Below are 55878 nucleotides of genomic sequence, written 5' to 3'. Positions count from 1 at the left end.
GGCCGCGTTCGGCGCCGTCATGGTGGTGGTGGGGGTGGTGGCCATGGGATCGCGCATCGCCACGCCCGTCAGCCTGGGCCTGCCCGCCTTGGCGTACACCGGCGGCGGAGGCCTCAACGTGGTGAACGTGACCCTGGTGGACATCCGCGCTTGGGACACCTTTGGGGAAATTTCGGTGCTGGCCATTGCCGCAACCGGTGTTGCCAGCCTGATCTTTGTCCGTGGACGCGGACAGCGGCTGGCCCGGGCCGAGACCGTGGAAACGGGCAGCATTGGGCGCGTTGGCGTGCCGGATGGGTCCCCGAGCCCCGTCGCAGAACTGGCCAGGCGCTTTGCCGTGGTGCCCGGCAACCCGTGGCTGGTGGCCGGGCGCACGCTGGCCCCCGAGCGGCGATCCATCATCATTGAAGTGGTCACCCGGCTGGTGTTCCACAGCATCATGGTGCTGTCCATCTACCTGCTGCTGGCCGGGCACAACGGCACGGGCGGCGGCTTCGCCGGCGGACTCGTGGCTGGGCTGGCCCTGACCATCAGGTATCTGGCCGGCGGGCGCTTTGAGCTGGCGGAGGCCACCCGGGTGTCGGCCGGAACCCTGCTGGGACTTGGGCTGGCGGCTGCTGCCCTGACGGCGCTGGCACCCCTGTTTCTGGGCGGCGAGGTGTTCCAAAGCGCCATCCTCTCCTTTGACCTGCCGGTGTTCGGGCACGTGAAGTTTGTGACCTCAACCCTCTTCGACATCGGCGTGTACCTGGTGGTGGTGGGCCTGGTGATTGACGTGCTGCGGAGCCTGGGTTCGGAAATTGACCAGCATGAGGAGGACGGCATTGGGGACATCACGTTGATTGAGGACGACGAGCCGCTGGAGGTGGGCCGGTGAGCGTCAACCTGACACTGCTGCTGGTCATGGGCGTGCTGTACGCCATCGGGATCTACCTCTTGCTGGAACGCAGCCTGACCCGGGTGCTGCTGGCCCTGATGCTGCTGGCGAACGCCACCAACCTGCTGCTGCTGGCCACGGGCGGCTACGCCGGGCTGGCACCGATCTTCGGCAAGGATATTCCCGCCACGGCATACAACGATCCGCTGCCGCAGGCCTTCATCCTCACCTCCATTGTGATTTCCTTCGCCGTCACGGCCTTCATGCTCAGCCTGATCTACCGGTCATGGCTGCTCAGCCGGGCTGACCACATCCAGGATGACCGGGAAGACCGCCGTGTTGCCAGGCAGGAATTGTTCGACGCCGAGGAAGACTCCGAAATTGCCATTGAGGTGTCCGACTTCCATGAAAACAACCAGCCGGCGGGCAGCCGCGAGATGATTCCCGAAGTGACCTTGAAGAAGGCAGCAGTGCACCACGCCGTCAAGGAAGGCGGGGAATGAGCATCGCATCCCTGGCGCCGCTCGCCGTCGTCCTGCCTTTCCTGGGCGCAGCCCTGGCCTTTGTGCTGATCCGCCAGCCGCGCATCCAGCGCCGGGTCAGCCTGGGCACGCTGGCCGTGACCCTGGCACTGGAAGTGCTGGTGCTCGCCTTTGTCTGGCAGTCCGGCCCCGTGGCAGTGCACCTGGGCGGCTGGGCGCCGCCGTTCGGGATCGTCATGGTGGCGGACCAGTTCTCCTCGCTGCTGCTGGTCATTTCCTCCGCTGTCAGCCTGGCGGTGCTGGCCTATGCGTCCGGCCAGGGCGCGGCCGACGGCGAGGAAGGCGGGCCCCTGTCTGTTTTCCACCCCACGTACCTGATCCTGGTGGCCGGCGTGTCCAACGCATTCCTGGCCGGTGACCTGTTCAACCTGTATGTGGGCTTTGAGATCCTGCTGACGGCCAGCTACGTGCTTATGACGCTGGGCGGAACCGGATCGCGCATTAGGGCGGGGATCACCTACGTGGTGGTCAGCGTGGTGTCCTCGCTGCTGTTCCTGATAGCAATTGCCATGATTTACGGCGCCACGGGAACCGTCACCCTGGCCGACCTGGCCATCAAGCTGGGGCAGCTGGACCACGGGACCCAGCAACTGCTGCACGTGCTGCTGCTGGTGGCCTTTGGCATCAAGGCTGCCGTCTTTCCGCTCTCCTTCTGGCTGCCTGACTCCTATCCCACGGCGCCGGCACCCGTGACGGCGGTGTTCGCCGGGCTGCTGACCAAGGTGGGCGTCTACGCGATCATCCGCACGGAGACCCTGCTGTTCCCCTCCGACCATTTCAACACCGTGCTGATGTGGGCGGCCCTGCTGACCATGCTGGTGGGCATCCTGGGTGCGCTGGCCCAGACGGACATCAAGCGCATGCTCTCCTTCACCCTGGTGAGCCACATCGGGTACATGATCTTCGGCGTCGCGCTCTCATCAGTGCTGGGCCTGGCCGCCACCATTTTCTACATCATCCATCACATCACCATCCAGACCAGCCTGTTCATGGTGACGGGACTGGTGGAGCGCCGCGGCGGCACCTCCGCCATCTCGCGGCTGGGCGGGCTGGCCAAGCTGTCCCCCCTGCTGGCCGCGCTGTACTTCATCCCCGCCATGAACCTGTCCGGCATCCCGCCGTTTTCGGGATTCCTGGGGAAGCTGGGCCTCTTGCAGGCCGGCGTGGCGGACGGCTCGCCCATGGCGTACGTGCTGGTGGTGGGCGCCGTGGCGGCCAGCCTGCTGACGCTGCTGGTCATGGCCCGCGTGTGGAACCGCGTGTTTTGGCGCAGCACGGCCGACGCCGAGGACCCTGACCCCGTGCTGCTTGCCACGGCCCCGGACGCCTCCGGCAGGCGGAGCATGCGGGCGCTGCGCACCAGCAGGTATGTTGACGCCACCGAAGGCCGGTTCGCCGGGGAGAACGAGATCCCGATCCTGCCGAAAATGATGGTCTACTCCACCCTGGGCCTGGTGGTGCTGGGCGTGGCGCTCAGTGTATTCGCCGGGCCATTGTTTGAGCTCAGCCAGCAGGCGGCGGACGCCATGCTTGCGCGCACGCCCTACATTGCGGCCGTGCTGGGGGCGGGTGCTCCATGAGGCGGACCGTGGACGCTGTGCGCAAGCGCCGCACGTGGCAGCGGCTGCCGCTGCTCATTTGGCTGGTGGTGGTGTGGGGTGCCCTGTGGCAGGACTTCAGCCCCGGCAACCTGGTTTTTGGCCTGCTGATTGCCCTGGGGGTCTCGCAGGCGTTTTATCTGCCTCCCGTGGAATTGAGCGGCCGCTTCAACGTGCTGCACGCCCTGGTGTTTGTGATGTGGTTCCTCAAGGAAGTCACGGTGGCCAGCGCCCTGGTTGCATACTGGGCTGTGGCGCATGGGCCGCGCATCCGAAATGCCGTCATCGCCGTCCCCCTCCGCAGTCATTCGGACCTGCTCATGACGGCCACCGGCCACGTGCTGTCGCTGATCCCGGGGTCCCTGGTGGTTGAGGTGGACCGCGGCACCGCCACCTTGTACATGCACGCCATGAACACGCCCACGGCCGAAAGTGTGGAGCAGGCCCGGGCCGGGATCCGGGACATCGAGGCCCGGCTGATCCGCATCATGGGCAGCCGCGAGGAACTTGCCGCCCTCACCGTTGAGATTCGAGATAACCACGCCCCGAGGGAGGAACCATGACGGGACTGGGAACAGTGGGCGTAATTGTCGCCGTCGTGCTGTCCCTGGCGGCGGCAGGCACCATTTACCGCATCGCGGCCGGGCCGTCGCTGCTGGACCGGGTCATCGCCGCGGACGTCCTGCTGGCCATTTTCGGCGCCGCCCTGGCCACCGACATGGCACTGAAGCACCACACGGACAACCTGGCGCTGCTGGTGGTCCTGAGCGTGGTGGGATTCATTGGCTCCGTGACGGTGGCCCGCTTCGTGGCGCACCGCAAGGAGGAAGCATGAACGTGGTTGATGTGCTGACGGCCATCTGCCTGCTGGGCGGGGCCGCCATGAGCCTGGCCGCAGCCGTCGGACTGCTGCGGTTTCCTGACCTGATGAGCCGCATGCACGCCGCCACCAAGCCGCAGGTGCTGGGCCTGTTCCTGATGCTGGCCGCCGTGGCGCTGCAGCTGCAGGCCTGGTCGCTGCTGCCCGCGCTCCTGGTGGCCTGGCTGTTCCAGCTGCTGACGGTGCCGGTGTCCGCTCACATGGTGGGCCGCGCCGGCTACCGCACCAAGCACCGCCGCCCCGAACTCCTCACGGTGGACGAGCTCAATGACGTGGTAGAGGCCGTTGTGGAAGAAGGCGGCGCCTAGACCTCTTCGGGGTGCTGGTTGAAGCGGGCAATGGCCTTTTGGGTGGTGCGCCCGGCCAGGACCTGGATGATGGCGGCCACGGCGGAGGAAACCAGGGCAAAGGTGAGTGCCGAGCGGAGGCTGTTTTCCAGATTGGCTCCGTCCTTGGGCGGCTTGTTGCCGGTGCTCTTTTCCCACGCGGTGTCAACGATCTTGCTGGCCACAAACCCGGCAGCCACGCTGACGCCCGTGCCGAGCAGCTTGAACACGATATTCACAAAAACACTCCTTGGGGTGGGGCGGGGTGACGCGGTGGTGGACCTGTTGCTAGCCTAACCGTTTGCCCTCGACAGCGGTCAACGCTGAGGGAAAATATGGACGGGCCATTGCCGCGCCGCCCCTCCAAGCCAAGCACGACGGCGGTGGGCCGCCCGCCCAGGGCGCCCCGCCGCCGTCGTGCGTCATCAACATTCGCCGCCAACCGGCCGTGCGGGTAGACTAAAGCCGCAATTCAACACGACAGGGGAGCGTCATCCCGACCCGGGAACCGGCGCTGAGAGTGCGGTTCGCCGCAGACCCTCGAACCTGCTCCGGCTAGTACCGGCGAAGGGAGTCGAGTTCTCTTCGGCTGCGCGGAAATACCGCCGCGGCCGCCCCTCCTGAAAAGGAGGAAACATGAGCAAGTCAGTCGCGGGCAATTCCGCAAACTCCAAGTCAGCACCCAAATCCACGTGGCGCGTGGTGGACATTGTGGTGGCCTCCGTGCTGTCCGTGGCCGTGGGCGTCGTCTTCTGGCTGTGGTCCGCCGGCTACGGCGTGATCGCCGCTTTCACCGTGGCCTTTCCGCCCCTTGCCGGCCTGTACGGCGGCGGCTGGCTGATTGCCGGCGTGATCGGCGCACTGGTGATCCGCAAGCCCGGCGCCGCACTGTACTGCGAGATAGTGGCCGCCATTGTCGAGGCGCTCTTGGGCAGTTCCTTTGGCTTTACCGTGCTGCTGTCCGGCCTGGTCCAGGGGCTCGGCGCGGAAGTGGCCTTTGCCGCCTTCCGCTACCGCCGCTTCACACTGCCCGTGGCACTGCTGGCCGGTGCGCTGGCGGGCGTGGCCATGGGCATCAACGATTCGCTGGTCTACAACGTGGTGTGGGACTTCCCCTGGAAGCTGGTCTACACCGTGTTCGGCGCCATTTCCGGGGCTGTGCTGGCCGGGTTGCTCTCCTGGCTGGCAGTGCGCGGGCTGGCCCGCACCGGCGCCCTGGCCAATCTGCCCTCCCGCGGGGCTGCCACCGAACCGGTGGTGTAGGGAATGGCCCGCCAGCCGGGCCGAGGTGCCCCGGCCCGGAGTGCCCCGGCACTGAGCGCCCCGGGCCGGAGCGCCCCGGCGCGGGTCAGTGCCCGGGGGTGGGGCTGGCAGCACGCAGGCCGCCCGGCCAAGGCCATCCACGATCTTGACCTGGAGATCGCACCCGGCGAACGGGTGCTGCTGCTGGGACCCTCAGGCGCCGGCAAGTCCACGCTTTTGCACGCCCTGGCAGGTGTGCTGGGCGGCGAGGAGGGTGCCGACGAGTTTGGCACGCTCCTCATTGACGGCGCGCCCGTGGCGGAATCCCGCGGCCGCGCCGGGCTCATGCAGCAGGACCCCGACGCCCAGGTGGTCCTCTCCCGCATTGGCGACGACGTGGCCTTCGGTGCGGAAAACCTGTCCGTGCCGCGGGAGGAAATCTGGCGGCGTGTACCGGAAGCCCTGGAACAGGTGGGGCTGAAGTTGCCGCTGGACCACTCCAGTTCCGCCCTGTCCGGCGGGCAAAAGCAGCGGCTGGGCCTGGCCGGGATGCTGGCCATGCGCCCCGGGCTGCTCCTGCTGGACGAACCCACCGCCAACCTTGACCCCGCCGGCGTGGTGGACGTCCACGACGCGGTCCGGCGCAGCCTCGATGCCACGGGGGCCACCCTGGTGGTGGTGGAGCACCGCGTCTCCGTCTGGCTGGACGTGGTGGACAGGATTGTGGTGCTGGCGCCCGCGCGTGCCGGGGAGCCGGGCGGCGTGCTGCTGGACGGCGCCCCCGCGGAGGTCCTGGCCCAGGCAGCCGGCATGCTGGCCGCCGCCGGGGTCTGGGTGCCGGGCCGGGTTCCCGCCGTGCGTCCGCGGACTTTTTCGGCCACGGACGACGCCGGTTCCCACCTACTGCTCGACGCGGAGGCCCTGGCCGTCTCCCGGCAGGCCGGGACGCGACGGCACCCGGCCGTGCCGGCCGCCGTCGTGCCTTGCGTGCGGATCTCCGCGGGGCAGGCCCTCAGCGTGACCGGGCCCAACGGCGCCGGGAAATCAACGCTGGCCCTCACCCTGGCCGGGCTGCTGCCGGCCGTGGGCGGGCGCCTGGAAGCCAGCCCGGCCCTGGCCCGTGGTGCCGGCAGCGCGCCGCTGAAATGGCGCGGGCGGGAGCTGATCAGCCGGATCGGCTATGTGTTCCAGGAACCGGAGCACCAATTTGTGACGGGCACCGTGCGCGATGAACTGCTGTTTGCGCCGCGGCTGCTGGGCCGGGGGGAGGCCTCCGCGGACGGGCTGCTGGAGCGGCTGCGCCTGGGCCACGTGGCGGACGCCAACCCCTTCACGCTGTCCGGGGGCGAAAAGCGCAGGCTGTCCGTGGCCACCGTGCTGGCTGCCGGTCCGCAGGTGCTGGTCCTGGACGAGCCCACCTTCGGCCAGGACGCCAACACCTGGGCCGAGCTGGCCTCGCTGCTGACCGAACTGCTCGACGCCGGCACTGCCGTGGTGTCCGTGACGCACGACTCCGCCTTCACCCAGGTGTTGGGAGGGGCCCGGCTGGTCCTCGGCTCGCCCGTGGACCCTCCTGTTGAAGTTCGAGATAACCACGTGCGGATGACCCTGCCGGCGGCCGAGCCGGGGGCTGAGCCGGGGGCTGCACCGAAGCCCGTGGCGGAGCCTGTGTCGCAGACGGGGGTGCGGAGATGAGCGTGGATGTTCTTGCCGCCCCCCGGTCGAACGCCTGGCTGGCGGGGGCGAACCCGCTGGCCAAGCTGGGCGCCGCCATGGCCATCACCGTCGCCCTGCTCCTGAGCGTGGACTGGGTGTCTGCCACGGCGGCCCTGGTGCTGGAATGCCTGCTGCTTCCGCTGGCCGGCCTGGGCGCCTCCTTGTTGTTGCGTCGGGGCTGGCCCGTGTTGCTGGCCGCCGTGGTGGGCGGCTACGGCACGGCGTTGCTGGCACCCAAAACGGGCGAGGTGCTCCTTTCGGCAGGGCCGCTCCTGTTCACCACCGGTTCCGTGGAGTCCGGTGTGGCCATTGCGCTGCGCGGCCTGGCGATCGCCCTGCCGGGGATCATTGTCCTGGCCAGCACCGATCCCACCGACTTGGCGGACGCGCTGGCCCAGAAGCTCCGCCTGCCGCACCGCTTTGTGCTCGGTGCCCTGGCTGCGATGCGCCTGGTGGGCCTGCTGGTGGCCGAATGGCAGACCCTCGGCATGGCCCGCCGCGCCCGCGGGGTGGGCAGCGAGCCCGGCTTCTTCAGCGGCCTGCGCGCGTCCCTGGGGCAGGCCCTGGCGCTTCTGGTCCAGGCCATCCGCAGGGCGTCCCGACTGGCAGTCACCATGGAGGCCAAGGGCTTTGGCGCCGGGCCCCGCACGTGGGCCCGCGAATCCGTCTTTACGCGGCGCGACGCCGCGGTGGCGGCAGGGGGATTGGTGATGGTGGCCGTGTCGGTGGGGGCCGCCGTCGTGCTGGGAACGTGGAATCCTGTGTTTGGCTAACCCTCCGCCGAGACAGCGGATCAACGCCGAGACCGGATGGAATATCCTGCGGATCTCGGCGCGCATCCGCTGTCTCGGCGTTGCGCACGGAATGTCCGCAGGGGGAGTACCGTAGTGGGAGACGGTTTGCGAATTAGGCCGCCGAATAGACTTATCGCATGCAATGGCTAATCTTGGCCTACAAAGTACCAAATTGCTGTAAAGGTCACGAAATGCCTGCAAAATATGCGTCCCATGATATAAAAGTGTTATGACTCAAGTGGCTGCAGAAACCGTCGGTGTATTGGTCCGCGACGCCCGGAACGACAAAGGCTGGACCCAGCTGGAACTCGCGGCGCAACTGGGCACCAGCCAGAGCGCGGTGGCACGCATGGAACAGGGCAAGCAAAACCTTAGCCTGAAGATGATCCAGCGCATGGAATCCCTGCTGGGGCGAAACATTGTCAACGTGGGAAATTCACCCAAGAACGTGGTGACCCACCTGCGCGTGCACGGCGGCCGCGAGCTCTCCGGCAGCGTGGACGTCAACTCCAGCAAGAACGCCGGCGTGGCCCTGTTGTGTGCCAGCCTGATCAACCGCGGCACCACCACTTTGCGCCGGCTGGCCCGCATCGAGGAGGTCAACCGCATTGTTGAACTGCTCACCAGCATTGGCGTCGAGTGCAAGTGGCTCAATGCCACCGACCTTCAGATCCGCCGCCCCAAAGTGCTGGACCTGGCCTCCATGGACGTGGAGGCAGCCAAGCGCACCCGCTCCGTCATCATGCTGCTGGGCCCCCTGCTGGACCAGCAGGACATTTACCGCATCCCTTACGCCGGCGGCTGCGACCTGGGCACGCGCACGGTGGAGCCCCACATGCAGGCCCTGCGCGAATTTGGCCTGGCCGTTACCGCGCACAACGGTTTCTACCAGGTGCAGGCCCCGCTCAGCGATCACAGCGACCGCACCTTTGTGCTGACCGAGCGCGGGGACACCGTTACCGAAAACGCCATCATGGCCGCCGCGCACCGCGAGGGCACCACCGTGATTCGCAACGCCAGCCCTAACTACATGGTCCAGGACCTGTGCTTTTACCTGCAGGGGCTGGGCGTGCACGTGGAAGGCGTGGGCTCCACCACGCTGACCATCCGCGGCCGGGCCCGCATCGACGTGGATATTGAGTACTTCCCGTCCGAGGACCCCATCGAGGCGATGTCCCTGATCACCGCCGGCATCGTGACTAAGTCCGAGGTCACCGTGCGCCGCGTGCCCATTGAGTTCATGGAAATTGAGCTCAAGGTGCTGGAGCAGATGGGCTTCCACTACCGCAAGTCCGCCGAATACACGGCCCGCAACGGCAAGACCCGCCTGGTGGACATCACCACCCTGCCCTCTGAGCTGCACGCCGCACCGGACAAGATCCACCCCATGCCGTTCCCGGGCCTGAACATCGACAACCTGCCCTTCTTCGCCGTCATCGCCTCCTGCGCCGAGGGCACCACGCTCATCCACGACTGGGTGTACGAGAACCGCGCCATCTACCTGACCGAGCTGAACCGGCTTGGCGCCGGCGTGCGGCTGCTGGATCCGCACCGCATTGACATCAAGGGCCCCACCGCGTGGCGCTCGGCGGAGATCGGCTGCCCGCCGGCCCTCCGCCCCGCCGCCTGCATCCTGCTGGCCATGCTTGCCGCGAAGGGAACGTCGGAGTTGCGCAACATCTACGTGATCGAGCGCGGCTATGAGGACCTGGCCGAGCGCCTGAACACCGTTGGCGCCGAAATCGAATACTTCCAGGACTAAGTCCAAGCACGACGGCGGCCGGTGACCTTTCGCGCGAAAGGTCACCGGCCGCCGTCGTCCTCGAGATTGGAGATAACCACCGCCCCAACCGTCGAGATTGGAGATAACCACCCACCTCATCGGTGGTGATCTCCAATCTCGACGGGCGGAGGGGTGGTTATCTCCAACTTCGACGGGGGGGCTAGATTGCTGCGAGGGCCCTTTCGAGGTCCTTCTTGAGGTCGTCCAGGTCCTCCAGGCCGACGGAGAGGCGCAGGAAGCCGTCGGAGAGGCCGATGGCGGCCCGCCCTTCCGGACCCATGGCGCGGTGCGTGGTGGTGGCCGGGTGGGTGATGAGGGACTTCGTGTCGCCCAGGTTGTTGGAAATGTCCACAATTTCCAGGGCGTTCAGGAGCCTGAAGGCGGCTTCCTTGCGGGTGCCGCCATCGGGCTCGGCCAGCTCAAAGGTGAGCACCGTGCCGCCGGCCTTCATCTGCTTCTTCGCGAGCTCATGCTGCGGGTGCGAGGGCAGGAAGGGGTAGATGACGCGGCTGACCTGCGGCTGCGCCTCGAGGAACTCGCCCAGGGCCAGGGCGCTGGCGCAGGATGCGGCCACGCGGATGCCCATGGTTTCCAGGCCCTTCGTCAGCACCCAGGCATTGAACGCGGACAGCGCCGGGCCCGTGTGCCGCATCAGGTTCTTGACGGGGCCGTCGATGAATTCCTTGGTCCCCAGGATGGCGCCGCCCAGTACCCGGCCCTGCCCGTCAATGTGCTTGGTGCCGGAGTAGACCACGATGTCCGCGCCGAAGTCGCCGCAGCGCTGCAACAGGGGGGTGGCAAACACATTGTCGGCCACCACCTGGGCCCCGGCCGCATGGGCGAGCTCGCACACCGCCTGCACGTCGATGATTTCCTGCATGGGGTTGGACGGCGACTCAAAGAACACGGCGGTGGTGGGAACGCTCAGTGCCGAACGCCACTGCTCCAGGTCCGGGCCGTCCACAAACACGGTCTCCACGCCCCAGCGGGGGAGCAGTTCGTTCAGGATGACAAAGCAGGATCCGAACAACGAGCGGGACGCCACCACGCGGTCGCCGGCCCCCAGCAGGGCACCCAGTGCGGTGAACACGGCGGACATGCCCGACGCCGTCGCGAAGCAGGCTTCCTTGCCCTCCAGCAGCCGCAGGCGTTCCTGGAACGTGGCCACGGACGGATTGCCGTAACGGGAGTACACAAAGCGGTCCACCTCGCCCGTGAAGGACTGCTCGGCGGCCTCGGCGGATTCGTACACAAAGCCGGAATTGAGGAAGATGGCCTCGGAGGTTTCCTGGAAGTTGCTGCGGTCCAGCCCGCCCCGGACGGCCTGGGTGCTGTCGGCCCATGATGCGGCGTGCTCATTAAAGTTGCTCAATTGCGTGTCATTCCTTAGTTTTCGCAGGTGGTGCCAGGTGGTGCCAGGTGGTGCCAGGTGGTGCCAGCTTCGGGGCCGCGCGCCCCGGGCGCTTATTTCCAGGGCAGGTGGCGGTTTTTCCAGCCGTTGACAATGCGGTCGCCGTAGCTGTCCGGCACGCCCTCAAAGCCCTCCAGGACGTTGAAGGCCGTGTAGCCGGCAGCCGTGGCGGCCTCGGCGGCGGCAACGGACCGCGCCCCCGAACGGCACAGGATGACCAGCGGGGTCTCCGCCGGAACCGCGGCCTGGAGCTCCGAGAGGAACGCCGGGTTCGGGGCCCCGCTGGCCAGGTTCCACTGGATGAACACCGGCTCGGCACCCAGGGAGGAGACATCGGGGACGCCAATGTGGGTCCATTCGCCGTCAGTGCGCACGTCCACCAGCACGGCGCCCTCGCCCAGCTTGTCCCATGCCTGGGCGGGGACCAGGTCTCCGGCGTAGCTCACGCGATTCCCTCGCCGTCGAACTCTTCAGGGTCTTCCAGCTCCTGGACGGCATTGGCGACGGCGGCGTCGGAGGAGGCCACGGCGTGCGGCAGGATGACGGCCTGGGCGGCGATCACGGAGGCGCCGTTGAACGTCACCGACGGGCTGCCGTGCAAAATGTAGCCTTCGGCCAGGGCTGCGGAGATCCGTTCACAAAAGGAACGGTCGTCGGGGCCGGTGATAAGGCGGTAGGCGAGGGGGGATTCGTCAGCGGACATGCGAGCTCCTGAGTGCAGGCGGACGTTGCTGCAAGCGCAATGTACGTACGGCGTTTCCACACATGCAAAAGGGCACATCGGGCGTTCGCGCTTGCAACCGCGGCCGCTGATTGCCGGGTTTGCCGAGTATTCACCTGAGGCACCCCGAACGAAAAAGTGGGTTGCCGGCCAGCAAGTCAGGGCTTGGCGCTGGCGCTCATTACTCCCTTGAAAAATAACACGCGCACCCCGTGCCGTCACTAATGCAGCAGCGAAATGTGGCGCAACATGACAAAATCGGCGCCCGCACCCGGGTCCTGCCGTGCGGGGTCCGTGGCAGGATGAAGCCATGACACTACGCCGCGTACTTGCCGCCCTGCGCTTCCTGCTCGGCGCGGTGACCCTGGCCGCCGTGGGCATCCAGCTGGGCATCCACATCAGCCACGGCTTCAATGTGCTGAACTTCTTCAGCTACTTCACGAACCTGTCAAACATTTTTGCCGCCTGCGTGCTGCTGGTGGAGTCCGTGCTGGCCTGGCGCGGACGCGAGCTGGGTCCGCTGTGGCAGCTGGCCCGCTGCGCCTCCGTGGTGTGCATGGCGCTGGTGGGCATCGTGTTCAGCGCCCTCCTGCGCGACGTGGACCTGGGCTCGCTGCTGCCGTGGATCAACACGTGGCTGCACTACGTGATGCCCGTGGCCGTGGTGCTGGATTGGCTGGTGCAGTCGCCGCGGCTGCCCATCGCGTTCAGGCGGCTGGGCCTGGTGCTCGTGCTGCCCGTGGCCTATCTGGCCTACTCGCTGGTACGCGGCGCAGCCATCAACTGGTACGCCTACCCGTTCCTGAACCCGGCCAACGGCGGCTACGGCACGGTGGCGCTCACCTGTGTGCTCATCGCCGTTGCGTTCCTTGCCGTCAGTGCCGTGCTGGTGGTGGCCGGCAACAAGCTCCGCCCCCTGATTGCCCCGAACGCCGTCAGTGGGTCTGTGCCAGCAGGGCGCTGAGTTCGGCCGTCAGCCTGGACCGGACGTCCGCCGTGCCCACAGCCCGTCCGTCAATGGTGTTCACGGGAGCCAGCAGCCTGATGCTGGAAATCAGCCACACGGCGTCGGCGTCGAACAGGTCCTGCGGCTCCACGGGCCCGTACCCCAGCTCCCAGCCGGCCTCCTTCGCGGCGGCAAACAGCGCCCCCTGCGTGGTGCCGGGCAGGATGCCGCTGTCCAGGTTGGGCGTGATGAGGCGCTTGACCGGGGCGCCGCCGCGGTCCGCCAACTGCGCCAGCAGGACGGACGACGTCGGCCCCTCCAACACGTGTCCGTCACCGCTGGTGAAGATCACGTCATCCGCGCCGTGGGAGTGGGCGTGGCGCAGGGCGGCCATGTTGACGGCGTAGGAAAGCGTCTTGGCCCCCAGCAGCAGCCACGGGGCCCGGTGGGAAATGGTGCTGTCATAGCCGCGGTCCAGCAGCAGCACATCCAGGCCCTTCTCGCGCTGCTCGGCCAGCAGCGGCGGCACGGCGGAGGCCTGCACCCATGCCGTGGTGGCGTTGGCGCCCTCCGGGCCCCGGGTGGCGATGAGCTTGATGACAATGTTGGTGTTGCCGTGTTCATCCGGGCCCTGGGGGGAGGCAGAGGCAAAGGTGGCGGCCGCCGTCGAAATGGCCCGCAGCCAGGTGCCGGCGTCGGGGATGTCCAAGTCCAGCGAGCGGGCGGAACGGGCCATCCGGTCAAGGTGTGCCTGCACCTTGCGGGGCGTGCCGTTCACGGCCAGCAGGGACTCGAAGATGCCGTCGCCGCGGGTCACGCCCTGGTCCGTGGCGAGGATCGCGGGCGTGCCGGAGTCGGCCACGCGCCCGTCGGGGAAAGCGGGGTCAAGAAACACCAAAACTGTCATGACTTGAGCATACTGGCCACCGGTTCCGCCGCCGGGCGCCTCCACCGGTAGGCTGTTCTCACTGACGCATGACATGGGGAGGCCTGCTTGATCTGGACAGTGTTTACCTTGCCCACCACCAACGCCTGGCTGTCCGCGCTCGCCGTGTTGGTGGACCTGGTGATCCGGATTGTGGTGCTCGGCGTGATTCCCGGCAACCGCCGCCCCACCACCGCCATGGCGTGGCTGCTGTGCATCTTCTTTCTGCCCTACGTGGGCCTGGTCCTGTTCCTGATGTTTGGCAATTTCCGGCTCTCCCGCCGCCGGCGCGAAACGCAGGCGGCGGTCAACATTCGGGTGGTGGAGGGGACGCGGGAGATCGCCAAACAGGTGCCGCCCTATGACGGGCCCCCGTGGATCAATTCTGCCGTGGAACTCAACCGCAACCTGGGCTCCTTCCCTGCCCTGGGCGGCAATTCCGTGCAGCTGATCCGCGGCTACCAGGAATCCCTGGACGCCATGGCTGCGGAGGTGCGCACCGCCACGGACTATGTCAACGCCGAGTTTTACATCATGAGCTCGGACAGCTCCACCGAGAACCTGTTCCGCGAACTGGAGGCTGCCGCCGCGCGCGGGGTGCGGGTGCGCGTCCTGTTCGACCACATTGGCTCGCTGCGCGTGCCCGGGTACCGGGACATGATCCGCCGGCTGAAGGCCAGCGAGATCCAGTGGCGGCGCATGTTGCCGCTGCTGCCTGTGAAGGGCCAGTGGCGCCGCCCGGACCTGCGCAACCACCGCAAGATCCTGGTGGTGGACGGCCGTGTCGGGTTTACCGGCTCCCAGAACGTCATTGAGCCGTCCTACCGCAAGAAGGCCAATGCCAAGCTGGGCCGAAAATGGGTGGAATTGATGTCGCGCCTTGAGGGGCCCATTGTGGGCACCCTCAACGTTATGTTTGCCACCGACTGGTCCAGTGAAACCGAGGAAAACCTGGAGTCCCAGCTGGCCACGCACCACTGGAACTCGTTCACGGGAGGCGTGCTGTGCCAGGTGGTGCCCAGCGGGCCGGGGTTCGTGACGGAAAACAACCTCCGCCTGTTCAACACCCTGCTGTACTCGGCGGAGGAGCGGATCACCATCTCCAGCCCGTATTTCGTGCCGGATGATTCGCTGCTGTACGCGATTACGACGGCGGCCCAGCGGGGGGTCCGCGTGGAACTGTTCGTCTCCGAAAAGGGCGACCAGTTCCTGGTCCACCACGCGCAGCGCTCCTATTACGAGGCCCTTCTCAAGGCCGGGGTGCAGATCTTCCTCTACCCCAAGCCGCTGGTGCTGCACGCCAAGCACTTCACGGTGGATTCCGACGTGGCCGTGATCGGTTCCTCCAACATGGACATGCGCAGCTTCTCGCTCAACCTCGAGGTCTCCGTCATGATGATCGACAAGGACGTGGTCCTGGCCATGCACGACGTCGAGGAGCACTACCGGGCGGTCTCCCGCCAGCTGTACCTGGACGAATGGGTGAACCGGCCCATCCTGGCCCGGTACGTGGACAACGTTGCCCGGCTGACCGCCACGTTGCAGTAACCCAGTCTCGCGGCAGTCAGCCCGGGAACGTGGCGCCCAGGGTCGACAGGACTCCGTAGGCCTTGGCCTGGATTTCCTGCCATTCGGCGTCGTCGTCGGAGTCGGCCGTGATGGCGCCGCCGATGCCCAGCGAAAGGTGCGTGCCGCCGTCGTCCGTGTCCTGCAGGACCAGGGTGCGGATGGTGACGGAGAGGTCCATGGCAGCATTGAGTGAAAAGTAGCCGATGCCGCCGGAGTAGATGCCGCGCGGGCCTGCCTCCAACCGGTCCAGTATGGCCATGGTGCTGATTTTCGGGGCTCCCGTCATGGAGCCGGCGGGAAACGCCGCAGCCAGTGCCTGCGCCCGCGAATTGCCGGGCGCCAGCTGTGCCTCGATGGTGCTGACCAGCTGGTGGACCGTGGCGTAGCTTTCCACGGCGCACAGCCGCGGGACGGTGACGGAGCCGGGGAGGGCGTAGTGCGACAGGTCGTTGCGGAGCAGGTCCACGATCATGACGTTTTCCGCCCGGTCCTTCAGCGACGATGACAGCTCCGCCTTCAGCGCAGCGTCCTCCTGCGGGCCGGCACCGCGCCGTCGGGTGCCCTTGATGGGTTCGGCGCGCATCAGCCCGGCGGAATCGATGCGCAGAAAGCGTTCCGGGGACGTGCTGCACACCGCTGTGCCGCCGAAGCGCAGGAACGCGGCAAACGGGGCAGGGTTGCGGCTGCGCAGGGCCAGGTACGCGGCCCAGCCGTCCACCCGGCCGCCGCTGTGCGCCTCGAGCTGCGTGGTCAGGCACACCTCGTAGGAATTGCCGTCACGGATTTCGCCCAGGGAGGCGGCAATCATGGCCTTGTACCGCGCCTCGCCGTCCCGGATGCTGAATGCGGGGGCTGGCGGCAAGGCAGGGGGGTCCGCCTGGTGCAGCTGCGCCAGCATGGCCCGCACCTGCGACGTCCACGAATCCGCTTCCGCGACGGAGGCGGGCAGCCCGGCGTCGGCCAGGGTCAGCAGGTACAGGCATTTTTCCTGGTGGTCCACCACCACGGCGCGCCCGGCAAACAGCAGGGCGGCCGCGGGTTGCGCGGCTGGCACGGACGACGGCGGAGCCTGGGTCCCGCTTGCTGCCCCGGGAGGCGGTGCTTCGGCTGCGCCGCCCGTTTCAGCCTTGAGCCCGTAGCCCAGGTATCCCAGCCACCCCAATGTGAACTCCGCCGGGAAGTGCTCCGGGGTGCGCACCGCCCGGCGCCCCCAGACAGAGTCCAGCCAGCGGAAGAACGGCCCGTGGATCCGGGCTGCCACCTGGCCTGCCCGGACGGTTGTCACACCATCTGCGTGGGTGGCAGTCTGGCCGAAGCTGCCGGAGGCGTCCGCCATGATGGAAAACCGGGAACGGCCTGCCGGCTGCCCGGAATCTCCGCCGCCGTCCGCGATGGAGCTGTCCAGCCACACGGCGTCGGGCGAATCCCCGAAAAGGGCGGCAAAGAGATCCGCCGCGGCGGGATGGGCAGCCACCCGTTCCGCCGAAAATGCCAGCCCGCGGCGGCGCGCCAGCTCCGGGGCCAGCAGCGCTTCCAGTGCCGGCAGCCCGGCCAGGGCCGTGAGGACACGTTCCGGGGCGGCGGCAACCCCGTTCGTGCCGTCCACCACAATGTCCGCCACGGCGGCCACCGCGTCCCCGGCCAAAAGCCTGTCCTCCTGCTCGGCCCAGCGGTCCCAGAACGGCGCGTAGGTGTCGCCGTCGCGGGCCAGGGCCCGCTGCTTTCTTTCTGCGGCAGCTGCTTCCACCCACACGACGGCGTCCAGGTACGGCCGCGCGCTGGCGTGGGCCGCCCCGACCCCTTCCACCAGCACGACGTCGGCAACAGCGGTGGTGCGGGAGTCGCCGTCGTGCTTCCCGGCCCAGTCCCACGCAGTCCACTGCGCGGGGAGGCCCCGGTGGAGGGGTTCCAGGACGGAGGAAACGTAGCTGCCCACCCCGTCCGCCAGCCCGTCCCAGCCGGGATATATGTCCTCGAGGTGGAACAGGGAGACGGTGCGGTGGCGGCGCAGCAGGGCGGCAAGTTCCAGGGCAACGGTGGTCTTGCCGGCTCCGGAGCGGCCGTCGACGGCGATGATCACCGGGCGGGGATCAGCCACGGGCGGGGCCCGTGAAAGCGGTGGTGATCCGGCAGGCATTGCTCATGGGGCCAGTCTATCGAGGGCGCGGGCGCCGCCTAGAACGGAGGGTGGCCGTGCTGCTGGATGTACTTTCGGTACCAGGGCCAGCGGACGGCGCCGATGATGACCATCCAGACGCCCAGGCCGGCAGCAATGAGGAAAATGGGGATCCCTGCTGCCAGCGCACCGGAACCCGCGCCCGCAGTGGCCACCAGTGCCACCACACCCAGGGCGATCAACACCACGCCATAGCTGATGGAACCGATGGGGTATTGGATGCCGGGCAGGCGGTAGGCGCCACCGGTGCGCCGCCGGCTCATCCACGGCATGGGTTCGCGCAGGCTGGCGGCGTCGTTGGACGGCACGGGGGCGTGGCCATAGCCGTTCGTGCTCACTTGGCAACCTCCGCCGGAAGGGCCAGCAGTTCGGCAAGGCGGGCCAGCAGGCGGTCTGTGGGGACGGCGTCGTCCCGTTCCTGTTCCCCGGGATTCTCCACCTGGGCCACATCCCACTGCCCGTTGCCGGAGGCGCGGACAAAGAGGTGGTCCTTGGGGCCCCCGATGAGCTGGGACCCGAAGTACATTGCGGACTCCGGGTGGCGTTCGAGGTTGCTGTCCATGACCTGCTTGAGCATCTGGGCGTCCCCCGCCTGCGGATCCTTGACCACCATGAACCAGGTGCTCAGTGCGGCCGGCTGCAGGAAGACCGAAACGTCGCGGGACTGAATGTACAGGGCGGCTTCCACTCCGGTGCCGTTGACCATGGCCACCTCCGTCCACCGTACGGCGGCATTGAGTGCCTGGTTGAGGATCCGGGCGCCTCCGCGCAGCTCCATCGCCTCCCCGTTGGCCACTATTTCGCCCCGGGCCAGCAGGCTTGACGCGCCAAGGGCGGCAATTTGTTCGGTCAGGACGCCGGGGCGGACCTGAAGGGCCTCCGCGTTCCTCTCCTTCAGTCCGGCGGAACCCTGGGAAATGAGGTAAATGACCTCAGCGGCGCCATAGCCGACAACCGCCGGCGACACCGTGGCGGTGCCTTCGGCGGCGGCTGTGTTTGTCTCAGTCATCGTGTTTTCTCCCTGCAATTGAAGTGTGGGGTGCCGTGGGCGGATCAGAAGGGCCAGAGGTCTTTGGCCACCTTGGCCACGCCATGGCCAAGGTCGGAGGCTGCGTTGCCAATGGCGCCAGCCGCGTCGGAGGCCGCGTGGCCCACGGCTGTTGCGGTGTCTCCCACTGCGGAAACGGTGGAGTCGACGGCGTCGTGCACAAATGGGATGTTGTCGTAGGCCAACTCGCCGACGGCCATGACGCCCGCGGCAGCACCCAAGGCAAGATCAGCCGGGGGCGGTGTGCACAGGGCGGCAATGCCCAGCCCGGTCACCACCCCGTCGTAACCGGCGCGCCCGTAGTCGCCCTTGGCAATGTCCGTGCCGACCGTCAGGACGCCAAGCACGGCACCTGCCGGGCCGAGGACCTTGCCTGCGGTTTCCAGCGGGCCCGCCAATGATCCGATTCGTCCGGCGATGGCGCTGTCGCCCATGAACTGGCTGGCGCGTTGGGCCAATGCACCCCAGTTTCCGCCGGCCACGAAATCGTCCAGGGTGCCGAACGCGCCGGCCAGGCGGGAAACCTTCAAGGCCTGCTCAAGGGTGTTGAAGCTTCCCATGAGCCGCAGTTCTGGGCCCAGCCGGAGCAGATTGCTCATGCCGCCCAGTGCCGTATACCAGCCACCCGCCGTTTCACCTGTGCCCAGTGCGCCGTTGGTGAGGATCCCGCCAAGCAATCCGGGCGGCTTGGCGCCGGGAAAGCCTGGAAAGCCTGGCAGCCCGGGGAAGCCCGGCAGCCCCGGAAACCCTGGAAACCCGGGTCCGCCCAAGCCGGACGCGGAACTGGCTTTTTCCTGCTCCTCCGCGTTGCGCAGCAGCAGGGTGGCAGCGTCGTCGAAGCCCTTGCACGCGGACGTGATGGTGGGGCGGTGGCTGGAATTCCACTGGTGCCGGAAACGGTCGGCGTCCTGCCCGTTCCAGCCGCCCGGCCGGTTGATGCGCTGTGTCAGGTCACTGCCCACGTTCCGCAGCCGCTGCGACGCGCGGGAAAATTCCTTGGCCAGCTCGCGCAGCTGTTGCGGGTCCGCGCCAAGCATTGTGTCATTCACCAAAGGTGCCTTCCCGGAAAGTCCGTGTTTTGTCTCGGCTTCCACCCAACCACGTCAGCGCGCCGGCGCCAATGGGGAGAGGTTCCCATGATGCCTAGATCAGCGCCAGCAGGATGCCCACGCCGATGAACAGGATGCCGAAAATCCGGTTCAGGATCAGCTGGCCGCGCTCGCTGGTGGTCAGGTGCTTAAGCTGCTTGGCGCCCGCGGCAAACACAAACCACATGACAATGATGTCGATCCCCACCACGGTGGCCGTCAGGATGATGTACTGCGGTGCCAGGGGCTGTTCCGGCCGGATGAACTGCGGCATGAACGCCAGGAAAAACACAATCGCCTTGGGGTTGAGCAGGTTCACCCACAGCCCGCGCCGGAACATGGACAGGCCGGGCTCGACGGCGGCCGGTGCGGCGCCGTCGTCGGCCTCCTCCGCCTTCGCGAGCAGCTTGCGGATGCCCAGGTACACCAGGTACGCGGCGCCAACGTAGCGGACCAGGGCAAAGAGGAAGGGGGAGCTGGAGACCAGGATGCCCACGCCGGCGGCCACAATGATGACGTGGATGACCAGGGCAAGCTGCTGGCCCAGGATGCCCCAGAAGGAACGCCGGAAGCCCGAGGTGAGGGCGTTGGACATGGTGTTGATGGCGCCCGCGCCCGGGGTCAGGCTGATCATGGCGCCGGCGCCGGCAAGGGCCAGCCACAAGGAGAATTGCACCAGCCAAGCTTACGGTGTGGGGCCCTTACAGCCGCAGTTCCATCAGGATCGTGTCCCGCCACGTCCCGGCATGCAGGCCGTACGTCATGAAGCCAATGCGCTCGCGCCGCCCAACCTGCCGGAAGCCGGCCTTTTCGTGCAGTGCCAGGCTGGCCGCATTCTCCGCCAGGATGGACGACTGGATGGTCCACATTCCCAATTCCCGGGCACGGTCGGCCAGGGCATGCAGCAGTGCCAGGCCTACTCCCCGGCCGGCCGCCGAGGGATCCACATATACGGAGTGCTCAACAACGCCCCGGTATACCTCCCGCGACGACGTGGGGGTTGCCGCCGCCCAGCCTAGAACCGTGCCCGCGTCACTGACGGCAACCAGCCCCAGCCCCGGGATTTTGGCCGTAAAAAAGTCCTCCCGGGACGGCGGTGCCTCGGCAAACGTGGCATTGCCGCCGGCAATTCCCGCCGCATATATACGTTCGACGGCGGGCCAGTGGTCCGCCGCCATCTCCCGGACCGCTGTGCTCACAGGGCCGTGATGCTTTCCGATGCAGCCTCGAGCGCGCCGGGGACCAGTGAGTAGTACGCCCAGGTGCCCCGCTTTTCGCGGTGGAGCAGCCCGGCGTCCACCAGGATCTTCAGGTGGTGCGAGACGGTCGGCTGGCCCAGGTCCAGGGGTTCCGTGAGGTCGCAGACGCACGCTTCGCCGCCGTCGCCGGCCTTCACAATGGAGAGCAGGCGCAGCCTGTTGGGATCCGACAGTGCCTTCAGGATCCGCGCCCTTGCCTGCGCTTCCGAGGGGCTGAGAGCCGCGCGGCCGCTGGGTGCACAGCAGTCCGATTCGGCGGCGGGGGCAAGCAGCGGCAAAGTCTCCATGCATCCATTATCCCCATGGATTGACAGTTGTCGATATAGGGGTCGATACTATGTATCGACAACTGTCAATCTACCCTCGTGATGCCGCCAGGAGCCCCGTGGACACGCAAACCGCCACCCGAGCGCCTTCCACAGGGGCCGCCGTCGCCGGCAAACTTTCGCTGTTGGACCGCTTCCTGCCGGTGTGGATCATTGCGGCCATGGCCGCAGGCCTGATGCTGGGGCGGCTTGTCCCCGGGCTGGACACGGCGCTGGATGCGGTGAAAATTGGCTCAATATCGCTGCCGATCACTGTGGGACTCCTTGTCATGATGTACCCCGTGCTGGCCAAGGTGCGCTATGGCGAGACGGGGCGCGTTGTGGCGGACCGCAAGCTGCTCGGAACCTCGCTGGTGATGAACTGGCTGCTGGCGCCGGCCTTCATGTTCGCCCTGGCCTGGATCTTCCTCCCGGACCTTCCGGAGTACCGAACGGGGCTGATCATTGTGGGCCTGGCCCGCTGCATTGCCATGGTCATGATTTGGAACGACCTGGCCTGCGGCGACCGGGAAGCCGCCGCCGTGCTGGTTCTAATCAATTCCGCCTTCCAGGTGGCTGCTTTCGGGGCCTTGGGGTGGTTCTACCTGCAGATCCTTCCCGGTTGGCTGGGCCTTCCAGGGGAGGCTGCGAACTTCTCCTTCTGGTCCATCACAGCCTCGGTGCTGGTGTTCCTTGGCATTCCGCTCGTGGCGGGGTTCCTCACCCGCACGCTGGGCGAAAAGACGAGGGGGCGCGACTGGTATGAAGGGACATTCCTGCCCAAGCTTGGCCCGTGGGCGCTGTATGGACTGCTCTTCACCATCACTTTGCTGTTCGCGCTCCAGGGAAGCACCATCACGTCCCGGCCTCTCGACGTGGCGCGGATCGCCTTGCCGCTGCTGGTCTACTTCGCCGTTGTGTTCGGGGCCGGCATGCTGGCCGGCAAAGTCCTGAAGCTGGGGTACGCCAAAACCACCACGCTGGCCTTCACGGCCGCCGGAAACAACTTTGAACTCGCCATCGCCGTGGCGATCGGTACTTTCGGGGTGGCAAGCGGGCAGGCGTTGGCGGGCGTGGTCGGCCCGCTGATTGAAGTGCCCGCCCTCCTCGCCCTGGTCTACGCCGCCCTGTGGGCCCGCAAACGCTATTTCACCGCTTAGGAGAACAATGGACACCATGAAGAAGCCATCCGTCTTGTTTGTCTGCGTGCACAACGCCGGCCGCTCGCAGATGGCGGCCGCCTACCTCACCGCCCTCTCCGGCGGCGCCATCGAGGTCCGGTCCGCCGGCTCCGAACCGGCGGATTCGGTCAATCCGGCCGCCGTGGCCGCCATGGCGGAAGACGGGATCGACATGTCCGCCGAGATCCCCAAGGTGCTCACCACAGACGCCGTGCGGGAGTCCGACGTGGTCATCACCATGGGCTGCGGCGACACCTGCCCGATCTTCCCCGGCAAACGCTACGAGGACTGGGAACTTGAGGACCCGGCCGGGCAGGGCGTGGCCGCCGTCCGGCCCATCCGCGACGACATCAAGTCCCGCATCCAGGCGCTGGTGGCGGAGCTGCTGGCCTAAGCCCCGCCTGCGCGCAACACGCGCTCCATGCCGCGGTCCGGCACCAGCCAGATGGCCGCCACCACGGCATAGGCCGCCAGCCCGAACACGGGGGAGGCAAAGGTCAGCGCGCAACCTGCTATATAGATGGCGGGGGAGACGCGCGCCTTGACGTTTTTCCCGATCGCCCTCGCCAGCCTGCCGCCCGGGCCCTGCTGACGGATGAATCCTGCCTGCAGGATGGCGTAGGCAATGGCGGCCAGCATCAGGTTCGCCCCGTAAATGAAGACCGGGACGGTCGCGAAGCCGGACTCGTCCATCCAGCGGGTCATGAACGGCACCAGGGACAGCCAAAACAGCAGGTGCAGGTTGGCCCACAGGATGCCGCCCGTCACCTCATTGGCCAGCTTGATCATGTGGTGGTGGTTGTTCCAGTAGATGCCGATGTAGACGAAGCTCAGCAAGTAGCTCAGCAGCGTCGGAAGGATGCTCGCCAGGCCGGACCAGTCCGCCGTCGCCGGCGTCTTGAACTCCAGCACCATGATGGTGATGATGATCGCCAGGACGCCGTCGCTGAGCGCCTCAAGCCGGTTCTTGTCCACAAGTCCCTCCCAGTGTGGCAGTGTCAGGCCCGGGCAATGATCTCCCCGTTGGGCATCACAAACCAGCCGTCCGGGCTGGCGCCCCAGGCCCGCCAGCCCGCCGAAATCCTCTCCAGCGCCGCTGCATCCGCCAGCCCGTAGCCCACGGCCTGCTCGGCAAAGGCGGACTTCACCACCCGGTCCGCCCACACGCCGGCGTGCCAGAGGCGCTGCTCCTCGGTGGCGTACAGCCAATTGGCCGACGACGGCGACACGTCCGTGAAGCCTGCAGCCTGCGCCCAGTGGACTAGGCGGCGTCCGGCGTCGGGCTCGGCATTGTTGTGCCGTGCCACCTGCTGGTAGAGGTCCATCCATTCGTCGAGCTCGGGCAGTTCTGGGTACCAGGACATGCCGTGAAAGTCGGCGTCGCGCACGGCCACAATGCCGCCGGGCCTGGCCACGCGCCGCATTTCACGCAGCGCCGCGACCGGGTCGGTCAGGTGTTGGAGAACCTGGTGGGCGTGGACCACGTCAAATGATTCGTCGGGGAAGTCCAGCTCGTAGATGTCGCCCGTGTCGAAGCTGAGGTTGCGGAGGTGCTGGTCGGCGGCCAATGCGGTGGCCGCAGCAACCACCTCCGGGGAGCGGTCCAGTCCCAGCACCTCGCCGGGTGCCACCAGCCGCGCAAAGTCGGCCGTGATGGTGCCCGGCCCGGACCCCACGTCCAGCACGCGGAGTCCGTGTGTGAGGTGTGGAATGAGATACGCCGCGGAATTGGCGGCGGTCCGCGAAACGTGCGAGCGCAGCACGCTTTCGTGGTGGCCGTGCGTATAGACATCCCCGGACCCTGAGCTGTTTGCCGCGTTCATAAATGGGAGTGTATGCCCGGCCGGAGCTGGGCGCCACGCCTGCCCACACCTTGGCGTGGAGCGCACCCTGAACCCGGCCCTCCGGCGTCGGGCATGTACGCCCACAGTGAAAGTTGAGCCAACTACGCTCAACTTCATTTGACATGGAAACGAGCCTGAGTAAAGTTGAGTCCAGAACGCTCAATACCCGCTGGTTGAGCGAACCCGCAGCCATCCCGGCCGCGGACTTGTTCACGCAGCGGCCCCTGAAAGGAACCACTTATGTCACGTGCCGTAGGTATTGACCTCGGAACCACCAACTCTGTCGTCTCCGTGCTGGAAGGCGGCGAGCCCACCGTCATCGCCAACGCAGAAGGCGGCCGCACCACCCCGTCCGTTGTTGCCTTCTCCAAGAGCGGCGAAGTCCTGGTCGGCGAAATCGCCAAGCGCCAGGCCGTCAACAACATCGACCGCACCATCGCCTCCGTCAAGCGCCACATGGGCACCGACTGGACCGTTGCGATCGACGACAAGAAGTACACCGCGCAGGAAATCTCCGCCCGCATCCTGATGAAGCTCAAGAACGACGCCGAAGCCTACCTGGGCGAGAAGGTCACCGACGCCGTGGTCACCGTCCCGGCCTACTTCAACGACGCCCAGCGCCAGGCCACCAAGGAAGCCGGTGAAATTGCCGGCCTGAACGTGCTCCGCATTGTCAACGAGCCCACTGCGGCCGCCCTGGCCTACGGCCTGGACAAGGGCAAGGAAGACGAGCTCATCCTGGTCTTCGACCTCGGCGGCGGAACGTTTGACGTCTCCCTGCTCGAAGTGGGCAAGGATGAAGACGACTTCTCCACCATCCAGGTGCGCGCCACCTACGGCGACAACCGCCTCGGCGGCGACGACTGGGACCAGCGCGTTGTTGAGTACCTGCTGAACCAGCTCAAGGTCAAGGGCATCGACCTGTCCAAGGACAAGATCGCCCTCCAGCGCCTCAAGGAAGCTGCCGAGCAGGCCAAGAAGGAACTCTCCTCCTCGACCTCCACCAACATCTCCCTGCAGTACCTCTCCGTCACCCCCGATGGTCCGGTGCACCTGGACGAGCAGCTGACCCGTGCCAAGCTCCAGGACCTGACCAAGGACCTGCTCGAGCGCACCAAGAAGCCGTTCAATGACGTCATCAAGGAAGCCAACATCAAGGTTTCCGACATCGACCACATCGTGCTCGTGGGCGGTTCCACCCGCATGCCCGCCGTCGTCGAACTGGTCAAGGAACTGGCCGGCGGCAAGGAGCCCAACAAGGGCGTCAACCCGGATGAGGTGGTGGCCGTTGGTGCCGCACTGCAGGCAGGTGTCCTGAAGGGCGAGCGCAAGGACGTTCTCCTGATCGACGTCACCCCGCTGTCCCTGGGCATCGAGACCAAGGGCGGTGTCATGACCAACCTAATCGAGCGCAACACAGCCATCCCGACGAAGCGTTCGGAGACCTTCACCACCGCTGACGACAACCAGCCGTCCGTGGCCATCCAGGTCTTCCAGGGCGAGCGCCAGTTCACCCGCGACAACAAGCCGCTGGGCACGTTCGAGCTGACCGGCATCGCGCCGGCCCCGCGCGGCGTCCCGCAGGTTGAGGTGACCTTCGACATCGACGCGAACGGCATCGTCCACGTTTCCGCCAAGGACAAGGGCACCGGCACCGAGCAGTCCATGACCATCACGGGCGGCACCGCACTGTCCAAGGATGACATCGAGCGCATGGTGCACGAGGCCGAAGAGCACGCAGCAGAGGACAAGGCCCGCCGCGAGGCAGCGGACCTGCGCAACTCCGCCGAGCAACTGCACTACTCCGTGGACAAGGTGCTCGCCGACAACGACGACAAGCTGCCCGAGGACGTCAAGAACACGGTCAAGGCCGATGTCACCGAGCTGAAGACGGCCCTGGCCGGCGACGACGACGCAGCCGTGAAGGCCGCGTTTGAGAAGCTGCAGGCTTCGCAGTCCAAGCTGGGCGAGGCCATCTACGCCGCGGCTTCCGCCGAGGGTGCCGCGTCCGACGCCGGCGCCTCCGAGGGTGCTCCGTCCGGGGCCGGTGCTGACGAGGACATCGTTGACGCCGAGATCATCGACGAAGACGCAGACGAGAAGAAGTAGACATGTCTGAATCCGTAAACCCCGAAGAGGGCAAGCCGGTGGACCCGGCGGTCGAGCCCGTCGAGACTCCTGGGAACCCGGTGGCCGAGCCTGTCGAGACCCAGGGCGACGCCCTCTCCCAGGCGGAGGACATTCTCAACGGTGTTGAGGTGCCCGCGGAGGAATCCGTGGCCAAGGGAGCGGGCGAGGACGCCGCGGAGCTGAAGAACGATCTTCTTCGGCTCCAGGCGGAGTACGTCAACTACCGCAAGCGCGTTGAGCGCGACCGTGCGGTTGCCGGCCAGATGGCCGTCATCGGCGTGCTGAACTCGCTGCTGCCTGTCCTGGACGACGTCGACGCCGGGCGTGCCCATGGCGACATCGTCGACGGGCCGTTTGCGGCCATTGCCACCAAGCTGGAAACAGCGCTGGGAACGTACGGCCTGGAGAAGATTGACGCCACCGGCGTGCCTTTCGATCCAACCGTGCACGAGGCCCTGATCCAGCAGCCGTCGGCGGACGTCGAGGTTGACACGGTCAGCCAGGTGCTGCGCAACGGCTACAAGTCCGGTGAGCGCGTGCTGCGCGCCGCGCAGGTGATTGTGGCCGTACCGGAATAGCAACTCGAATCGGTGGTTGAGCTTGTCGAAACCTTCGCGTTTCGGCAAGCTCAACCACCGCATTTCACTATAATTTTTTTAGAGAAGGAGGCGTCTTGGCAAGTCAAGATTGGGCAGAGAAGGACTTTTACAAGATCCTTGGGGTGTCCAAAGATGCGTCGGACGCCGACATCAAGAAGTCATACCGGAAGCTGGCACGCAAGTACCACCCCGACACCAATGCCGGTGATGCCAAGGCGGAAAAGACGTTCAAGGACATTTCCGAGGCATACTCGGTGCTGTCCAACAAGGAAGACCGCGAACAGTACGACGCCATCCGTGCCATGGGCGGCGGAGCCCGCTTCAGCGCCGGCGGGGCAGGCGGGCAGGGTGGTCCCACAGGCTTTGAGGACGTGTTTGGCGACCTCTTTGGCGGTGGACGGGGCGGTGCCCGGCGCGGCACGCCCGGCTTCAACGGTTCAGGACTCCCGCCCGAATTTGCCGACCTCTTTGGCGGTGGCGGCTTCGGCGGCGGCTACCAGCCCGCGCCCACCAAGGGTGCCGACAGGTCGGCGTCGACCAGCATTTCCTTCGGCGGCTCCATCAACGGCACCAAGATCGCCTTCCGTGAACCCAGCGGCGACACCATTGACGTGCGCATTCCCGCCGGCATCAAGGACGGCCAAAAGGTCAGGGTCAAGGGCAAGGGCCAGTCAGGCGCCGCGGGCCCGGGGGACCTGGTGGTCACCGTCAACGTCAAGCCACACGACTTTTTCATGCGCGACGGCGACAACATTCGCATCCACGTGCCCGTAACATTTCCCGAGGCTGCCCTGGGCGCGGACATCAGCGTCCCCACGCTCACCGGCGACACCGTCAGGGTGCGCGTCCCGGCCGGAACGCCCAGCGGGCGGACCCTCCGGGTCAAGGGTGCCGGCGTCAAGACGAAGAAGGGCGACGGCGACCTGCTCGTGACGATCGATGTTTCCGTCCCGCAGAAACTCAGCAAGGATGCCGAGGAGGCCGTCAAGGCGTTCGCTGCAGCCACGGCCGACGGCGACCCCCGGGCCACGCTGCGCGACAAGGCCAAGCTCTAACCACCGGGTTTCGACAGGCTCAACCACCGGGTTTCGACAGGCTCAACCAGCGAAGAGAGGAGATCACGATGATTGTCGACCCCCACGCACCCATCTTTGTGATCTCCGTGGCGGCGGAGCTGGCGGAGATGCACCCGCAAACCCTGCGCCAGTACGACCGCCTGGGCATTGTGAAGCCGAACCGGGCCCCCGGACGCTCGCGCCGATATTCACAGCACGACGTCGACATGCTCCGCGAGGTCCAGCGGCTTTCCCATGAGGGCGTTTCCCTGGAAGGCATCCGGCGGATCATGCAGCTGGAGAACCAGGTGGAGGCCCTCCGCGCCAAGGTGCGTGAACTGGGCGAGCAGCTGGAATCCGTCACGGCGGAGATGGAGTCGCGCCCGCCGCGCCCCAACAGCCGCGTGTTTGCCGCGGGCCTGGCCGGCGACGACATTGTGGCACTGGCCCGCGGCCAGCGCCCGCGCGCCCGCAGCCAGGCCGTCGTCATCTGGCGTCCGCAGCGCTGACGGCGTGCCAAACTGCCGGCGGCGTGTGAAATTTCACCCGCCCCGGACAGCATGGCACGCCGTCACCAGAGGTCGTCCCTCTGTACGGCGGCCAATCGCTTCCGCGCGTTCAGCATGGCCGCCATGATTCGGCGGCGCAGCAACTCGGCGTCGGCCAGGTCCTTCCACTCCACCCGGATAAAGCTCCAACCGTCCTCCATGAGCTCGCGTTCGCGTTGGCGCTCCTCGTAGAGGGCCTCGTTGGTGGGCCGGAAGGCAAAGTATTTGGTCTTTCCATCGAATTCCAAGGCCAGCTTGATGTCCCGCCAGGCGCCGTCAACCCGGTAATTATTGCCCGCAGCCTGCACGTGGACCTGGTATTCGGGCTGCAGAATGTCCATGTCGGCGACCATCAGCCGCAGCCGGGTCTCTCCCGCGGACTCGGAACCTTTGTCCAAGGCTGCCAGCACTTTCCGGGCGGCCCGGACCCCGCGCCGCCCGCGAATGGCGTCGAGCAGTTCAAGCATCACGGCCAGGCTGGCTCCCCGGTGCAGGCCGGAGTCGCCGATAATGACCGCCGTGACAAATGGCTCGGTCCGGGCGCAGTCAACGATGGTCTGTTCCAAGGTGGTGGTCCTGACCGGACCGAGCGTGTGGTGGCTGATCCGGGTTTGCGCTGAATCCGGCAATTGCCGTCGGTGCACCTTGACGCCCGGCACAGTACTTTTTGCCGAGACGGATGACGGCGTTGTAATGTGCACGCCCGGCCCGACGTTCCAGAGGGACAGTCCCAGCAGCCTGGCCGCGCTGGCATGGCTGTAGAGCGCGCGCCCATGGGTGGCATGAAAATGGGCCGTGACGCGCAACATGACCTTTTCCGACGGGTATTTCTCCTGCCAGACACCCATTCTGACGTACGCCCCGTGTCGGATCCGGAACAGGAGCGAATGCCTGACGGCCGACGCCAACAGCCGTGGGCTCAGGCCCACCCGGCCCAGCTCCGCCGTGGTGGCGATTTCGCCTCGGGCGGGCCAGTCCCGGGTAATTTTTTCGGCCAATTCCGACTTTTCCATGTCCCCAGCCTTGCCCCGCCAGGTGGTGACTTCAACAGCCTCCGGCCGGATTGTGGATAAGTCCGCCCGCGGGCAAAACTGGCGGCGTGCCAAACTGTCCACGGCGTGTGAAATTTCACCCGCCCCGGACAGCATGGCACGCCGTCGCCGGGCTGGCCCCGCTAATCGCGGAACAGGCCTGCCAGGTCCGAGGCTGTCAGCGCGCCGCCGGCCAGGGAGTCCCCGCTCATCACGTCGGAGAACAGCTGCGACTTCTTGGCCTTCAGCGCCATGACCTTTTCCTCGATGGTGTCCTTGGCCACCAGTCGGTACACCATGACGTTCTTCTTTTGCCCGATGCGGTGCGTGCGGTCCACGGCCTGGGCCTCCGACGCCGGGTTCCACCAGGGGTCCAGGATGAACACATAGTCTGCTTCGGTCAGGTTCAGGCCGAACCCGCCCGCCTTGAGGCTGATCAGGAACAGCGGGGCCGTCCCGTTCTTGAATTCATTGACGACGTCGGCGCGGTTGCGGGTGGACCCGTCCAGGTAGGTGAACGGAATGTCCTCCGCCTTGAGCCTGTCGCGAACCTTGCCCAGGAAACCGGTGAACTGGCTGAAGATCAGCGCCCGGTGGCCCTCCTTCACCACGTCCTCGAGCTGCTCAAACAGGACGTCAAGCTTTGATGAACGGACGCCGGCCAGGCCTTCGTCCACGAGGGAGACGTCCAGGCTGAGCTGGCGCAGCAGGGTCAGGGACTGGAAGATGGTGAAGCGGTGCTTGTTGACGTCCTCCAGCAGGCCCAGGATCTTGGCCCGCTCACGCTGCAGGTGGGTTTGGTAGACCTTTTGGTGGCGCGGGTTCAGCTCCACTTCCAGGATTTGTTCCTGCTTGGCCGGCAGGTCCTTGATGACTTGTTCCTTGGTGCGCCGGAGCATCAACGGCTTCACGCGTGAGCGCAGCTTGGCCAGCAGCTCGGAATTGCCGTTCTTTTCAATGGGCCGCTGGTAGAACTCGGCAAAGCGCTTGGGGCTGGGAAACAGGCCCGGGGCGACGATGGACAGCAGCGTCCACAGTTCCATCAGGTTGTTTTCCAGCGGCGTTCCCGTCACGGCCAGCTTGAACGGCGCCTTCAGCTTGCGGGCGCACTGGTACGCCTTGGACTGGTGGTTCTTGACGAACTGGGCCTCGTCCAGGATCAGCCCGGCAAAGGGCTGCATGCCGTATTCGGCAAAGTCGATCCGGAACAGCGCATAGGAGGTGATGACAATGTCGGCACCGGCGAAGAAGGACGCGGAATCCAGCCCGCTCTTGGCGAACGTTTCCCCCACCGAGACCACTTTCAGGCCCGGCGCAAACTTCATGCTTTCACTGGTCCAGTTGCCCACCACGGACGTGGGTGCCACCACCAGGAACGGCTTGTGGCCGCCGTCGTCCGGGCTGGCGGAGGCCTTGACCTGGGCAATAAGCGCCAGCGTCTGCACCGTCTTGCCCAGGCCCATGTCATCGGCGAGCACGCCGCCCAGGCCGTGGCTGTGCAGGAAGTTGAGCCAGTTGAAGCCGTCCAGCTGGTAGGGGCGCAGTGTCGCGTTCAGCGACGGGGGAGTGGGCAGCGGGACCAGGGGGCCGCCGTCGAGCAGTCCGCTGACGGACTTCCGCCAGGCCTCCGCCTGCTCATCCACAATGCCCAGCTGGGCCAGCTCGTCCCAGAGGCCGGCCTGGAAGCGGCTGATGCGCAGCTCGCCGTCCTTGTTGTCATTGAGCCCGCGGGCCTCATCAATGAGCGCGCGCAGCTGGTGCAGCTCGGGCCGGTCCAGGGAAAAATAGGCTCCGCTGGGCAGCAGCATGCGGCTGTGCCCGGCGGCCAGGGCCGAGAAGACGGCGGCGAAGGAGACAAACTGGCCCTCCACCGTGATGACGATGCCCAGGTCAAACCAGTCGCGCTCATCCGTGGCATGTGTGGAGATCTTCACGATGGGCGCCTCAGTCACCTCGCGGTAGCTGGCCGGGTCCCCGCTGGTCTCCACGCTCACGCCGGGCAGTTCCCGCAGCCGCGGCATGACGGTCTCCGTGAAAACCATGGTGTCCAGGCCGGTCAGCACGGCCGAGCCCGCCAGCCGGGGATCCCCCCACGCATTGTTGGCGGCCACGCCCATGGGCGCCACGTCTTCCCAGGGCTGGCCCACACTCTCCACAATGCGCGCCTCTGCCCCGGCGTCCCGCACGGCGGATTCACCGGCTTCGGGCCACAGCGGGCGCGAATTCACGCGGTTGCCCACCTGGTAGTGCCATTCCCAATGAAGGCGCAGGGTGTGGTCATCGCCGTAGGCGGCCAGCAGCGACAGCGTCGGCTCCACGTAGGCGGGCAGCTCCACGGAGTGGTCCGCGGAGACCACGGCGGCGGTTTGCTTCAGCTGGGGGTAGAACTGGGTAAGAAACTTTTCCTCGCCCTCCGCCGGCACGTGGACCAGCTCCTTGCGCAGGGCAAAATCCAGCAGCTGGGAGGAGGTGTTGGGGGCCAGGGGAGCCAGGGTGATGGTGCCGCGGACCACGGCGTTGCGCCCGGAGGTGCCGCTTCCCACGTTGACCAAGGTGTCGGGTTCGGTGCTGAAAAACAGCCCGTGGACAGGCGAGCCGATGGTGCCGACAATGGCCTCCCTGATGGGAACCCCGGCCGCCTCAATGAGCGGGCCCACGTCCAGGCCGCCGGTGTCGGAGCGTGTGACATCGAGCTGCACGGTGGCATCATCCGTGGAAATCCGCACGGGGTCCCCCGTGCTGGACTGGACCAGGGAGATGCCGTGCCGGCGGGCGTCGGCCAGCAGCTGCCACAGGTTGCGCCCGGCAAAGTCGTTGACGGCCAGCCAGGAGGAGGCATTGCTGTGGCTGTACTGCCGGGGGCTGTGGGAAGACAGGAACTCGCTCAGCCACTCCAGCTGGACGGGATCGTGCTGGCGGCCGTAGCTGAGGTAGCCCAGGGTGTTCCAGCTGATGCCCGTCTTCACCCATTTGCCGCGCGCGCCCATGACCACGGGGCGCACATTCAGGATGGGGGCTGAGGGGACCTTGCCGCCGTGGCCCCGGTAGGAGAAACGCGGCGGCGGCACCTGGAGCTCAAATTGCAGGCCCAGCTCCGGCAGCTCGGCCGACGGCGCCGCAACGGCGGGGGGCAGCAAATCGGACAAGGTGGATTCCCAGTCGGCGGCCGCGTCGCCGCCAGCCGGGCCCGCGGCGGGAGGCTTGGCACCCTTGCTGCCCTTGGCGTTGGCCAGCAGGGTCTCCAGATAGGTGGGTTCCTTGGGGGCTTCCTCGGGGACAAAGAATTCCTGGAAGTTGGGGTCCTGTTCGGCGGCGGCAATCAGCGCCACCACGTGCTTGCAATTTTGGCGCACCGGGCAGTTGCAGATGCCCACCCGGCACGCCACCACGCCGTCGTGCTCGCGGACCAGCTTGGCGGTGGAGCGGTAGCTTTGCTTTCCCATGACTTTTCCGGAGAGCAGGCCGGTGGCCGGTTCCAGCGTGATGTCCTGGACGCGGCCTTCTTCGGCATAGGCACGTCCGGCGGCGACGGACTTTTCAGTGAACTCGGCGATCCGCGTCAACAAGAGCGAACCGGCAGAGGGATACGTCACAGAGCTTGCTTCCTTACGGATTTGTGCGGCCCGGTCGGTGGACCACATCCAATCAATCTTAGGCGGTGCCGGGCACCACTTTCATCTTTTGGATTCCTCAGGTGTTGGCACGGTACGCGCGCAGCAGGATGTCAGCCACCTCAGCGCCGACCTCGGAAGCCTGGCGCAGGCGGATCTTGAGCCTGAAGGCGTTGTCGGGGCGGGCCGCGGAGGCCTCCAGCAGTCCTCCCGCAGGTTCGTCCAGACGGAGGAAAATGTCCACGGCTGACTTGCTGACGGGGGTCACCTGGGCAAACTTCCGCCGCGGCGTGAGGAGGGAGATGTACGTTTTGCGCAGCTGCACGGTGGCCTGGCCGGTGCCGTCCTCGGCCCACGCCAGCACCAGGGCGATCACGGCGTCTGCAATGGGGCGCAGCTGCAATCTGTCCGCGTATTGGCCTTCCAGCAGTTCTGCTGCGTCCTTGAGGAAGAAGTCCGGAAAGCCGAACAGCTCCCACATGACGGGGTTCTGGGCGTAACCGGTGACGCCATTTTCCGTCAGCCACGTGCGTGTGGCTGCCTCGGTGGGCAGCCCGGCATTGCGGACAGCGCCCAGCCACCACGGCACGTCGTGTCCGGTCCGGCGCAGCAGCAGCCCGGACATCCAGTCCAGCATTTCGTGCCAGCTCTTGAACTCGGGCCGCGGAGCGTCCGCCACGGTGACTACTTCCGCCGGAAGGTGAGGTCGAAGATCACGCGCCCGGCCTTGTGGGCCTTATTTTCAAAGCTGGTGAGAATGCGCCCGTCAAAGCGGGGAGCCCAGCCGCCACCGGCGTCCGGCTCGTCGCTTTGTTCGCAGTCGACGCCGGTGAGCCGCGCCTGGGTGAGCGGGCTGGCGGAACCGGTGCGTTCGCCGTCGTGCATGTTGTCAAAGTCCGGCGACGCCACACCCACGGCGCGCATCTGCTCGGCATAGCCAGACCAGTCGGTGGCCAGGCGCCACAGGCCGCCTGGTGCCAGCACGCGGGCCACGAGCGGGGCGAAGGTGTCCTTCACCATGCGGCGCTTGTTGTGCTTTGTCTTGTGCCACGGGTCCGGGAAAAACACCCACACCTCGCTTACCGAACCGGCAGGCAGCATGGTGCCCAGCACTTCCGGCGCATTGGCCTGGACCACGCGCACATTGCGCAGTTCGGCCGAGACGATTTTTTGGATGGTCTGCGCCAGCCCGGGCGTGTAAACCTCCACGGCCAGGAAGTCCTTCCCCGGGTTTTCCTTGGCGGCATGGACCACGGCGTCGCCCAGCCCGGAACCGATCTCCACCACCAGGGGCGCCACCCGGCCAAACTCGGCTGCCGCGTCAAACACGTAATCCGGGTGCACCGAGGTGTCCGAAATGTGCCGGGGGATGTCCACGGCGAGGGTGGCCGAGTGGTCATCCCACGCCTTTTGCCGGCGCCCCTGCAGGCGGGTCCCGCGGCGGACAAAAGAGACCGGCTGCGCACGGTAGGTGCCTTGGGCGGCCTGGCTGCCGGGCGTGATGGGGCGGGCGGTGCCGTCCTGCGTGCGGGGCGCCTTGTCTGCTTGCGGGGAATCTGGGGCTGGGTGTTCAGTCATCAGTGTTAAGGGTACCGGGGCTTGGTGCACTTTTCTGTGGGGCGAAACTCGACTTGAGTTGTGCCCCCAGTGCACCCGGGGCACAACTCAGCCCTGGTTTTGCCCCACAGAAAAGTCCGCCGCCCCCGCCAGGTCCTTGCCCATGGTCTCCGGGATGGTGAAGATGAACACGGCGCTGACCAGCAGCAGGACCACGGCGTAGACGCTGAACAGGACGCCCAGCTGGATGGACCCCAGCCACGACTGCAGGTAAGGCGCCGTGCCCCCGAAGACGGCCACGCAGATGGAATAGGGGATGCCCACGCCCACCGTGCGGATGCTGGTGGGAAACAGTTCGGCGTAGACGGCCGGCACAATGGAGGCGCTGGCCGCGATGAAGAACAGCATGACGGACATGCTCACGGCCAGTTCCCAGGGCTGGTCCTTGAGCAGCCAGGTCATGGGAAAGTGCAGGACGGCGGAGCCAATGGCGCCTGTCAACAGCACCTTCTTGCGGCCGATCCGGTCCGACAGCCTCCCCCAGAACGGCAGGGCGGCGATGAACACGACGTTGCCGATGACGCTGGCCCACAAGGCTGCGCCCCGGTCCATGCCAAGGTCGGTGGCCGCATGGCTGGGCGCCACCACGCCCCAGATGTAGTAGACGACGGTCAGGCCGACGGTCAGGCCGATCACCTGCAGGGCCTGCCTGCGGTGGCGGACAATCTGCGGCCAGATCGGGGCGCGCTTGGCCTTGGCGTCCTCGCCGGTGAAGACCTCGGATTCATGCAGCCGGGAGCGCATGTACAGCGCGTACAGGCCCAGTGCGGCGCCGACGGCAAACGGGACGCGCCAACCCCAGGCCTGCATGTCCACCTTGGGCAGGACCAGCGTCATGGTGGCGCCCAGCAGCGTGCCGAAGAGGATGCCGGCGGTGCCGGAGGTGTAGATCAAGGTGGCCCACAGCCCCCGCTTTTCCTTGGGTGCCATCTCGGACAGGTATGTCTGTGACGACGGCAGCTCGCCGCCGTGGGCCAGCCCCTGCAGGAGACGGGCCACCAGCAGCGTTGCCGACGCCAGGGCGCCCACCTGGGCGTAGCCGGGGGCGACGGCGATCAGCAGGCTGCCGACCGAGGCCAGTCCGACGGCGAGCGTCATGGAGGACTTGCGCCCAATGCGGTCACCGATCCAGCCGAACAGGAAGCCGCCGAAGGGCCGGGCGACGAAGCCGACCGCGAAGATGGCGAGGGTGGCGAGCACGGCGGAGGTCTTGTCGGCCTTGCTGAACAGTGCGCCCGCGAGGAAGGGGGTGAACGTGGCGTAGACGGCCCAGTCGTACCATTCAACGGCGTTGCCGATGCCGGTGCCGACCAGGGTCCGCCACACGGGACGCTGCTTGGTCGACGTGCCGGGGACGGATCCGTGGCCGGTCTGGGGATGAATTGTTGTCTTCATGGAAAACCTTCGAAGGTCAGTTGGCGGCGAAGGCCGGCTGGGAGGCGGAAAGGGAAGCGAGGCGGCTGGTGGCCAGCTCGGCGTAGAGGGCGGCGCCGTCGGTGAGGACGGCGTCGTCGAACGTGGCGTAAGGGGAGTGGTTGAACGCCGTGGTGGTGTGGTCGGTGCCGGGGGCAACGGCGCCGAGGCCGATGAAGGTGCCGGGAACGGCGGCCATCACATGGGAGAAGTCCTCGGAGCCGCTGATGGGGGTGGCCAGCCGGGTGAGGCGCTCGGCGTTGAACATGCCGGAGATGATGTCCTCGGCGTGTTCGGTCTCGGTGGTGTCGGTAATGCTGACCGGGTATTCGGTCTGGTAGTCCACGTCAACGTCCACGCCGTGCGCGGCGGCGATGTGCCTGACCAGCCGGGGTGCCGCCACGCGCATCTTCTCCCGGGAGGCCTCCGAGAAGGTGCGGATGGTGGCCTCGAAGTGGGCGGTCTCCGGTATGACGTTGCGCTTGCTGCCGGCCTGCAGGAGGCCCACGCTGAGCACCACCGGGTCGAACATGTCGAACTGGCGGGTGACCATGACCTGGAGCGCGGTGACGATTTCCGTGATGACGGCCACCGGGTCCTTGGCCATGTGCGGGGCCGAGCCGTGGCCGCCGGCACCGAGCACGGTCACCACCAGGCCGTCGGAGGCGCTCATCATGACGCCGGGCTTGGTGACGAACTGGCCGTGCGGGGCGAGCCCGGAGAAGACATGCATGCCGAAGGCGGCGTCGACGCGGCGGCCGGCGGCGTCCAGGACGCCCTCGCGGATCATGACGGACGCGCCGTCGAGCCCTTCCTCGCCGGGCTGGAACATGAGGACCACGTCGCCGGCCAGCTGCTCCCGCCGGTCCGCCAGGAGGGTGGCCGCGCCGGTCAGCATGGCCGTGTGGAGATCGTGGCCGCAGGCGTGCATGGCGCCGTCAACGCGGGAGGTGTAGGCGACACCGCTGCGTTCCTGGACAGGCAGTGCGTCCATGTCGGCACGGAGCAGGACCACGGGCATTTGGCCCGCGGAGTCCGGCGTGGAAGACGGGGCGCCGCCGCGGAGCACTGCCGTGACCGAGGTGGTGTCGGTGCCGAGCGAAATCTCGTAGCCGAGGCCGTCGAGCGCCGTGAGCACGCGTTCCTGGGTACGCGGCAGGTCCAGGCCGATCTCGGGATCCTGGTGCATCTCGTGGCGGAACCGGACCAGGTCCGCGGTGAGGTCTGCGGCAGCAAGTGACATGGAAACTCCTGTAAGGATTGGGTGTGGTTAAAAGTGTGTGGTGAAGTGCGTCACTGTTGGCTATATCCCTGAAATTATGCAAATAATTATGACGATGACGAATTTTCATGCACCGTTGAGCGAGGAAGACCTTGCGCTCATCCATGCGCTTCAGATTGCGCCGCGCGCCGGGTGGGTCGACGTCGGCACCGTGCTGGGCGTCCACCCGACCAGTGCGGCGGCGCGCTGGGACAGGCTGACTGAGACCGGGGCGGTGTGGGTCACGGCGCACCGAATGGGAGACCCGAAGGCGGTCACCCTGTCCTTCATCGGGGTGGACTGCACCATGGAGGGCCAGGCCGGGGCCGTGGAAGCGCTGTGCGCCGTGCCGGAGATCATTACCTTGGAACAGACGGCCAGCAGCAGGGCGCTCTGGCTGACCGTCATTACCGAGTCCATGGCCCAGCTCAGCGGAGACGTCGTCCCGGCGCTCCGTGCCATCGACGGGGTCCTTGGCTACGAGGTTTCCCTCTGCACCAGGCAGCATTTCAACGGCAGCTCGTGGCGGCTGAATGTGCTTTCCCGCGCCCAGCAGCAGCAAATGCAGGTCCTGTCCCGCGCCGCATGGGCACCACGGGGAACTTCGGTGCACCTGCCCCAAAGCCACCTTGACCTCTTGCCCTTCCTGACCCGTGATGGCAGGGCCTCGGCGGCCGCGATGGCCCGTGAACTGGGCCGGGCACCCGCCACGGTGCAGCGGCAGCTGAACAAGGTTGTCGCTTCCGGCATTGTGTCCTTCCGGTGCGAGATGGCCCAGTCGCTCTCCGGTTATCCCATCACGTGCCAATGGTTCGCGAAGGTGCCGGCAGGTCAGCACGAGACCGCTGCGTCAACCCTTCGGCAGCTGCGCAATGTGAGGTTCATCGCATCAACCACGGGGCAAAGCAACTTCACCATCATCATGTGGCTGCACTCGGTGGCCGACATCATGGACGTGGAGCTGACGCTGACGCAAAACATTCCCGGCATTGAATTGCAGGAAAGCGTGGTGATGCTGGCCTGCGCCAAGCGGGTGGGTTGGACGCTGCGCCCGGACGGCACCGCGCTGGAGGCGGTGACCCCATGAAGTGGAGCCCGATTGGACCCTGGCGGCGCGCCACTTGCCAAGTGGCGCACGATTGGCCGCCTGCGGTGCTCCACTTGCCAAGTGACAAAAGGTGAGATGCCCCACCTGGGTGACCATCCGGCGTCGTGCCACTGCTAGTATGGGAGTACTTAATGCGTATCTTGCGCATTCTGCGTCGATGAACGCATTCAACTTGTCCCACCGATTCCGCACTCGGGCCCGCTTTTTGGGTGGTGGTTGACACGCTCTGGCATTGAATCGGCGAACCCGCTGTCAAAACTGACCGTGGGCCGTTGAACCGCCTTACGAAAGATTCTCTCTTTACATGACAACTTTTGCTGCCCTTGGCGCGCCCAAGGAAATCGCTGACTCACTCGCCGCACAGGGCATTGAGGAAGCGTTCCCCATCCAGGTCAAGACCCTGCCGGACACGCTCGCCGGCCGCGACGTGCTGGGCCGCGGCCGTACCGGCTCCGGCAAGACCATTGCCTTCGCCATCCCGCTGGTGGCCCGGCTGGCCGAGCGCGAGGCGCCGTACTTCCGCAAGCCCGGCCGCCCAATGGGCCTGGTCCTGGCCCCCACCCGCGAGCTGGCCACCCAGCTGAACAACACCATCGAGCCCCTCGCCAAGGCCATGGGCCTGAACACCACGGTCATCTACGGCGGGGTGTCCCAGGCCCGCCAGGAAAAGGCCCTGCGCGCCGGCGTGGACATTGTCATCGCCTGCCCCGGCCGCCTGGAAGACCTGATGAAGCAGCGCATCGTGTCGCTGGAGAGCGTTGAGATCACGGTCCTGGACGAGGCCGACCACATGGCCGACCTCGGCTTCCTGCCCGTGGTGAAGCGCCTCCTGGACACCACCCCCACGCAGGGCCAGCGCATGCTGTTCTCCGCCACGCTGGACAACGGCGTGGACAAGATCGTCCAGCGCTACCTCTCCAACCAGCTCACCCACTCGGTGGACGAGCCCAAGGCCGCCGTGTCCACCATGGAGCACCACGTCCTGGTGGTCAACGACCAGACCGTCAAGAAGCAGGTCATCGTTGAGCTGGCCTCCGGTGCCGGGCGCCGCATCCTGTTCATGCGCACCAAGCACCACGCCCGCAAGCTCGCCAAGACCCTGACCGACGCCGGAATCCCCGCCGTCGATCTCCACGGCAACCTGTCGCAGAACGCCCGCGACCGGAACCTGGCCGAATTCTCCTCCGGCGACGTCCGCGTCCTGGTTGCCACCGACGTTGCCGCCCGCGGCGTGCACGTTGACGACATCGAACTGGTCATCCACGTTGACCCGCCGACGGAGCACAAGGCGTACCTGCACCGCTCAGGCCGCACGGCCCGCGCCGGCCACGACGGCATCGTCGTCACCATCACGCTGCCCGAACAGCAGAGCGATGTGAAGAAGCTCATGAAGGCTGCCGGCGTCGACGTGAACTTTGAGCGCGTCACCGCCAGCTCGCCCACCATCGCCAAGCTGGTGGGCGAGGTCGCCGACAAGATTGACCCCCGCACCCGCGCGGCCCTCCTGGCAGCCAAGCGTCCGGCCGAAGGCGGCGGCACCTCCACGGGTGCCAACGCCCAGCGCAAGCGCGCCCGCTCGGGCGCAGCCCCCACCGCCGGCGGCCGTGGCGGCCGCGGCGGACGTGGACGCGTTTCCGCCGACGCCCCTGCCGCAGGCAACCGCTCGGAGCGCCGTGAAGGCCAGCCGCAGTCGGCCCGCTTTGGCGGCGCCGGGCGCCCGGCCCGCGCGGCCGGCGAGGGACGCCCCGCCCGTGACGGCGATGTGGCCCGCAGCAACCGCGCCCCGCAGGGCTCCGCACACCGCGGTTCCTCCCACAGCAACGACGCCCCGCGCAGCGCATCCCGCGCTGCCGGCACCGGAGCCGTATGGTCCTCCAACACAGGCGGCACCTCCGGCGGCAGCTACAACGCCAACGGCGGCGGCTCCGGTCGCCCGGCCCGCGCCGGCGGCTCCCGCCGCGCCTCGGCCCCTGCCTCGAACCAGCGCCGCGGCCGCTAGTCCCCACCGCTTAACGCAACGCGCCGGCACCCAACTGGGGTGCCGGCGTCGTGCGTTAACGGCTGCGCAGCGCCGGCCTAACCCTTGGCGCCAGCCGCAGCGCCGGCCCGGGACTGCACGGCCCCGGCAACGGTGGCGGCAGCCATGGTGACCAGGGCGCCCAGGACCAGCGCCGCGGGTTCGCCCGGGGCCAGCAGGTTTTGTTGGAGCCCGATGGTCGCGGCGGCAATCGGCACTCCTAGCTGTGATGCCGACAGCACGCCCAGGGGCAGCGGCAGCCCGAAAAACCGTGCCACCGAATGCACTCCGATGGCCCCCGCTCCAAGCGCCAGGCCCAACAGCAGCATTTGCGGGTGCGCGCCCAGCTCGCCCAGGTCCAGGGACGCGCCCAGCCACAGGAAAAACAGCGGCCCCAAAAACCCCTCGGTCAGCGCAAAGAGCTGGTGTGCCAGGCGCCTCGGTTCGCCCACTGCCGAAACTGCCAGCCCGAACGCGAACCCGGCCAGCATGATCGACACATGGCTCCAGACCGCCAGCCCGGCCAGCGCGAACAGCACGGCCAGCTGAAACCGGAGTTCCAGGGCGAACTTGCGGTTCTCGGAGAGCCTGTGGATGCGCCGCTGCAGCCCCTCCCGGTCCGCCCGGCGCAAAATCACCAGAACGACGGCGGCACTCGCCAACACGGCCGCCGAACCAAGAGCTGCCCTTCCCGCAGTTGCCGGGTTGAGTGCCAGGGGCAGGGCCGTGATGGCGAGAGTGTCTGCCATGGCCACCTGCGCCGTCATGGCCAGCACAGGCGGGCCGGAGAGCTTCAAGGAGCCCACAATTGGCAGCACCAGGGCGGCGGAGGAAGACGCCAGCAGGACAATGTAGAGGGGAGCATGACCATTGCCGAACAAGGCCGCCAGGCCGATGCCGGCCGCAGCGGCCGCGGCGGCCACCGCCAGGAGCCGCACGGCGCCGCTGCCGAGTGCCGCACGGATTTGCCTGTCACGGACGGGGACATGGGTGCCGGCCACGAACATGACCAGCGCAAAGCCCATGTCGGCTAGGAACGTGAAGGTGGGTTCGGCCGGGTTCACCAGGTTCAGCCCGGTGCGCCCGACGATGATCCCCGCCAGCAGCTCGCCGATCACCACCGGGATGTGCCACTTGCGCGGCAGCGCCAGGAGCGGGCCCAGCAGTGCGGCCACGCAAATAAGTGCCAACCCCGGAAAACCCATGCCGCCTCCTGCAACGTGATGGTGGTCCATAGCCTATTGCACGCCCGCCCCGAAGGATTTAGCGTGGAGTTCACAGCCAGCCCGCTGCAAGGGGTGCTGGCGCAGCTAGTGACGGGAGCTACGGCCATGGCGTCAGACGATGTGGAGATTTCAACCCTTGTCCCCGAAGGCGAGTGGACGGACGAGTCACTGGCCGTGCTGGTGGCTGACTACGAGCACAAGATCGCCGAGATGGGCGCGCCGCAGGCCCAGATCAAAACTCACGTGGAACATACCTCGCGCGGCGGCGTCAAGATCCGCGTGGTGTGGGACCGGAACGGCACGTCCTAGCCCGCTGGACCACTCCGGGCGAAGGTCAGGCCGGGTCGATGCTCAGCACGGCCAGGAAGCCGCGGCCGGAAATCTCCGGAGCGTCATCGGAACCCACCACGGTGTCAAACCTGGCCAGCGCCTCATCGGCAGGCGAGACGGTGGCCGATCCCTGCAGCAGCACGGCATACTGGCCGGCAAACACGGGGTGCGGGCGCTTCTTGGACAGTTCCAGGATGGTGGCGTGGCCCGCGAAGGCCCCGCGCCGGGTGATGAGGTTGAGGTCCTTCAGCGCGCCCGTGGGCAGGGTGGCGGAGGTGTCGGAGTCCCCGGAAAAGCGGAACGGGCGGAACTTTTCCACGGCACGTTCGGCACCGTCCACGGTCAAGGCAATGAGTTCGCCGTCAATGATGGTGATGATCCGCTCCATGCCGGGAAACGCTGAAAACGCGCCGGCCTTGGCCACTTCGGCAATGCTGATGCGCCAGTCCCAGTTCGCGGGGTCCGGGCCCGCAGCCACCTGCCGGGTGACACCGCCGCCATTGGCCCACGGGGCAGCCTTCAACGCCGCGTAGCGAATGATCCCCACTACTTGTCGTCCACGTTCTTGACGCTGTAAACGTGCAGGCGCTTGGGGTCGGAGCGGCGCTTGCGTGTTTTCCGCTTGTAGTAGGCCCAGCCGCTGGTGATCGCAATCGAGACGCCAAACGCCAGGAAAATCTTCAGGGGCAGCGAAAAGCGGGCCAGGGACAGGACCATGATCATGGCCGCAAAACTGGCGAAGCTCACCACGATGTCCAGCCAATCGGCTTTGTTGCGCATGGCCCCAGCTTACGCGGTTTCGCACCTATTCACGCCCCTGCGAAACCCAGCTTGGGTCTTGGGCACGGAAACCGACGACGGCGTCCGCCGCCTTCCCGAGGACCTCCCGTTGCGCCGGGCTCAGCTCAAGGGCCAGTGCGCCCAGGTTTTCGTCAATCCGTTCGGCCCGCCGCGTGCCGGGGATGGGCACCACGGCAAGCCCGAAGGCCCGGCCCTGCCCGTACAGCCAGGCCAGGGCCACCTGCGCCGGCGTTGTTTCCCGGCCCAGCGCCCGGGTGAGTTCGCCCGCGACCTGCCGAACGGCGTCGGCCATTTGCTGGTTCGCCTCCAGCGCGCCCTCGGCGAAGCGGGGGATGTTGTGGCGGAAGTCGCCCGGGCCCAGGTCCTGCGCGTGGATGGTGCCGGTGAGGAAGCCGCGGCCCAGCGGGGAATAGGGGACCAGCCCAACGCCGAGTTCGGCCGCGGCGGGGACCACATGGGCCTCCACGTCGCGGCTCCAGATGGACCATTCGCTTTGGACTGCCGCAATGGGGTGGACGGCGTGGGCCGTGCGGAGCTCCTCCGCGGTGACCTCGGACAGGCCCAGGTGGCGGACCTTGCCGGCCGCCACCAGTTCCGCCATGGCGCCAACGGTCTCCTCGAGGGGCACGCGGACGTCGCGGCGGTGCATGTAGTACAGGTCAACGGAGTCGGTGCCGAGCCTGCGGAGGGATTCGTCGATGGCTTCCCTGACGTGGGCGGCGTCCCCGCGGATGTCCGAATATCCCGTGGCCGGGCTGCCCACCAGCGCGAACTTGGTGGCCAGCTGGACTTCGTTCCGCCGGGTCTTCAGCAGCTGGGCGATGAGCTCCTCATTGGAACCGCCCCCGTAGATGTTGGCCGTGTCAATGAAGGTCACGCCCGCGTCCACGGCATGGTGGAGGGTTTGGAGGGCCTCCGCCGGGTCCACCGCGCCGTAGACGGGGGTCAGTGCCATGCCGCCAAAGCCCAGCGGACTCACTTCAAGATTGTCTCCAAGCAGGATCCTGTTCATGGGCTCAAGGCTACGTCGCTCCGGGCAGCTGCGGGTAGGCACCGGCATCCGGATCACCCCGTCTTTGACCGGGGGAAGGCCGTGGCGGCAATAATGGAGACCATGACCGACGTGATTGCCGGGCGGTTTGCGCTGGAGGATCCCATCGCCCGAGGGGGAAGCGGCGTGATCTGGCGTGCCTTTGACCGGCGCACTGGGACAGAGTGCGCCGCGAAGGTGTTGCGGCGCAGGGATGCGGGCGATTTGCTGCGCTTCGTCCGGGAGCAGTCGATCCGGGTTGTTGGGCCCCATGTGCTGGCCCCGTATGCCTGGGCTGCCGAGGACGATGCCGTCGTGATAGCGAGCAAACTGGTCTCAGGAGGCCCGCTGAGCACCCTCCTGGGCGACTATGGGCCGCTGGCGGAGGGCACTGCGGCCGTGGTCCTTGACCAACTTTTGGAAGCCCTTGAGCACGTTCACGGTGCGGGGCTGGTCCATCGGGACGTGAAAACGGCCAATGTCCTCCTGGAGCCCACCGGTTCCGGGAGGATGGACATCCTGCTGACAGATTTTGGCCTCGCCGTCGGGTTGAAGGATCCGCGCCTGACGGAAACCGGCGCCGTGTTCGGCACGCCAGGCTACCTGGCCCCGGAGGTAAGCCGGGGATTGTCCGGGCCGCACCAGGGGCAGGACCTGTACGCGGCGGGCCAGCTTGCCGAGGCGCTGCTGTCCGGTGTGGAACCTGATCTGGCAGGGCACCGCGAGGGCGCGGAGGTGCGGGACCCGGCGCTGCGGGCAGTGCTGGGTGCATTGCGGGAGCCGGATCCTGCGCGTCGGCCGCCGTCGGCCACGGCTGCCCGGGCGTTGCTGGCTGCTGCCGGCAGGGATGATCAGCCGCGGACCCGGGACGGCGAACCCGTGGAGGTCCTTGAGCAGCTGGCCTCCAACGGGCATCCGCCGGGGCGGACCACGGACCTTGGAGACGTCCCCGCGGCGCCCCCGGAAACCCGGGTCATTTCCGGGCCCTTCGTGGAGGGCGGGCGGATCGTTGACGCGGGGACTGGTGCGGGGCGGGCGGCCCGGCCATGGTCGCCGTCGACTGGCGGGGTGAGGCGCAGGGCCGCCCTGCTCTGGACCGGCGTCGGAGTGTTGCTTTTGGCCGCGGGGGCCATTGGTGCCGTGGAGCTGTACGGCAACGTGGCACAGCAGCCAGCTCCCCATCCCGGGCAAACGGCCTCGACCCCCGCCGTCCCGCCGTCCGGCATGGCGAACCCGGGCTGCGGCTGGCAGGAGGAAGGCAACGCCACCACCATCAACGGGGTGCGAATGGTTTGCACGCGCCAGGGGGGCAGCTATCTGTGGCTTGGCCCTGACGGGCACCCTTAAGGACGACGGCGGAACACGAGCCAGGCGGCAGCCACGGCGAGCAGCGCGGCAACCCCGGTACCCATCCACACCCAGGGCGTGGCGGAACTGGCATTTCCGGCCGGCGCTCCGCTGGCGGCTGGCGAAGAGGGTGACTGGCCCTTGCTTGGCGTGGTTGTCGACGGGGCATCGGTGGGGCCCGCAGCTGCTGCGTAGCTCGGGCCCTGCGTGGGCGAGCCCACAACGTCGATTTGAAGCGTGTACGGGATGGCGGGGGACTGTCCGGCGGTGGTGGAAAGTCCGGTCTTCAAGCGAACGTAGTAGTCGCCGTCGATCGCGTAGGCCTGGATTCCTGCATCAGGCGACTGGCGGTTGTTGTATTCAACGGGAACCAGGGCGGAGCCGGACAAGGTGACCGGCCGCCTGCCCAGATCTGTCGACGCATTGGTACCGGTGGTTTCGCTCAGGGCCAGGTCGGTGCGCAGCGGGCTGCTGGCGGTTGAGCTGGCCAGGATGGCGCCCAGCCCGGATGAGCCCGGGGCAACGCCCGTGTGGAACGCGTATGCAAGCCGCTGGCCCCACTCCAAGTGCACTTTGACGAACACGGATTCGCCGGGAACTATCGAGTCGGCGTAGCTGCCCGGTTTCAGCAGTGGCGCATCGTTGAAGCTGGTGCCGGCCTGCATGGGTGTTGCGGTGCCGGCGTTGCCCACGGCAATTGCCGGCTGCTTGGCTGCAGGGCCCGGCAGCCCGGAGGCATCGGCTGCCGGCTCGGCGTGGTACAGCAGTTCCATGGCCAGCGGCTGTCCGTGGAACGCATCGCCGCCGCGTTCCACCTTCACGAGCAAATTCCCCTCGGTGGGGCATCCCTGGGGCCAATCGGGGCCTCCCACCTCGCCCGGGCTGAGCGTCACAGTAGTTGATTCGATGCTCTTGAGCAGGTTGAGCGACTGCGCCATCTTTTGGAAGTGGCAAGCGCCGGGGTCCGATGACGACAGTGTCAGCGAGGCGGACAGCAGGGACCCCGTGGGCGGGATGGAGGGCGTGATGATGGTTGCTGCCAGATACGGGGTCTCGCCCTTGTGCACGTCGATGGTGTAGTACTTCGAAGACGCCTGCGGGTAGGGCGTGTTCCCTATGGGCGTTGCTGCCGTATCCACATACTGACCGGGTTGAAGTTGCGGGGCACCTGCCGGAGTCTCGGTGCCCTTGATGGGTGACCCCACGGCCGAGTACGGCTTGATGGCTGACTGGACCCGGCGCTCCAAAGCCTTGGCCAGGCCGCTTGCCCCGGCAACGTCCGAATAGCTGCCACCGGTGGCCGAGGCAATGCAGGACAGCTGCGAACGGGCCGCGTCATCGACCCGGAAGCCCACTGTATGGACCACCAGGTCAAGCCCCTGGCTTTTTAGGTCCTTGGCCACCTGGCAGGGGTCCGGGGGTGCGCAGGTGTCGATGCCGTCGGAGACCAGCACAATGGAGCGGGGCCCGGTCCGGGGCAGGGCGGCTGCGGCCTTTTGAAGGGCTGCGCCGATGGGGGTGTAGCCGGATGCCTTGATGCCTGACACGACCGACTTGATCTTGCTGCCGTCGACGGCGGCAACGGGGGCGAGGATCTTGATGTCGCGGCAGCCGGCGGGCTTGTCCGAAGCGGCGGAACCCGTGGAGGTGCCATACACCTCAAGCCCCACATTGGCGCCCTTCGGCAATTGGTCCACGAGCGAAATGACTGCGTTCTTCGCGGCGTCGATGCGTGGACCCGGAGCATCCTGCGTGGCCATGGAGCCGGAGGCATCAAGGATGATCATGGTGGGCGTGTAGGCGTCGTCGGTGCTCGCCGTGACCGTGCTTGCGGTGCCCGCCGGGGCGGTGCCAGCGAAAGCCGAGGCGGGGACTCCGGCGGCGATGACGAGGACCGCCGGGAGCGCCAGTGCTGTGCGCCAGATTCGGTGTGTCATTCTCGGACAACCTCCTGTAGATTTGCAAATGCAACTGTTCTGAAAGCATATTTGCATATGCGAATGTTTCGCGCAACCCTCGCCGTTAAGGAGTCTGATGGATCAGCAGGCTGTTGTCGAGCAACAAATTGCCCTCTACGGGGAGCCGCTGGGAGCCCGGTTTTCCCGATTGACCTCCGCGTACCGCATCTCACAGGCCGGACTGGCCCAGGTGATCGGGCTCAGCCCGCCCATGCTCAGCCAGTTGTCCACGGCCCAACGGGTCAAAATCAGCAATCCGGCCGTCTACGGACGCTTGCTCAGGCTTGAGGAACTGGCCCAAACCGACGGCGTGAAGGCTGGCGATCCCCAGGTGCTGGAGGACGCCCTGACCGGGGTCGCGGCGTCCAATCCGGCATTGTCCACCAAGAGCCACTACGGTCAGGGGAGGGCGCAACTCACCACGCTGCTGGCGGAGTTTGTCAGCCCCGGGGAGTTAAGGGAAGGCGCTGCAGCAACGCATGGGGCGCTTTCGGAATTGCTCGAAGCCGCCGCCCGGCACGCAGCAAGCCGGGGGGCGGCAAACCAGCAGGACACGGGGCGGGAAGGCCTGCCCGGCTAGCGGTACACCCCGACGAACGGCCGGCTGGTGGGCACTATCTGCTTGCCCAGCGGCATGAGGGAAACGGGGATCAGCTTGAGGTTTGCGATGGCCAGCGGGATGCCAATAATGGTGATCGCCATGGCAATCGCGGACGTGACGTGGGCTATGGCAATCCAGATGCCGGCCACCAAAAGCCAGATGACATTGCCCAGGGTGGTGGCCACGCCGGCACCGCCGGGCTTGTCCACCACTGTCCGCCCAAACGGCCACAACGCGTAGCCGGCAATCCGGAAGGATGCGATGCCCCACGGGATGGTGACGACCAGGATGCAGCACACGAAACCGGCCAGGACGTAGCCAAGCGCCAGCCACAGGCCGCCGAATACCAGCCAAATAATGTTCAGAAGAGTCTTCACACGTCCATTCTCCCGTGTCCGGGCGAACGCGCCATCAGGGACCACCCTGAGCGTTCCCCTGATCTTTCGCCCAGTCGCCGGTGCTACGCTAATTTGCACCATGGATTGGCACGCACCCTAAAGGCAGGACACTGATCAACGATGGACGCCGGCACGGTTTTCCTGATCATTTCGCTAGTGATCATCGCCATTGTGCTGGGCGCCGGCATCACCATTGCGGTGCTGGTGTCCCGCGGCGTCCTGGGACTGGTGAAACTGTCCAAGCCCAAGATTGAATCCGCCAAGCGAACTGCCCTCAAGGCCCGGGCGCAGTCCACCGCCGGTCCCCTGGGTGATGTCATGAAGCAGCGGGTCCGCCTCCAGGAATCCCTCGATGCAACCCAGCGCAGCCTGGCCGTGGCCCAGAGCACGCGCCAGTACACAGGCAACCTGGATGCCATTTTCCGCACCCTCCAGCAGGCCGGCTCGGTGCTGGAAAACCAGCTGGCCGTGGCGCAAAGGGAGCCGGACCCGGCCGTGCAGGCCGCCTACGCCAAGACCTTGGGCGGCCAGGTGGAGCAGGTGGCCCAAACCTCCAAGGGCATCCGCAGCGCCCTGGCCGCAGCCGCCGCGCCCATGACCGACGTCGACGTCAAGGACCTCACCCGCACGCTGGAAATCGAGGCGACCATGCTGAAAAACTGGTCCGCCACCTACACGGACCTCGGCGAATCCTGAGCCGCCGTGGGAGTGTTTGACCGCCTCGCCGGCGCTTTCCGGCGCCCCGCCAAGCACGACGCCGGTGCCTCCGCGGGCGGCCAGCTCACCATGGGTGACGCGCAGCTCAAGCAGCTGGCCGCGCTGGCCCGGATGCGCCGCGGCGTGGCCGACGTTTCCGTCAGCCGCCAGCGCCTGGACCTCCAGGCAGCGGACCTCCAAAAGGCCCTCGACTCGCTCGATTCACAGGCCTCAGCTGCCACTGACGCGGGCGATTCCGGGGCTGCCCAAACGGCGCAGGGCAGGCAGGTGGTCATGGCCGAGCAATTGGCTGACATCCTCTCCCAGCGCGACGCCCTGGCGGAACAGGAGGCCATGCTGGCCGCCGAGCTGGCCCAGCTGCAGGCCCGCGTTGCCGGCTTCAACGTCACCGCGGAGACCCTCAAGGCCGCCCAGTCCGCGGCGGAGGCCCGGCAAAACATCGCCCGCTCCCTGAAGGACCTCCAGGACCCCTAACCGATCCTCCCTCAGTTTTTGCGGCCTTTTCCCCAACGCCCCCTCACCTCGTGCTGTCTTTTTCGAAACGCTCCGTCACTTCCTTGCATGGCGACCGGCGGGCAAACAGCCACCGTGAGAGTTGCGAGGGAGCGTCGCCGGAAAAACCGCGAAAGATGAGGGAGGGTCGTGGAGAAATGGCCATAAAGTGAGGGAGGGTGTGGGGGAATGGGGCGTTTGATGAGGGAGGGTTTGGTCAGCGCTCCGTGACGTCGCCGGTGGCTGTGTCGAAGCTGAAGGACCTCGCTGCCGTGCCTAAGCCGGATTCAAGCGTGAATGAAACGTCTGCCCGCCCGGCTGCGATTTCTGCGGCCGTCACCGTGTGGTTCGCAGTGAACGCGACATTGGCCCCCGGCCCGAGCTCTTCCGTGCCGGCCACTGCGGCACCGTCCACCCGGACCGCGATGCCGGCTGATTCCTTGCCACGATTTTCCACCCGGCCGCTGAAGGCCAGGAGGTCGCCCTCCTTGTAACCCGGCGCCGCGGGGCCGTAATTGAGGTCCTGTGACTCGCGGTTGGACAGCACCTGCGGAGCGTCGTCCGTGTAGCCCTGGCCCACTTCCTTCCATGCCGAAGGGTCCCAGTCGCCGTCCGTCTGGGCCAGCGTGTGGCTCTCGCCAATGCTCTGCCACACCTCGGGCCGCGCAGGCGTGACGGAACGCAGCACCACGTCCAAGGCGAGATCGCCGGCGAAGGAGGTGCCGCCGTCGTGCGTCAAGGCCGCGGCCGGAGAGGCCAGCAGCTCCCGGGGCTCGACGGCAGTGAACACAATTTCCTGGTAGCCCTGCCGTTCGTAGAGCACGCCGATCCTGCCGTCGGGGAGCCGTGCCGCCGTGGAGTATTCCGAGCTACCGGGGCACAGGGCCACGGCCCAAGGCCAGCTGGCGCCGTTGTCCTGCGAGAGCTTGAGGACCGTGTTGCGGCGGAGCGCGGAGTCGTGGTTGTGGGTGGCGATGAGCCAGTTTGCCGTTTCCGGGACGGCGAGGCCGGGCACGTTGGGGAGGCCGTCGAAGCGGACCAGCGAGCCGTTGTCGCTGGGATCGGGCAGTTCCGGGTGCGGCACGGCGGGCGAGTAGCTGTGGCCGCCGTCCACGGATTTTGCGGTGAGCCGGTGCGGGGTGGCGCGCGAGTGCAGTAGCAGGGTCCCGTCGGCGAGGGCGGCAACCTTGTTCTCGTTGGCGCGGTCCAGGCCTGTCGTGGGGACGAATTCGCCCAGAGTCCACGTGTCCCCGTGGTCATCGCTATAGGCGCTCGCGGCCTTGATTTCGCCGTCGTGCAGGACCACGAACTGCTGTACCAGGCGGCCGGCAAACGGGCCGGCATGGATCTGGATACCCGCGCCCGCGGCGGCGAACAGCCCGGTGATGCCCTCTCGTTTGAGCATGGGGGTAAGGCGGCGGTGTTCCCAGGTGGCGCCGTCGTCGTCGGAAAAGCTGAGGTCGGCATGCTGGATGGCGTCCTCGTCGTCGAGCCCCCCGACCGCCTCGAAGAAGCCGGCGTGCGTGCCCGCGGCGTGGAAGAGGAAGATGCGCCCGGTGTGGGTGTCCACGAGCAGGCTGGGGTCGCCGTAGCCGTCCAGGCCGGTGCCGGTGCGGACGGTTTGCTGCGGTCCCCAGCTGTGGCCGTTGTCGGTGCTGCGGCGCAGGAGGAGGTCGATGGGGTTGGGGAGGTCGTCCAGGTTGGGGCGGCCGTCGTAGGCTGCCAGCAGCGTGCCGCAGGTGGACACCGCCAGTGCGGGGATGCGGTACTGGCGGTGGCCGCCCAGGCCGCGGCGGGCCAGGACATGTTCAGGGCGGGAAGTCATGCCTACTAGCGTAGGGCCTTCTTCCGGCGGCTTACTTGTAGAGGGACTTCAGCCCGGCCTCGTCGTAGCGGGTGCCCGCGGTGGTGCCGGCAGGGGCGGCCGCGTCCAGGGCCTGGAGGTCTTGGGCGGACAGCTCAATGCCGGCGGCCGCCACGTTTTCCTCCAGGTACGTGCGGCGCTTGGTGCCGGGGATGGCGCAGACACCCTGGGCCAACACCCAAGCCAGGGCCAGCTGGCCCGCGGTGACGCCCTTGTCGGTGGCCAGCGCCTTGATCCGGTCCACCAATGCCAGGTTGGCCGCGAGGTTTTCGGGCGTGAAGCGGGGCATGGCACGGCGCCAGTCACCCTCGGGGAGGTCGTCCGGGGTGCTGATCTTGCCGGTCAGGAAGCCCCTGCCCAGCGGGGAGTAGGCCACGTAGCCGATGCCGAGCTCTCGGACGGTGTCCAGCACGCCGTTTCCCTCAGGCTCGCGTTCAAAAATGGAGTATTCGGTCTGCAAGGCGGTGATGGGGTGGACGGCATGCGCCCTGCGGATGGTTTCCGGGGCCGCCTCGGAAAGGCCCAGGTAACGCACCTTGCCTTCCTGGACGAACTCCGCCATGGCGCCCACCGTCTCCTCGATGGGCGTGTTGGGATCCACCCGGTGCAGATAGTACAGGTCAACGGTCTCGGTTTGGAGGTTGCGCAGGGAACGCTCCAAGGCTTTGCGTGCGTAGGCGGGGCTGCCGTTCACAGGCGCGCGGCCGCCGTCGTCTGTAATCTCGGTGCCGAACTTGGTGGCCAGGGTGAATTCACCGCGCCGGTGCCCAATGGCCTTGGCGATCAGCTGTTCATTGAGGAAGGGCCCGTAAAGTTCGGCAGTGTCTAGCAGGGTGACCCCAAGATCAAGGGCACGGTTCAGCGTGGCGGAGGATTCGGCGTCGTCCCGGTCCCCGTAAAACGCGCTCATGCCCATGGCGCCCAGGCCCTCGACGGAAACTTCCAGTCCCTGGCTGCCCAATCTCATCGTTTTCATGGTTTCCTCGTGCTCGCGTGGCTGGCCGTTCGGAGGCGTTCCGGGCGGTGGGTTTCATGAAAATGCTCCTGCAGTTGGCGCTGCGGGGCAAGGGGTGCGGGGCTGGCAGTTCGCTGGCAGTTCACCATGTCAGGCGACGGTGATGCCCAGGTGCGCGGCAATAATGGGTGCCAGCAGGCCCAACTGGTAGTCGTCAATGACTGCGCCGGCAAGGGAGCCGACGCCGTTGAGGGTGCGGAAATCTGTGCTCCGGAGGTCCACGTCCGCCAGTGTGGCCTGCTGGATGTCCAGGGTGCCGATGCGGCAATTCCTCAAGGCCAGGCGCGTTATTTTGGCGCCGCCCAGGTCCAATTCGCCAATGATGCAGTCGCTGATCTGCACGTCGGTGATCTTGGACGAACGCAGGTTGAGGAAGTCCAGTTTGCCGCCGTCGATCCTCACGGACTGCCAGGTGCTGTCGTACAGTTCGGCGGAACCCCAGCGCGGCGTGGTGATTTCCACTTCGCGCCAGCTGGTGCGGGAGGCCTTGAATACGGGGGCGAAACTGTCCGCCAGCACCGTGTCGCGGAAGCGGGTGCCGCGCAATTGGGTGTCATTGAACGTCGGTGCCTCCAGCTGGCATTCCAGGAAATCCGTGGAGGTCAGGTCGGCGCCGTCGAACGCCGTGCGCTCAAAGCGCTGGCCGTCGTAGGTGTCCCCCGGGCCGAAGAATGAGTCGTCGTTTTCGTTCAGATTGCTGAGCCGGATGGGCGAGAGACGGGGAGGTCGGGGAGCGGAATTTGCGGCCATTGGACAAGACTACCGAGCGTTGGTGCCGGGGGATTTCTGATAACTACCGGCCGACGTCATCGTCCCAGCTGCGGACGGTTCCGTGCGCGCTCATGCCAGCCGTTCGATGAGGCGGAACCGCTGCAGCACCAGCATGGTGTTTTCATCCACGGTGAATCCGGGATCATTGAGGGCCGCACGCATGTCATCGGAGTGCCAGTAATCCTCGTGGCCCGCCCGCCACTGCGCAACCGTGGCGAAGCCCTCGCCTTCATCCGTGGCATGCTGCAGGTCCACATCCGCCAGCCGTGCCCGGCGCACCTCAGTGACTTCGATAACGGCAACGGGCTTCCCTGCGGAATCGACCACCACCTCGCGATCCCCGGGTTTGGGCACTTCCTCCTGCTCTACCTCGTATTCACGGGCTGTTCCCGTGGTGGAAGTCTTGGTGCCGTCCAGAATTGCCGCCACCAGCTGGTCCCGAAGCGGTCCGGGGAAGGCGAACTCGGCGATCGGGAGGGTGCTGTAGTCCATCAGGGGGCCTTCCTCTGCCATGATTTGGATCAATCGTGCTAATTCGGTGGTGAGGTTGCTTTGCGCCTGGGCGGCCCATAGTTCCCGGCCCCGCATGGTGTGAAAGAGCGGTTCGAGCGCCAGTAGTTGGCGTACGACGGCGGCTCTCCCCTTGTCGAAGTCGTGTTGGGGGATGTGGGCATAATCTTCACGAACCCCCGCCAGGTAGCGGGCATACTCATCCGGTGACCCGCCGAGGACGGCGAGGTCCGCATCGCACAGGAGGGCTCCGGCGCGGTCAGTTTCCGCAGGGGAGTGGTTGGCCGTCAGGCGGACAAGGCGTGCCACCTCGGATGCTTCTTCGGGAGGAACCAGGTTTTTTAAGCGCACTTGTGCCAATGTGGCGGATTCCTCCTCGTCGACACCGGCAACACCGTTGTAGACGGCGTCATGAAACCAGGCGGCCAGCACCACAGGTCGTGCGGGGTTGCCGTCCGTGAGCAGGTCCAGTGCCTCCAGCACGGCCAGGAGGTGGGTGCCCGAGTGGTAGTGCCGGTGGGATTCATTCCAGCGGCCAAGCAGTTCCTCGCCTGTGGCTGCGTGCCCCGGCAGGATCGAATCCCATCGGTACTGAAGTGCCGTGCCCACTGCCTTGCTGCGGTGGCGCGCCTTGACCCTCAACCCGGAAGAAGCCAGCGCGCGGACCAGATCCTTGCCGGACACCGGCCGGGCGCCGGCTGCCACCAGCTCGGAATAGATCCGCTCCGGCACGTCGTAGTGGTCCAGGTCGAAGGCCCGCCCGGTCACGCCGGCCGCCGCGGCAAACTCGTGGAGTTCGGCCAGGGAGCTGTCCGAGACCAGGTGGGAGAAAACTGTTCCATGTGCGGGCCAGAGCGGCGGATCGATCAAGATCATGGCCCTAGCCTAAGCCTTGGGTGCCGCTAGACAACGCGGACGCCTGCGCGATAGACCGCTGCGACCTGGTGGATGGCGGTGATGTCCGCCAGCGGATTGCCTGTGACGGCCAGCAGGTCCGCGTCCCAGCCAGGTGCAATTCGCCCTGCCCGGCCGTCCAGCCCGCAGGCCGCGGCCGCCGTCGCCGTGGCTGCCTCCAGCGCGGCCGCTGCCCCTACGCCGGCTGCGGCAAATTGCTCGACCGCGTATGGCAGTACGGTGGGGGGCTTGGCCGCATTGATGCCGCTGTCCGGACCGAGCGTGATCCTGACGCCCCGGTCCGCCATGTTCTTCACATGGGCAAGAATGCGGGGCATGAGGCTCTCCATGAACGGATTGGCATGCACGCCCGGCAACAAGCCAAGGGTGACGGACACGATTGTGCCGGACACCGCGGCCGCCTCGATGATCTCCGGATCCGGCTCCATCCCGGTGGCCGTCATGAAGCTGGCATGTTCCAGGGTGTCGAAACCGGCCGCCAGCGCGTCGTGGATGCCTTGCCGGCCGTGGGCGTGGGCAGCCGTCGGCAGGCCGTGGAAGTGGGCCCTTTCCGCCGCGGCGCGCAGCACTCCCAAGGAATACTGCGATTCATGTGGCGCTGTGGTGGGAGTCATCCGTCCGCCCGTTGCCATGACCTTGATAACGTCGACTCCCCGCAGTGCATGGTCGTCGACGGCGGCGGTGACGGTCTCGGCGTCGTCGGCCTCGCAGCCCAGAAACCAGCAGTGCCCGCCCGTCGTGGTGATGGGAGGGCCTGCGGCCACGATGCGCGGGCCCGCTGCCGGCCGGGTGGCTGTTTCCGCGCGCAGCGTCAGCGAGAGGAAGCCCCGGTCGCCAAGGTCGCGGACAGTTGTAATGCCGTGGTCCAGCATGGCCCGGGCTCTCCGGCTCATCGCGTCCGCCAGATCCTGGTCCGACGCGGATTGGACGTTCGCGGCCGCCGCGTCGCTGGCATCGAAGACCAGGTGGGAGTGGGCGTCGATCAGGCCCGGTAGCAGTGTTGCCTCGCCAAGATCGTGAACCGGCATGAGGCCGTCCACCTTGGTTCCGGAGGTTTCGATGGCGCTGATACGGCCCATGGCCACGACCACCGTGGTCCGGTTGGCGGGCAACATTGCCGTGCCGTCAAAGATGTGGCGTGCACGGATGGCGAACCGCGGGGGTTCCCGTCCTGCCTCGGCCATGCTGGTTCGCCGCCGTGATCCCGGAGCCGTCTAGCAATGCCGGCACGGCGGAATGATCAAGATCATGGCATTAGCTTAGGCGTTTCAGGGCCTGGCAT

The 55878-nt window shown here is 66.9% G+C and carries 55 protein-coding genes, 2 pseudogenes and 2 riboswitches (1 of these 59 only partly in view); of the genes and pseudogenes, 25 read left to right on the top strand and 32 right to left on the bottom strand.

Annotated features, from left to right (window positions below; all coding sequences use genetic code 11):
* The 6 genes in view from LPN03_RS04540 to mnhG are tightly spaced (at most 8 nt apart) and all read left to right on the top strand, a layout consistent with a single transcriptional unit that may run on beyond the window.
* On the top strand, positions 1-877 hold the 3' end of the coding sequence (locus tag LPN03_RS04540) for a Na+/H+ antiporter subunit A (RefSeq protein WP_262453274.1). Its footprint begins 2144 nt before the window's first position; only the last 877 of its 3021 coding nucleotides appear in the window; the start codon falls outside the window, past its left edge; the stop codon is at positions 875-877.
* Positions 874-1380 (top strand): Na(+)/H(+) antiporter subunit C, encoded by a 507-nt coding sequence (locus LPN03_RS04535; RefSeq protein WP_165181690.1) that lies wholly within the window; start codon positions 874-876, stop codon positions 1378-1380. Before LPN03_RS04540 ends, LPN03_RS04535 begins: the two co-directional genes overlap by 4 nt.
* Positions 1377-2999 carry a Na+/H+ antiporter subunit D gene (locus tag LPN03_RS04530; RefSeq protein WP_262453273.1) on the top strand — a complete coding sequence of 541 codons (1623 nt, stop codon included), beginning with the start codon at positions 1377-1379 and terminating at the stop codon, positions 2997-2999. The genes LPN03_RS04535 and LPN03_RS04530 overlap by 4 nt, the downstream gene beginning before the upstream one ends.
* 8 nt (positions 3000-3007) lie before the next feature.
* Positions 3008-3580: a Na+/H+ antiporter subunit E gene (locus tag LPN03_RS04525; RefSeq protein WP_262453272.1), complete on the top strand. Its 573-nt coding sequence runs from the start codon at positions 3008-3010 to the stop codon at positions 3578-3580.
* Positions 3577-3852, top strand: coding sequence for a monovalent cation/H+ antiporter complex subunit F (locus LPN03_RS04520; RefSeq protein WP_165181687.1), 276 nt, complete (start codon positions 3577-3579; stop codon positions 3850-3852). Before LPN03_RS04525 ends, LPN03_RS04520 begins: the two co-directional genes overlap by 4 nt.
* The gene (gene mnhG / locus LPN03_RS04515) at positions 3849-4205 is read left to right on the top strand and encodes a monovalent cation/H(+) antiporter subunit G (RefSeq protein WP_262453271.1); all 357 of its coding nucleotides are present in this window, start codon (positions 3849-3851) and stop codon (positions 4203-4205) included. Before LPN03_RS04520 ends, mnhG begins: the two co-directional genes overlap by 4 nt.
* Here the strand turns inward: mnhG and LPN03_RS04510 are convergent.
* The gene (locus LPN03_RS04510) at positions 4202-4462 is read right to left on the bottom strand and encodes a DUF4235 domain-containing protein (RefSeq protein WP_165181685.1); all 261 of its coding nucleotides are present in this window, start codon (positions 4460-4462) and stop codon (positions 4202-4204) included. The genes mnhG and LPN03_RS04510 overlap by 4 nt on opposite strands.
* A gap of 233 nt (positions 4463-4695) precedes the next feature.
* Positions 4696-4813: riboswitch (TPP riboswitch) on the top strand.
* A 46-nt stretch (positions 4814-4859) separates the two neighbouring features.
* Between LPN03_RS04510 and LPN03_RS04505 the strand changes: the two genes are divergently transcribed.
* The 4 genes from LPN03_RS04505 to LPN03_RS04490 all read left to right on the top strand — a co-directional run bounded on the left by LPN03_RS04505 (position 4860) and on the right by LPN03_RS04490 (position 9737).
* Positions 4860-5486, top strand: a complete 627-nt coding sequence (locus LPN03_RS04505; protein WP_262453270.1) for an ECF transporter S component — start codon at positions 4860-4862, stop codon at positions 5484-5486.
* A gap of 3 nt (positions 5487-5489) precedes the next feature.
* Positions 5490-7160: an ABC transporter ATP-binding protein gene (locus LPN03_RS04500; protein ID WP_262453269.1), complete on the top strand. Its 1671-nt coding sequence runs from the start codon at positions 5490-5492 to the stop codon at positions 7158-7160.
* Positions 7157-7954: an energy-coupling factor transporter transmembrane component T family protein gene (locus LPN03_RS04495; RefSeq protein WP_262453268.1), complete on the top strand. Its 798-nt coding sequence runs from the start codon at positions 7157-7159 to the stop codon at positions 7952-7954. Before LPN03_RS04500 ends, LPN03_RS04495 begins: the two co-directional genes overlap by 4 nt.
* Before the next feature lie 250 nt (positions 7955-8204).
* Positions 8205-9737, top strand: a complete 1533-nt coding sequence (locus tag LPN03_RS04490; protein ID WP_262453267.1) for a UDP-N-acetylglucosamine 1-carboxyvinyltransferase — start codon at positions 8205-8207, stop codon at positions 9735-9737.
* Between the two features lie 181 nt (positions 9738-9918).
* On the opposite strand, the gene LPN03_RS04485 is transcribed toward LPN03_RS04490, so the two are convergent.
* The 3 genes from LPN03_RS04485 to LPN03_RS04475 form a co-directional block, all read right to left on the bottom strand.
* Positions 9919-11130: an O-succinylhomoserine sulfhydrylase gene (locus tag LPN03_RS04485; protein ID WP_262453266.1), complete on the bottom strand. Its 1212-nt coding sequence runs from the start codon at positions 11128-11130 to the stop codon at positions 9919-9921.
* Between the two features lie 92 nt (positions 11131-11222).
* Complete coding sequence (locus LPN03_RS04480; protein ID WP_262453265.1) at positions 11223-11615, bottom strand: rhodanese-like domain-containing protein; 393 nt, start codon at positions 11613-11615, stop codon at positions 11223-11225.
* Entirely contained in the window at positions 11612-11872 is a 261-nt protein-coding gene (locus LPN03_RS04475) for a DUF1737 domain-containing protein (protein ID WP_262453264.1), read from the bottom strand. Before LPN03_RS04475 ends, LPN03_RS04480 begins: the two co-directional genes overlap by 4 nt.
* An 82-nt stretch (positions 11873-11954) precedes the next feature.
* A riboswitch (SAM riboswitch) is annotated at positions 11955-12076 on the bottom strand.
* A 124-nt stretch (positions 12077-12200) separates the two neighbouring features.
* Between LPN03_RS04475 and LPN03_RS04470 the strand changes: the two genes are divergently transcribed.
* A complete protein-coding gene (locus tag LPN03_RS04470; RefSeq protein ID WP_262453263.1) occupies positions 12201-12854 on the top strand; it encodes a Pr6Pr family membrane protein in 654 nt (217 codons plus the stop codon).
* Here the strand turns inward: LPN03_RS04470 and LPN03_RS04465 are convergent.
* On the bottom strand, positions 12826-13743 hold the full coding sequence (locus LPN03_RS04465) for an aminodeoxychorismate lyase (RefSeq protein ID WP_262453262.1): 918 nt from the start codon (positions 13741-13743) through the stop codon (positions 12826-12828). The two genes, LPN03_RS04470 and LPN03_RS04465, sit on opposite strands and share 29 nt — an antisense overlap.
* A gap of 108 nt (positions 13744-13851) precedes the next feature.
* Between LPN03_RS04465 and cls the strand changes: the two genes are divergently transcribed.
* Positions 13852-15309, top strand: coding sequence for a cardiolipin synthase (gene cls, locus LPN03_RS04460; RefSeq protein ID WP_205678139.1), 1458 nt, complete (start codon positions 13852-13854; stop codon positions 15307-15309).
* Positions 15310-15325: 16 nt separating this feature from the next.
* On the opposite strand, the gene pabB is transcribed toward cls, so the two are convergent.
* From pabB to LPN03_RS04425, 7 genes are all read right to left on the bottom strand, one after another.
* Complete coding sequence (gene pabB / locus LPN03_RS04455) at positions 15326-17428, bottom strand: aminodeoxychorismate synthase component I (protein WP_262453261.1); 2103 nt, start codon at positions 17426-17428, stop codon at positions 15326-15328.
* A 77-nt stretch (positions 17429-17505) separates the two neighbouring features.
* Positions 17506-17844 (bottom strand): hypothetical protein, encoded by a 339-nt coding sequence (locus tag LPN03_RS04450; RefSeq protein WP_165181674.1) that lies wholly within the window; start codon positions 17842-17844, stop codon positions 17506-17508.
* The gene (locus LPN03_RS04445; protein WP_165181673.1) at positions 17841-18515 is read right to left on the bottom strand and encodes a hypothetical protein; all 675 of its coding nucleotides are present in this window, start codon (positions 18513-18515) and stop codon (positions 17841-17843) included. The genes LPN03_RS04450 and LPN03_RS04445 overlap by 4 nt, the downstream gene beginning before the upstream one ends.
* A 44-nt stretch (positions 18516-18559) precedes the next feature.
* Positions 18560-19603, bottom strand: a complete 1044-nt coding sequence (locus tag LPN03_RS04440; RefSeq protein WP_262453260.1) for a WXG100 family type VII secretion target — start codon at positions 19601-19603, stop codon at positions 18560-18562.
* Positions 19604-19697: 94 nt separating this feature from the next.
* On the bottom strand, positions 19698-20318 hold the full coding sequence (locus tag LPN03_RS04435; RefSeq protein ID WP_165181671.1) for a LysE family transporter: 621 nt from the start codon (positions 20316-20318) through the stop codon (positions 19698-19700).
* Between the two features lie 25 nt (positions 20319-20343).
* Entirely contained in the window at positions 20344-20820 is a 477-nt protein-coding gene (locus LPN03_RS04430) for a GNAT family N-acetyltransferase (RefSeq protein WP_262453283.1), read from the bottom strand.
* 17 nt (positions 20821-20837) lie between these two features.
* On the bottom strand, positions 20838-21188 hold the full coding sequence (locus LPN03_RS04425; RefSeq protein WP_262453259.1) for an ArsR/SmtB family transcription factor: 351 nt from the start codon (positions 21186-21188) through the stop codon (positions 20838-20840).
* Positions 21189-21238: 50 nt separating this feature from the next.
* On the opposite strand from LPN03_RS04425, the gene arsB reads away from it, so the two are divergent.
* Both arsB and LPN03_RS04415 read left to right on the top strand, forming a co-directional pair.
* Positions 21239-22366, top strand: a complete 1128-nt coding sequence (gene arsB / locus LPN03_RS04420) for an ACR3 family arsenite efflux transporter (RefSeq protein ID WP_410468556.1) — start codon at positions 21239-21241, stop codon at positions 22364-22366.
* A 7-nt stretch (positions 22367-22373) separates the two neighbouring features.
* Positions 22374-22781 carry an arsenate reductase ArsC gene (locus LPN03_RS04415; RefSeq protein ID WP_262453257.1) on the top strand — a complete coding sequence of 136 codons (408 nt, stop codon included), beginning with the start codon at positions 22374-22376 and terminating at the stop codon, positions 22779-22781.
* Here the strand turns inward: LPN03_RS04415 and LPN03_RS04410 are convergent.
* Both LPN03_RS04410 and LPN03_RS04405 read right to left on the bottom strand, forming a co-directional pair.
* On the bottom strand, positions 22778-23362 hold the full coding sequence (locus tag LPN03_RS04410) for a TMEM175 family protein (protein WP_165181668.1): 585 nt from the start codon (positions 23360-23362) through the stop codon (positions 22778-22780). The two genes, LPN03_RS04415 and LPN03_RS04410, sit on opposite strands and share 4 nt — an antisense overlap.
* Positions 23363-23385: 23 nt before the next feature.
* Entirely contained in the window at positions 23386-24210 is an 825-nt protein-coding gene (locus LPN03_RS04405) for a methyltransferase domain-containing protein (protein WP_165181667.1), read from the bottom strand.
* 261 nt (positions 24211-24471) lie between these two features.
* Between LPN03_RS04405 and dnaK the strand changes: the two genes are divergently transcribed.
* The 4 genes from dnaK to LPN03_RS04385 all read left to right on the top strand — a co-directional run bounded on the left by dnaK (position 24472) and on the right by LPN03_RS04385 (position 28524).
* On the top strand, positions 24472-26340 hold the full coding sequence (dnaK, locus tag LPN03_RS04400; protein WP_262453256.1) for a molecular chaperone DnaK: 1869 nt from the start codon (positions 24472-24474) through the stop codon (positions 26338-26340).
* A gap of 2 nt (positions 26341-26342) precedes the next feature.
* A complete protein-coding gene (locus tag LPN03_RS04395; protein ID WP_165181665.1) occupies positions 26343-26939 on the top strand; it encodes a nucleotide exchange factor GrpE in 597 nt (198 codons plus the stop codon).
* Between the two features lie 95 nt (positions 26940-27034).
* The gene (locus LPN03_RS04390; protein ID WP_262453255.1) at positions 27035-28015 is read left to right on the top strand and encodes a DnaJ C-terminal domain-containing protein; all 981 of its coding nucleotides are present in this window, start codon (positions 27035-27037) and stop codon (positions 28013-28015) included.
* Positions 28016-28083: 68 nt separating this feature from the next.
* Complete coding sequence (locus LPN03_RS04385) at positions 28084-28524, top strand: heat shock protein transcriptional repressor HspR (protein WP_165181663.1); 441 nt, start codon at positions 28084-28086, stop codon at positions 28522-28524.
* Positions 28525-28586: 62 nt separating this feature from the next.
* Here the strand turns inward: LPN03_RS04385 and LPN03_RS04380 are convergent, their stop codons facing one another.
* From LPN03_RS04380 to LPN03_RS04355, 6 genes are all read right to left on the bottom strand, one after another.
* Complete coding sequence (locus LPN03_RS04380) at positions 28587-29576, bottom strand: hypothetical protein (protein WP_165181662.1); 990 nt, start codon at positions 29574-29576, stop codon at positions 28587-28589.
* Positions 29577-29737: 161 nt separating this feature from the next.
* The gene (locus tag LPN03_RS04375; RefSeq protein ID WP_262453254.1) at positions 29738-33235 is read right to left on the bottom strand and encodes a DEAD/DEAH box helicase; all 3498 of its coding nucleotides are present in this window, start codon (positions 33233-33235) and stop codon (positions 29738-29740) included.
* A gap of 49 nt (positions 33236-33284) precedes the next feature.
* The gene (locus LPN03_RS04370) at positions 33285-33884 is read right to left on the bottom strand and encodes a hypothetical protein (RefSeq protein ID WP_262453253.1); all 600 of its coding nucleotides are present in this window, start codon (positions 33882-33884) and stop codon (positions 33285-33287) included.
* A 5-nt stretch (positions 33885-33889) separates the two neighbouring features.
* Positions 33890-34783, bottom strand: coding sequence for a tRNA (guanosine(46)-N7)-methyltransferase TrmB (gene trmB, locus LPN03_RS04365; RefSeq protein ID WP_262453252.1), 894 nt, complete (start codon positions 34781-34783; stop codon positions 33890-33892).
* An 87-nt stretch (positions 34784-34870) separates the two neighbouring features.
* A complete protein-coding gene (locus LPN03_RS04360; RefSeq protein WP_262453251.1) occupies positions 34871-36217 on the bottom strand; it encodes an MFS transporter in 1347 nt (448 codons plus the stop codon).
* Between the two features lie 16 nt (positions 36218-36233).
* Complete coding sequence (locus LPN03_RS04355; RefSeq protein ID WP_262453250.1) at positions 36234-37478, bottom strand: M20 family metallopeptidase; 1245 nt, start codon at positions 37476-37478, stop codon at positions 36234-36236.
* A 94-nt stretch (positions 37479-37572) separates the two neighbouring features.
* On the opposite strand from LPN03_RS04355, the gene LPN03_RS04350 reads away from it, so the two are divergent.
* Positions 37573-38583 carry an Lrp/AsnC family transcriptional regulator gene (locus LPN03_RS04350; RefSeq protein WP_165181656.1) on the top strand — a complete coding sequence of 337 codons (1011 nt, stop codon included), beginning with the start codon at positions 37573-37575 and terminating at the stop codon, positions 38581-38583.
* A 325-nt stretch (positions 38584-38908) separates the two neighbouring features.
* On the top strand, positions 38909-40603 hold the full coding sequence (locus tag LPN03_RS04345) for a DEAD/DEAH box helicase (protein WP_262453249.1): 1695 nt from the start codon (positions 38909-38911) through the stop codon (positions 40601-40603).
* 77 nt (positions 40604-40680) lie between these two features.
* Here the strand turns inward: LPN03_RS04345 and LPN03_RS04340 are convergent, their stop codons facing one another.
* Entirely contained in the window at positions 40681-41826 is a 1146-nt protein-coding gene (locus tag LPN03_RS04340) for a cation:proton antiporter (protein WP_262453248.1), read from the bottom strand.
* Between the two features lie 63 nt (positions 41827-41889).
* Between LPN03_RS04340 and LPN03_RS04335 the strand changes: the two genes are divergently transcribed.
* Complete coding sequence (locus tag LPN03_RS04335) at positions 41890-42156, top strand: hypothetical protein (RefSeq protein ID WP_262453247.1); 267 nt, start codon at positions 41890-41892, stop codon at positions 42154-42156.
* A gap of 25 nt (positions 42157-42181) precedes the next feature.
* Here LPN03_RS04335 and LPN03_RS04330 read toward each other — a convergent pair whose 3' ends face one another.
* From LPN03_RS04330 to LPN03_RS04320, 3 genes are read right to left on the bottom strand one after another with little or no spacing between them, the layout of a single operon-like run.
* Positions 42182-42724, bottom strand: coding sequence for a HutD family protein (locus tag LPN03_RS04330; RefSeq protein WP_262453246.1), 543 nt, complete (start codon positions 42722-42724; stop codon positions 42182-42184).
* Positions 42724-42957, bottom strand: a complete 234-nt coding sequence (locus tag LPN03_RS04325) for a hypothetical protein (protein ID WP_165181651.1) — start codon at positions 42955-42957, stop codon at positions 42724-42726. The genes LPN03_RS04330 and LPN03_RS04325 overlap by 1 nt, the downstream gene beginning before the upstream one ends.
* Before the next feature lie 25 nt (positions 42958-42982).
* A complete protein-coding gene (locus LPN03_RS04320) occupies positions 42983-43990 on the bottom strand; it encodes an aldo/keto reductase (RefSeq protein WP_165181650.1) in 1008 nt (335 codons plus the stop codon).
* A 102-nt stretch (positions 43991-44092) separates the two neighbouring features.
* Between LPN03_RS04320 and LPN03_RS04315 the strand changes: the two genes are divergently transcribed.
* Positions 44093-45355 carry a serine/threonine-protein kinase gene (locus tag LPN03_RS04315; RefSeq protein ID WP_262453245.1) on the top strand — a complete coding sequence of 421 codons (1263 nt, stop codon included), beginning with the start codon at positions 44093-44095 and terminating at the stop codon, positions 45353-45355.
* On the opposite strand, the gene LPN03_RS04310 is transcribed toward LPN03_RS04315, so the two are convergent.
* Complete coding sequence (locus tag LPN03_RS04310) at positions 45352-47292, bottom strand: vWA domain-containing protein (RefSeq protein WP_262453244.1); 1941 nt, start codon at positions 47290-47292, stop codon at positions 45352-45354. The genes LPN03_RS04315 and LPN03_RS04310 overlap by 4 nt on opposite strands.
* 97 nt (positions 47293-47389) lie before the next feature.
* On the opposite strand from LPN03_RS04310, the gene LPN03_RS04305 reads away from it, so the two are divergent.
* Positions 47390-47893, top strand: coding sequence for an XRE family transcriptional regulator (locus tag LPN03_RS04305; RefSeq protein WP_165181647.1), 504 nt, complete (start codon positions 47390-47392; stop codon positions 47891-47893).
* Here LPN03_RS04305 and LPN03_RS04300 read toward each other — a convergent pair.
* Positions 47890-48291 carry a YccF domain-containing protein gene (locus LPN03_RS04300; RefSeq protein ID WP_262453243.1) on the bottom strand — a complete coding sequence of 134 codons (402 nt, stop codon included), beginning with the start codon at positions 48289-48291 and terminating at the stop codon, positions 47890-47892. The genes LPN03_RS04305 and LPN03_RS04300 overlap by 4 nt on opposite strands.
* 141 nt (positions 48292-48432) lie before the next feature.
* On the opposite strand from LPN03_RS04300, the gene LPN03_RS04295 reads away from it, so the two are divergent.
* Both LPN03_RS04295 and LPN03_RS04290 read left to right on the top strand, forming a co-directional pair.
* Positions 48433-49008 (top strand): hypothetical protein, encoded by a 576-nt coding sequence (locus LPN03_RS04295; RefSeq protein WP_165181645.1) that lies wholly within the window; start codon positions 48433-48435, stop codon positions 49006-49008.
* Positions 49009-49014: 6 nt separating this feature from the next.
* Complete coding sequence (locus LPN03_RS04290) at positions 49015-49503, top strand: PspA/IM30 family protein (RefSeq protein WP_262453242.1); 489 nt, start codon at positions 49015-49017, stop codon at positions 49501-49503.
* A 235-nt stretch (positions 49504-49738) separates the two neighbouring features.
* Here the strand turns inward: LPN03_RS04290 and LPN03_RS04285 are convergent, their stop codons facing one another.
* From LPN03_RS04285 to LPN03_RS04260, 6 genes and pseudogenes are all read right to left on the bottom strand, one after another.
* Entirely contained in the window at positions 49739-51346 is a 1608-nt protein-coding gene (locus tag LPN03_RS04285) for a sialidase family protein (RefSeq protein ID WP_262453241.1), read from the bottom strand.
* 31 nt (positions 51347-51377) lie between these two features.
* Positions 51378-52361, bottom strand: a complete 984-nt coding sequence (locus LPN03_RS04280; RefSeq protein WP_262453240.1) for an aldo/keto reductase — start codon at positions 52359-52361, stop codon at positions 51378-51380.
* Positions 52362-52490: 129 nt separating this feature from the next.
* Positions 52491-53150 carry a pentapeptide repeat-containing protein gene (locus tag LPN03_RS04275; protein ID WP_262453239.1) on the bottom strand — a complete coding sequence of 220 codons (660 nt, stop codon included), beginning with the start codon at positions 53148-53150 and terminating at the stop codon, positions 52491-52493.
* A 90-nt stretch (positions 53151-53240) separates the two neighbouring features.
* A pseudogene (locus LPN03_RS04270) lies at positions 53241-53600 on the bottom strand (ASCH domain-containing protein); the annotation flags it as partial.
* A gap of 99 nt (positions 53601-53699) precedes the next feature.
* A pseudogene (locus LPN03_RS04265) lies at positions 53700-54557 on the bottom strand (DUF4031 domain-containing protein); the annotation flags it as partial.
* A 26-nt stretch (positions 54558-54583) separates the two neighbouring features.
* Positions 54584-55780 carry an amidohydrolase family protein gene (locus LPN03_RS04260; RefSeq protein ID WP_262453238.1) on the bottom strand — a complete coding sequence of 399 codons (1197 nt, stop codon included), beginning with the start codon at positions 55778-55780 and terminating at the stop codon, positions 54584-54586.
* Positions 55781-55878 lie beyond the last annotated feature (98 nt).

This window comes from Arthrobacter sp. A2-55, from assembly GCF_025548615.1.
Lineage (GTDB): Bacteria > Actinomycetota > Actinomycetes > Actinomycetales > Micrococcaceae > Specibacter > Specibacter silviterrae.
The sequence above is the reverse complement of the archived record's forward strand: the minus strand, read 5'-3'. Positions and strand labels throughout refer to the sequence as shown.

Coding starts and splice junctions, on each gene's coding strand:
- LPN03_RS04530 (WP_262453273.1), top strand. CDS start 1,377: ATGAGCATCGCATCCCTGGCGCCGCTCGCCGTCGTCCTGCCTTTCCTG.
- LPN03_RS04520 (WP_165181687.1), top strand. CDS start 3,577: ATGACGGGACTGGGAACAGTGGGCGTAATTGTCGCCGTCGTGCTGTCC.
- mnhG (WP_262453271.1), top strand. CDS start 3,849: ATGAACGTGGTTGATGTGCTGACGGCCATCTGCCTGCTGGGCGGGGCC.
- LPN03_RS04505 (WP_262453270.1), top strand. CDS start 4,860: ATGAGCAAGTCAGTCGCGGGCAATTCCGCAAACTCCAAGTCAGCACCC.
- LPN03_RS04500 (WP_262453269.1), top strand. CDS start 5,490: ATGGCCCGCCAGCCGGGCCGAGGTGCCCCGGCCCGGAGTGCCCCGGCA.
- LPN03_RS04495 (WP_262453268.1), top strand. CDS start 7,157: ATGAGCGTGGATGTTCTTGCCGCCCCCCGGTCGAACGCCTGGCTGGCG.
- LPN03_RS04490 (WP_262453267.1), top strand. CDS start 8,205: ATGACTCAAGTGGCTGCAGAAACCGTCGGTGTATTGGTCCGCGACGCC.
- LPN03_RS04475 (WP_262453264.1), bottom strand. CDS start 11,872: ATGTCCGCTGACGAATCCCCCCTCGCCTACCGCCTTATCACCGGCCCC.
- LPN03_RS04470 (WP_262453263.1), top strand. CDS start 12,201: ATGACACTACGCCGCGTACTTGCCGCCCTGCGCTTCCTGCTCGGCGCG.
- LPN03_RS04465 (WP_262453262.1), bottom strand. CDS start 13,743: ATGACAGTTTTGGTGTTTCTTGACCCCGCTTTCCCCGACGGGCGCGTG.
- LPN03_RS04445 (WP_165181673.1), bottom strand. CDS start 18,515: ATGACTGAGACAAACACAGCCGCCGCCGAAGGCACCGCCACGGTGTCG.
- LPN03_RS04430 (WP_262453283.1), bottom strand. CDS start 20,820: ATGGCGGCGGACCACTGGCCCGCCGTCGAACGTATATATGCGGCGGGA.
- LPN03_RS04425 (WP_262453259.1), bottom strand. CDS start 21,188: ATGGAGACTTTGCCGCTGCTTGCCCCCGCCGCCGAATCGGACTGCTGT.
- arsB (WP_410468556.1), top strand. CDS start 21,239: ATGTATCGACAACTGTCAATCTACCCTCGTGATGCCGCCAGGAGCCCC.
- LPN03_RS04415 (WP_262453257.1), top strand. CDS start 22,374: ATGGACACCATGAAGAAGCCATCCGTCTTGTTTGTCTGCGTGCACAAC.
- LPN03_RS04405 (WP_165181667.1), bottom strand. CDS start 24,210: ATGAACGCGGCAAACAGCTCAGGGTCCGGGGATGTCTATACGCACGGC.
- dnaK (WP_262453256.1), top strand. CDS start 24,472: ATGTCACGTGCCGTAGGTATTGACCTCGGAACCACCAACTCTGTCGTC.
- LPN03_RS04395 (WP_165181665.1), top strand. CDS start 26,343: ATGTCTGAATCCGTAAACCCCGAAGAGGGCAAGCCGGTGGACCCGGCG.
- LPN03_RS04385 (WP_165181663.1), top strand. CDS start 28,084: ATGATTGTCGACCCCCACGCACCCATCTTTGTGATCTCCGTGGCGGCG.
- LPN03_RS04380 (WP_165181662.1), bottom strand. CDS start 29,576: ATGGAAAAGTCGGAATTGGCCGAAAAAATTACCCGGGACTGGCCCGCC.
- LPN03_RS04375 (WP_262453254.1), bottom strand. CDS start 33,235: ATGTGGTCCACCGACCGGGCCGCACAAATCCGTAAGGAAGCAAGCTCT.
- trmB (WP_262453252.1), bottom strand. CDS start 34,783: ATGACTGAACACCCAGCCCCAGATTCCCCGCAAGCAGACAAGGCGCCC.
- LPN03_RS04360 (WP_262453251.1), bottom strand. CDS start 36,217: ATGAAGACAACAATTCATCCCCAGACCGGCCACGGATCCGTCCCCGGC.
- LPN03_RS04355 (WP_262453250.1), bottom strand. CDS start 37,478: ATGTCACTTGCTGCCGCAGACCTCACCGCGGACCTGGTCCGGTTCCGC.
- LPN03_RS04350 (WP_165181656.1), top strand. CDS start 37,573: ATGACGAATTTTCATGCACCGTTGAGCGAGGAAGACCTTGCGCTCATC.
- LPN03_RS04345 (WP_262453249.1), top strand. CDS start 38,909: ATGACAACTTTTGCTGCCCTTGGCGCGCCCAAGGAAATCGCTGACTCA.
- LPN03_RS04340 (WP_262453248.1), bottom strand. CDS start 41,826: ATGGGTTTTCCGGGGTTGGCACTTATTTGCGTGGCCGCACTGCTGGGC.
- LPN03_RS04325 (WP_165181651.1), bottom strand. CDS start 42,957: ATGCGCAACAAAGCCGATTGGCTGGACATCGTGGTGAGCTTCGCCAGT.
- LPN03_RS04320 (WP_165181650.1), bottom strand. CDS start 43,990: ATGAACAGGATCCTGCTTGGAGACAATCTTGAAGTGAGTCCGCTGGGC.
- LPN03_RS04315 (WP_262453245.1), top strand. CDS start 44,093: ATGACCGACGTGATTGCCGGGCGGTTTGCGCTGGAGGATCCCATCGCC.
- LPN03_RS04310 (WP_262453244.1), bottom strand. CDS start 47,292: ATGACACACCGAATCTGGCGCACAGCACTGGCGCTCCCGGCGGTCCTC.
- LPN03_RS04305 (WP_165181647.1), top strand. CDS start 47,390: ATGGATCAGCAGGCTGTTGTCGAGCAACAAATTGCCCTCTACGGGGAG.
- LPN03_RS04295 (WP_165181645.1), top strand. CDS start 48,433: ATGGACGCCGGCACGGTTTTCCTGATCATTTCGCTAGTGATCATCGCC.
- LPN03_RS04285 (WP_262453241.1), bottom strand. CDS start 51,346: ATGACTTCCCGCCCTGAACATGTCCTGGCCCGCCGCGGCCTGGGCGGC.
- LPN03_RS04280 (WP_262453240.1), bottom strand. CDS start 52,361: ATGAAAACGATGAGATTGGGCAGCCAGGGACTGGAAGTTTCCGTCGAG.
- LPN03_RS04275 (WP_262453239.1), bottom strand. CDS start 53,150: ATGGCCGCAAATTCCGCTCCCCGACCTCCCCGTCTCTCGCCCATCCGG.
- LPN03_RS04260 (WP_262453238.1), bottom strand. CDS start 55,780: ATGGCCGAGGCAGGACGGGAACCCCCGCGGTTCGCCATCCGTGCACGC.